The organism is Paenisporosarcina quisquiliarum (assembly GCF_043641925.1).
Lineage (GTDB): Bacteria > Bacillota > Bacilli > Bacillales_A > Planococcaceae > Paenisporosarcina > Paenisporosarcina quisquiliarum_A.
In genome coordinates this window covers 115343-173013 of sequence record NZ_JBHZRU010000002.1, presented here as the reverse complement: position 1 = coordinate 173013, position 57671 = coordinate 115343, and the positions used below count along the sequence as shown (strand labels likewise).

The 57671-nt window shown below is 36.6% G+C and carries 63 protein-coding genes (2 of these 63 running past the window's edge); 8 read left to right on the top strand and 55 right to left on the bottom strand.

The features are described from left to right. The 3 genes in view from ACHUE4_RS02570 to ACHUE4_RS02560 are tightly spaced (each overlapping or abutting the next) and all read right to left on the bottom strand, a layout consistent with a single transcriptional unit that may run on beyond the window. Positions 1-221: the 5' portion of a Fur family transcriptional regulator gene (locus ACHUE4_RS02570; RefSeq protein ID WP_394187725.1), read on the bottom strand. 193 nt of this gene lie to the left of the window's left edge; only the first 221 of its 414 coding nucleotides appear in the window; the start codon lies at positions 219-221; the stop codon falls past the left edge of the window. Further along, on the bottom strand, positions 218-1084 hold the full coding sequence (locus ACHUE4_RS02565) for a metal ABC transporter permease (protein WP_394187723.1): 867 nt from the start codon (positions 1082-1084) through the stop codon (positions 218-220). The genes ACHUE4_RS02570 and ACHUE4_RS02565 overlap by 4 nt, the downstream gene beginning before the upstream one ends. Then, positions 1077-1856, bottom strand: coding sequence for a metal ABC transporter ATP-binding protein (locus ACHUE4_RS02560; RefSeq protein ID WP_394187722.1), 780 nt, complete (start codon positions 1854-1856; stop codon positions 1077-1079). Before ACHUE4_RS02560 ends, ACHUE4_RS02565 begins: the two co-directional genes overlap by 8 nt. A gap of 103 nt (positions 1857-1959) precedes the next feature. Here ACHUE4_RS02560 and ACHUE4_RS02555 point away from each other — a divergent pair, with 103 nt between their 5' ends. Continuing rightward, positions 1960-2199, top strand: coding sequence for a hypothetical protein (locus ACHUE4_RS02555; protein WP_394187721.1), 240 nt, complete (start codon positions 1960-1962; stop codon positions 2197-2199). 65 nt (positions 2200-2264) lie between these two features. Here the strand turns inward: ACHUE4_RS02555 and ACHUE4_RS02550 are convergent, their stop codons facing one another. Continuing rightward, positions 2265-3152, bottom strand: a complete 888-nt coding sequence (locus ACHUE4_RS02550; RefSeq protein ID WP_394187720.1) for a deoxyribonuclease IV — start codon at positions 3150-3152, stop codon at positions 2265-2267. Between the two features lie 14 nt (positions 3153-3166). Beyond that, the gene (locus ACHUE4_RS02545; RefSeq protein ID WP_394187719.1) at positions 3167-4471 is read right to left on the bottom strand and encodes a DEAD/DEAH box helicase; all 1305 of its coding nucleotides are present in this window, start codon (positions 4469-4471) and stop codon (positions 3167-3169) included. A 119-nt stretch (positions 4472-4590) separates the two neighbouring features. On the opposite strand from ACHUE4_RS02545, the gene vrrA reads away from it, so the two are divergent. Together vrrA and ACHUE4_RS02535 are read left to right on the top strand one after the other, a co-directional pair. Next, complete coding sequence (gene vrrA, locus ACHUE4_RS02540; RefSeq protein ID WP_394187718.1) at positions 4591-5010, top strand: VrrA/YqfQ family protein; 420 nt, start codon at positions 4591-4593, stop codon at positions 5008-5010. Between the two features lie 67 nt (positions 5011-5077). Continuing rightward, on the top strand, positions 5078-6055 hold the full coding sequence (locus ACHUE4_RS02535) for a 4-hydroxy-3-methylbut-2-enyl diphosphate reductase (protein ID WP_394187717.1): 978 nt from the start codon (positions 5078-5080) through the stop codon (positions 6053-6055). A 640-nt stretch (positions 6056-6695) separates the two neighbouring features. Here ACHUE4_RS02535 and ACHUE4_RS02530 read toward each other — a convergent pair. The 8 genes from ACHUE4_RS02530 to ACHUE4_RS02495 form a co-directional block, all read right to left on the bottom strand. Next, positions 6696-7814 carry a Nif3-like dinuclear metal center hexameric protein gene (locus tag ACHUE4_RS02530; protein ID WP_394187716.1) on the bottom strand — a complete coding sequence of 373 codons (1119 nt, stop codon included), beginning with the start codon at positions 7812-7814 and terminating at the stop codon, positions 6696-6698. Next, on the bottom strand, positions 7811-8509 hold the full coding sequence (locus ACHUE4_RS02525) for a tRNA (adenine(22)-N(1))-methyltransferase (RefSeq protein ID WP_394187715.1): 699 nt from the start codon (positions 8507-8509) through the stop codon (positions 7811-7813). The genes ACHUE4_RS02530 and ACHUE4_RS02525 overlap by 4 nt, the downstream gene beginning before the upstream one ends. 221 nt (positions 8510-8730) lie before the next feature. Further along, entirely contained in the window at positions 8731-9099 is a 369-nt protein-coding gene (gene cccA / locus ACHUE4_RS02520) for a cytochrome c550 (RefSeq protein WP_394187714.1), read from the bottom strand. A 142-nt stretch (positions 9100-9241) separates the two neighbouring features. Continuing rightward, positions 9242-10381, bottom strand: a complete 1140-nt coding sequence (locus ACHUE4_RS02515) for an acyl-CoA dehydrogenase family protein (protein ID WP_394187713.1) — start codon at positions 10379-10381, stop codon at positions 9242-9244. Positions 10382-11135: 754 nt separating this feature from the next. Then, positions 11136-12266 carry an RNA polymerase sigma factor RpoD gene (rpoD, locus tag ACHUE4_RS02510; RefSeq protein ID WP_394187712.1) on the bottom strand — a complete coding sequence of 377 codons (1131 nt, stop codon included), beginning with the start codon at positions 12264-12266 and terminating at the stop codon, positions 11136-11138. Between the two features lie 29 nt (positions 12267-12295). Continuing rightward, positions 12296-14107 carry a DNA primase gene (gene dnaG / locus ACHUE4_RS02505; RefSeq protein ID WP_394187711.1) on the bottom strand — a complete coding sequence of 604 codons (1812 nt, stop codon included), beginning with the start codon at positions 14105-14107 and terminating at the stop codon, positions 12296-12298. 214 nt (positions 14108-14321) lie between these two features. After that, positions 14322-15125 carry a pyruvate, water dikinase regulatory protein gene (locus ACHUE4_RS02500; protein ID WP_394187710.1) on the bottom strand — a complete coding sequence of 268 codons (804 nt, stop codon included), beginning with the start codon at positions 15123-15125 and terminating at the stop codon, positions 14322-14324. Positions 15126-15138: 13 nt separating this feature from the next. Continuing rightward, complete coding sequence (locus ACHUE4_RS02495; RefSeq protein ID WP_394187709.1) at positions 15139-15777, bottom strand: helix-turn-helix transcriptional regulator; 639 nt, start codon at positions 15775-15777, stop codon at positions 15139-15141. Between the two features lie 338 nt (positions 15778-16115). Between ACHUE4_RS02495 and ACHUE4_RS02490 the strand changes: the two genes are divergently transcribed. Next, positions 16116-17498: a glycine--tRNA ligase gene (locus ACHUE4_RS02490; protein ID WP_394187708.1), complete on the top strand. Its 1383-nt coding sequence runs from the start codon at positions 16116-16118 to the stop codon at positions 17496-17498. Positions 17499-17521: 23 nt separating this feature from the next. On the opposite strand, the gene recO is transcribed toward ACHUE4_RS02490, so the two are convergent. The 24 genes from recO to gpr all read right to left on the bottom strand — a co-directional run bounded on the left by recO (position 17522) and on the right by gpr (position 41404). After that, a complete protein-coding gene (gene recO / locus ACHUE4_RS02485) occupies positions 17522-18316 on the bottom strand; it encodes a DNA repair protein RecO (protein WP_394187707.1) in 795 nt (264 codons plus the stop codon). Between the two features lie 18 nt (positions 18317-18334). After that, the gene (era, locus tag ACHUE4_RS02480; protein ID WP_394187706.1) at positions 18335-19249 is read right to left on the bottom strand and encodes a GTPase Era; all 915 of its coding nucleotides are present in this window, start codon (positions 19247-19249) and stop codon (positions 18335-18337) included. Further along, complete coding sequence (locus ACHUE4_RS02475) at positions 19233-19643, bottom strand: cytidine deaminase (protein WP_394187705.1); 411 nt, start codon at positions 19641-19643, stop codon at positions 19233-19235. Before ACHUE4_RS02475 ends, era begins: the two co-directional genes overlap by 17 nt. A 12-nt stretch (positions 19644-19655) precedes the next feature. Beyond that, positions 19656-20021: a diacylglycerol kinase family protein gene (locus tag ACHUE4_RS02470; protein WP_394187704.1), complete on the bottom strand. Its 366-nt coding sequence runs from the start codon at positions 20019-20021 to the stop codon at positions 19656-19658. Further along, positions 20008-20496, bottom strand: a complete 489-nt coding sequence (gene ybeY, locus ACHUE4_RS02465) for an rRNA maturation RNase YbeY (RefSeq protein ID WP_394187703.1) — start codon at positions 20494-20496, stop codon at positions 20008-20010. The genes ACHUE4_RS02470 and ybeY overlap by 14 nt, the downstream gene beginning before the upstream one ends. Before the next feature lie 11 nt (positions 20497-20507). Further along, positions 20508-22613 (bottom strand): HD family phosphohydrolase, encoded by a 2106-nt coding sequence (locus ACHUE4_RS02460; RefSeq protein WP_394187702.1) that lies wholly within the window; start codon positions 22611-22613, stop codon positions 20508-20510. A gap of 210 nt (positions 22614-22823) precedes the next feature. After that, positions 22824-23786 (bottom strand): PhoH family protein, encoded by a 963-nt coding sequence (locus ACHUE4_RS02455; protein ID WP_394187701.1) that lies wholly within the window; start codon positions 23784-23786, stop codon positions 22824-22826. 2 nt (positions 23787-23788) lie between these two features. After that, a complete protein-coding gene (locus tag ACHUE4_RS02450; RefSeq protein WP_394187700.1) occupies positions 23789-24916 on the bottom strand; it encodes a sporulation protein YqfD in 1128 nt (375 codons plus the stop codon). Further along, positions 24909-25154: a hypothetical protein gene (locus tag ACHUE4_RS02445; RefSeq protein WP_394187699.1), complete on the bottom strand. Its 246-nt coding sequence runs from the start codon at positions 25152-25154 to the stop codon at positions 24909-24911. Before ACHUE4_RS02445 ends, ACHUE4_RS02450 begins: the two co-directional genes overlap by 8 nt. 50 nt (positions 25155-25204) lie before the next feature. Beyond that, the gene (locus tag ACHUE4_RS02440; protein ID WP_394187698.1) at positions 25205-25651 is read right to left on the bottom strand and encodes a hypothetical protein; all 447 of its coding nucleotides are present in this window, start codon (positions 25649-25651) and stop codon (positions 25205-25207) included. 35 nt (positions 25652-25686) lie between these two features. Further along, entirely contained in the window at positions 25687-26697 is a 1011-nt protein-coding gene (gene floA, locus ACHUE4_RS02435; protein WP_394187697.1) for a flotillin-like protein FloA, read from the bottom strand. Further along, positions 26694-28022 (bottom strand): NfeD family protein, encoded by a 1329-nt coding sequence (locus tag ACHUE4_RS02430; protein ID WP_394187696.1) that lies wholly within the window; start codon positions 28020-28022, stop codon positions 26694-26696. Before ACHUE4_RS02430 ends, floA begins: the two co-directional genes overlap by 4 nt. 304 nt (positions 28023-28326) lie before the next feature. Continuing rightward, positions 28327-28500 carry a 30S ribosomal protein S21 gene (gene rpsU / locus ACHUE4_RS02425; protein WP_016426884.1) on the bottom strand — a complete coding sequence of 58 codons (174 nt, stop codon included), beginning with the start codon at positions 28498-28500 and terminating at the stop codon, positions 28327-28329. A gap of 102 nt (positions 28501-28602) precedes the next feature. Next, entirely contained in the window at positions 28603-29274 is a 672-nt protein-coding gene (deoC, locus tag ACHUE4_RS02420) for a deoxyribose-phosphate aldolase (RefSeq protein WP_394187695.1), read from the bottom strand. A gap of 352 nt (positions 29275-29626) precedes the next feature. Then, positions 29627-30364 carry a 16S rRNA (uracil(1498)-N(3))-methyltransferase gene (locus ACHUE4_RS02415; protein WP_394187694.1) on the bottom strand — a complete coding sequence of 246 codons (738 nt, stop codon included), beginning with the start codon at positions 30362-30364 and terminating at the stop codon, positions 29627-29629. Between the two features lie 6 nt (positions 30365-30370). Continuing rightward, positions 30371-31318, bottom strand: coding sequence for a 50S ribosomal protein L11 methyltransferase (prmA, locus tag ACHUE4_RS02410; RefSeq protein WP_394187693.1), 948 nt, complete (start codon positions 31316-31318; stop codon positions 30371-30373). 13 nt (positions 31319-31331) lie between these two features. Continuing rightward, a complete protein-coding gene (gene dnaJ / locus ACHUE4_RS02405; protein ID WP_394187692.1) occupies positions 31332-32441 on the bottom strand; it encodes a molecular chaperone DnaJ in 1110 nt (369 codons plus the stop codon). A 180-nt stretch (positions 32442-32621) separates the two neighbouring features. Beyond that, positions 32622-34463, bottom strand: a complete 1842-nt coding sequence (gene dnaK, locus ACHUE4_RS02400; RefSeq protein WP_394187691.1) for a molecular chaperone DnaK — start codon at positions 34461-34463, stop codon at positions 32622-32624. Between the two features lie 36 nt (positions 34464-34499). After that, on the bottom strand, positions 34500-35084 hold the full coding sequence (gene grpE, locus ACHUE4_RS02395) for a nucleotide exchange factor GrpE (protein ID WP_394187690.1): 585 nt from the start codon (positions 35082-35084) through the stop codon (positions 34500-34502). Next, entirely contained in the window at positions 35081-36118 is a 1038-nt protein-coding gene (gene hrcA / locus ACHUE4_RS02390) for a heat-inducible transcriptional repressor HrcA (protein WP_394187689.1), read from the bottom strand. Before hrcA ends, grpE begins: the two co-directional genes overlap by 4 nt. Positions 36119-36211: 93 nt before the next feature. Continuing rightward, positions 36212-37351 (bottom strand): radical SAM family heme chaperone HemW, encoded by a 1140-nt coding sequence (hemW, locus tag ACHUE4_RS02385; protein WP_394187688.1) that lies wholly within the window; start codon positions 37349-37351, stop codon positions 36212-36214. Positions 37352-37619: 268 nt separating this feature from the next. Next, positions 37620-39443 carry a translation elongation factor 4 gene (lepA, locus tag ACHUE4_RS02380; RefSeq protein WP_394187687.1) on the bottom strand — a complete coding sequence of 608 codons (1824 nt, stop codon included), beginning with the start codon at positions 39441-39443 and terminating at the stop codon, positions 37620-37622. Between the two features lie 62 nt (positions 39444-39505). Next, positions 39506-40321, bottom strand: a complete 816-nt coding sequence (gene spoIIP, locus ACHUE4_RS02375) for a stage II sporulation protein P (protein ID WP_394187686.1) — start codon at positions 40319-40321, stop codon at positions 39506-39508. A gap of 33 nt (positions 40322-40354) precedes the next feature. Next, on the bottom strand, positions 40355-41404 hold the full coding sequence (gene gpr, locus ACHUE4_RS02370) for a GPR endopeptidase (protein WP_394187685.1): 1050 nt from the start codon (positions 41402-41404) through the stop codon (positions 40355-40357). 296 nt (positions 41405-41700) lie between these two features. Between gpr and rpsT the strand changes: the two genes are divergently transcribed. Beyond that, entirely contained in the window at positions 41701-41949 is a 249-nt protein-coding gene (gene rpsT / locus ACHUE4_RS02365) for a 30S ribosomal protein S20 (RefSeq protein WP_394187684.1), read from the top strand. A 77-nt stretch (positions 41950-42026) separates the two neighbouring features. Here rpsT and holA read toward each other — a convergent pair whose 3' ends face one another. After that, complete coding sequence (holA, locus tag ACHUE4_RS02360) at positions 42027-43037, bottom strand: DNA polymerase III subunit delta (RefSeq protein ID WP_394187683.1); 1011 nt, start codon at positions 43035-43037, stop codon at positions 42027-42029. A 166-nt stretch (positions 43038-43203) separates the two neighbouring features. Here holA and ACHUE4_RS02355 point away from each other — a divergent pair, with 166 nt between their 5' ends. Then, the gene (locus ACHUE4_RS02355; protein WP_394187682.1) at positions 43204-43338 is read left to right on the top strand and encodes a YqzM family protein; all 135 of its coding nucleotides are present in this window, start codon (positions 43204-43206) and stop codon (positions 43336-43338) included. Between the two features lie 86 nt (positions 43339-43424). Here ACHUE4_RS02355 and ACHUE4_RS02350 read toward each other — a convergent pair whose 3' ends face one another. The 12 genes from ACHUE4_RS02350 to ACHUE4_RS02295 form a co-directional block, all read right to left on the bottom strand. Next, positions 43425-45572 (bottom strand): DNA internalization-related competence protein ComEC/Rec2, encoded by a 2148-nt coding sequence (locus tag ACHUE4_RS02350; RefSeq protein ID WP_394187681.1) that lies wholly within the window; start codon positions 45570-45572, stop codon positions 43425-43427. Between the two features lie 143 nt (positions 45573-45715). Next, the gene (locus ACHUE4_RS02345; protein ID WP_394187680.1) at positions 45716-46279 is read right to left on the bottom strand and encodes a ComE operon protein 2; all 564 of its coding nucleotides are present in this window, start codon (positions 46277-46279) and stop codon (positions 45716-45718) included. A gap of 71 nt (positions 46280-46350) precedes the next feature. Beyond that, on the bottom strand, positions 46351-46842 hold the full coding sequence (locus ACHUE4_RS02340; RefSeq protein WP_394187679.1) for a helix-hairpin-helix domain-containing protein: 492 nt from the start codon (positions 46840-46842) through the stop codon (positions 46351-46353). A 242-nt stretch (positions 46843-47084) separates the two neighbouring features. Continuing rightward, entirely contained in the window at positions 47085-47822 is a 738-nt protein-coding gene (locus tag ACHUE4_RS02335) for a class I SAM-dependent DNA methyltransferase (RefSeq protein WP_394187678.1), read from the bottom strand. Next, complete coding sequence (gene rsfS, locus ACHUE4_RS02330; protein ID WP_394187677.1) at positions 47822-48172, bottom strand: ribosome silencing factor; 351 nt, start codon at positions 48170-48172, stop codon at positions 47822-47824. Before rsfS ends, ACHUE4_RS02335 begins: the two co-directional genes overlap by 1 nt. Continuing rightward, positions 48173-48742, bottom strand: coding sequence for a bis(5'-nucleosyl)-tetraphosphatase (symmetrical) YqeK (gene yqeK, locus ACHUE4_RS02325; RefSeq protein WP_394187676.1), 570 nt, complete (start codon positions 48740-48742; stop codon positions 48173-48175). It lies immediately after the preceding gene. Beyond that, positions 48729-49301 (bottom strand): nicotinate-nucleotide adenylyltransferase, encoded by a 573-nt coding sequence (locus tag ACHUE4_RS02320; RefSeq protein WP_394187675.1) that lies wholly within the window; start codon positions 49299-49301, stop codon positions 48729-48731. Before ACHUE4_RS02320 ends, yqeK begins: the two co-directional genes overlap by 14 nt. 1 nt (position 49302) lies before the next feature. Continuing rightward, positions 49303-49602, bottom strand: a complete 300-nt coding sequence (gene yhbY, locus ACHUE4_RS02315) for a ribosome assembly RNA-binding protein YhbY (RefSeq protein ID WP_394187674.1) — start codon at positions 49600-49602, stop codon at positions 49303-49305. After that, positions 49589-50431, bottom strand: a complete 843-nt coding sequence (gene aroE / locus ACHUE4_RS02310; protein WP_394187673.1) for a shikimate dehydrogenase — start codon at positions 50429-50431, stop codon at positions 49589-49591. Before aroE ends, yhbY begins: the two co-directional genes overlap by 14 nt. Before the next feature lie 13 nt (positions 50432-50444). Then, on the bottom strand, positions 50445-51548 hold the full coding sequence (gene yqeH, locus ACHUE4_RS02305) for a ribosome biogenesis GTPase YqeH (RefSeq protein ID WP_394187672.1): 1104 nt from the start codon (positions 51546-51548) through the stop codon (positions 50445-50447). Continuing rightward, the gene (locus ACHUE4_RS02300) at positions 51545-52066 is read right to left on the bottom strand and encodes a YqeG family HAD IIIA-type phosphatase (RefSeq protein ID WP_394187671.1); all 522 of its coding nucleotides are present in this window, start codon (positions 52064-52066) and stop codon (positions 51545-51547) included. The genes yqeH and ACHUE4_RS02300 overlap by 4 nt, the downstream gene beginning before the upstream one ends. A 38-nt stretch (positions 52067-52104) precedes the next feature. Further along, positions 52105-52887 carry a phosphatidylserine decarboxylase gene (locus ACHUE4_RS02295; protein ID WP_394187670.1) on the bottom strand — a complete coding sequence of 261 codons (783 nt, stop codon included), beginning with the start codon at positions 52885-52887 and terminating at the stop codon, positions 52105-52107. A 92-nt stretch (positions 52888-52979) separates the two neighbouring features. On the opposite strand from ACHUE4_RS02295, the gene pssA reads away from it, so the two are divergent. Both pssA and sigK read left to right on the top strand, forming a co-directional pair. Further along, positions 52980-53519, top strand: coding sequence for a CDP-diacylglycerol--serine O-phosphatidyltransferase (gene pssA, locus ACHUE4_RS02290; protein ID WP_394187669.1), 540 nt, complete (start codon positions 52980-52982; stop codon positions 53517-53519). Positions 53520-53603: 84 nt separating this feature from the next. Next, positions 53604-54338, top strand: coding sequence for an RNA polymerase sporulation sigma factor SigK (sigK, locus tag ACHUE4_RS02285; RefSeq protein ID WP_394187668.1), 735 nt, complete (start codon positions 53604-53606; stop codon positions 54336-54338). A gap of 25 nt (positions 54339-54363) precedes the next feature. On the opposite strand, the gene mtnN is transcribed toward sigK, so the two are convergent. From mtnN to udk, 5 genes are all read right to left on the bottom strand, one after another. Next, complete coding sequence (mtnN, locus tag ACHUE4_RS02280) at positions 54364-55056, bottom strand: 5'-methylthioadenosine/S-adenosylhomocysteine nucleosidase (protein WP_394187667.1); 693 nt, start codon at positions 55054-55056, stop codon at positions 54364-54366. A gap of 197 nt (positions 55057-55253) precedes the next feature. Continuing rightward, positions 55254-55985, bottom strand: coding sequence for a YrrS family protein (locus ACHUE4_RS02275; RefSeq protein ID WP_394187666.1), 732 nt, complete (start codon positions 55983-55985; stop codon positions 55254-55256). A 142-nt stretch (positions 55986-56127) separates the two neighbouring features. Then, the gene (gene greA / locus ACHUE4_RS02270) at positions 56128-56595 is read right to left on the bottom strand and encodes a transcription elongation factor GreA (RefSeq protein ID WP_394187665.1); all 468 of its coding nucleotides are present in this window, start codon (positions 56593-56595) and stop codon (positions 56128-56130) included. A gap of 83 nt (positions 56596-56678) precedes the next feature. Next, positions 56679-57155 (bottom strand): transcription elongation factor GreA, encoded by a 477-nt coding sequence (greA, locus tag ACHUE4_RS02265; RefSeq protein ID WP_394187664.1) that lies wholly within the window; start codon positions 57153-57155, stop codon positions 56679-56681. 109 nt (positions 57156-57264) lie between these two features. After that, a protein-coding gene (gene udk, locus ACHUE4_RS02260; protein ID WP_394187663.1) for a uridine kinase crosses the window boundary here: on the bottom strand, positions 57265-57671 show its 3' portion. The gene runs 232 nt beyond the window's last position; only the last 407 of its 639 coding nucleotides appear in the window; the start codon falls outside the window, past its right edge; it ends in the stop codon at positions 57265-57267.

Sequence of the window (57671 nt, the reverse complement as noted above, 5' to 3'; positions counted from 1 at the left end):
AACTCGGTTTCTTCTAATATACCGAGTTCCACAAATGTACTCAAATTTCGATAGATGGTATCAAAACTCATCCCCGGATAATCTTTTTTCATCACGTTCAATAAATCTTTAGCTGTTAAATAGCGATCATTTTCTTCAAATAACTCAAGAATTTGTTCTCTTTTATCCGTTTTTTTAAAACCTTCATTTTTTAAAACTTCCCAAGCTTTCGTTAAATTCATGAAGTAACAACTCCTTCGTCCTTCGTGACAACTTTTAGCCAAATCTTTTTACCAATTATAACGATTAAAAGAATACATATAGAAGTGACAACAATTGTCCCACCCGGTGCAATATTTAAATAGAAAGCAGTAACCAATCCAGTAATGACAGCCGTTTCACCGAATACTACGGCCAATAAAATGGCTTGTTTAAAACCTTTAGCTAAACGCATACTCGCAGCGACTGGTAACGTCATTAAAGAAGATACAAGTAATATCCCCACAATTCTCATGCTTGCCGCTATAACCAAAGCGGTAACTATCATAAATAAGATGTGAATCCATTTCGCAGGAAGGCCCGAAGCCCGTGCGTATTCTTCATCAAACGAAAGGACAAAAAGCTCTTTATAGAAGAAACGCGAAAATAAGATGACAATTAGTGCAATAATGACAACAATCCATAAGTCTTGTCGACTTACGGCAGACACAGAGCCAAACAAATAGCCAAAAAGGTCTGCACTAAAGCCATTCGCAAGTGAAATGAAGATTGCACTGATTCCTATTCCCGCTGACATAATAATTGGAATGGCTAACTCTTCATAATGTTTATACAATCTGCGAAGTCTTTCGATTAAAACAGAACCACTAACAGCAGACAGTATTCCTAAATATAGTGGATTTAACATCGCAAACAAAGGAACCGTTTGGCTTAAATATAAACTTCCAGCTATACCAGCCAATGTAACATGACTTAGAGCATCGGCAATTAATGATAATCTTCGAACAACTATAAAAACGCCTAATAACGGAGCAATAAGACCAATTATTAAGCCAGAAGCAAATGCGTTTTGTAAAAATTCATAATTCCATAAAGCTTCAATCATGATTGCACGCCTCACCTTTCACATGATGAATTTTCCGAACAGAATGACCATACCAAGCCTCTCGGTCTTCATCACTCATTTCCTCAAATTCTTGCTTGAATCCGTGAAAATGAATGGTTTGATTTAGACAGGCAACATGGCTTATTCGATTTGAAACGGTATCCACATCATGTGTGACTAAAATCAGGGTAATATTTCGTTCACTGTTTAATCGCGAAAGCATATCATAAAACGATTGCACATGTTTATGGTCGATTCCAACAGTGGGTTCATCTAGCACAAGACATTTCGGATCACTAACTAATGCCCTAGCAATAAAAACTCTTTGTTGCTGTCCCCCAGATAATTCTCCTATGGATTTGGAAGCAAACTTTTCCATGCCAACGGATGAAAGAGCTTCTTGAACAAGATGATCTTTGCTATTTGGAAGTTTCTTAAACAATCCAGTCTTTTTAGCTAACCCGCTAGCCACTACTTCAAATACTGTAGCAGGAAATCCAGTATTAAAAGAATTGGATTTTTGAGAAACATAGCCAATCCACTCACGTTGTTTAAATTCTTTTGCTTCTTTGCCAAATAAATGAACTGTCCCAGTAGATGGTTTAAGCAATCCTAAAATGATTTTCAATAAAGTCGATTTACCCGAACCATTAGGACCTAAGATTGCTAAGAAATCTCCTTGTTTCACTTGCAAAGATATATTTTTTAAAACAGCTGTTTGATCATATTGAAATGATACTTGCTGTAATTCAATGTCATATGGCGTTGACAAATCGATCGCCTCTTTCTAATTCAAAATCATTACGATTTACAAATGATTAGTATAGCGGACATTTGATTGATTGTAAACTCTAATATCTTGAAAGGAAGATGGAATGGATTTACTTGAATTTATTCAAAACTTGAAAAGTAAAAGTGATGATGAACTTGCAGAAATGTCAAAGGTCCTCCCCGTTTCTCTATCTAAAAATGAAATAAAAGGACTTAGACCTCTCTTAGATAAGGCATCCATTCATTGGGCATTTACTGGAATTCCTTCATCTTTTAAAAAAGAAATTGCTAAAGTGATTGGAAAAACAAAAGCAAAAACATTATTCAACTTTTATAATGTCTAAAAATCGTGAATCAATGAAAGCAAAAAAGAGATTCAAGCAAAATTCTGCTTGAATCTCTTTCAACTTTAAACTCTCAATGCATCTATTCGGTCAGGTGTAAATGTTTTAGTTTTTAACATCTCAATTTCATATAAATATGGAGCAGTTTTGTTCTTAGCATCTAGCCCTACAAAAGGTGTCTCAAGAATCTTTGGAACTTGCGTAAGACTTGGATGATGAACGATATAGGATAAAGCATCAAATCCAATTTCACCAAATCCAATATTCTCGTGACGATCTTTACCCGCTCCACGTATATTTTTACTATCATTGATATGCAAAACTTTTAAACGGTCAATGCCAATTAACTGATCGAATGAAGCCAATACACCGTCAAAATCATTTACAATGTCGTAACCAGCATCATGTGTATGACAAGTATCAAAACAAACGGATAAACGCTCGTTATTTTTAACTCCGTCAAAAATTTGAGCTAATTCCTCAAATGACCTTCCGCATTCAGTGCCTTTGCCTGCCATTGTTTCTAAAGCAATTTGCACCGGGTAGTCTTGAGAAAGGACTTCATTCAAACCTTCAACAATTTTAGCGATTCCTTCCTCTGTACCCGCTCCGACATGTGCACCTGGGTGCAATACAATTTGAGTTGCTCCAATAGCGGCTGTACGTTCTATCTCTTTTTGAAGAAACTCGACGCCAAGAGCGAAAGTCTCTGGTTTAAGAGAATTACCAATGTTAATGATATATGGCGCATGAACAACAATATTTGACATGCCGTTTTCTTGCATGTGAGCTTGTCCTGCAGCAATATTCAAATCTTCAATTGGTTTTCTTCTTGTATTTTGAGGAGCACCTGTATAGATCATGAAGGTTGTTGCTCCATATGATTTTGCTTCTTCGCTAGCAGCTAAAAGCATATTCTTTCCACTCATTGAAACGTGTGAACCTAGTAACAAAACAAAAAACCCCTTTACTTTTTACGGTTTTTAATGCGTCGTTCTCTCTTTTTCACTTTGTCCATTTCCCATCTCATATTGCGTTTATATCCCGGTTTAACCTTTTTAGGTTTTCGGACCATTGATTTTGCTTTTGCATCTATTTCATCTGCCACTTTTTCAGTTTTACGATTTTTACGTGTGTGACGTTCTTTAAGTTCAGACCATTCGCCATCTTTTACATCTTTATGAACAAAAGGAATTCCCATTTTTTCAATACGAACAATCGCATCTTCATCTGTTGGTTCATATAATGTAATAGCTGTTCCCTCAAGACCAGCACGCGCAGTACGGCCAACACGGTGGATGAAGAACTCTAAATCCTCAGGAAGTTCAAAGTTAATAACATGACTCACACCTTGAATATCAATCCCACGTGCAGCTAAATCAGTTGCTACAATGTATTGGTATTCTAAGTCGCGCACTTGTTTCATCATACGAGTACGTTCGCGAGGAGATAAATCTCCATGGATACGTCCAACACGATATCCTGCTTCAGCTAAATAATTAGCAACAGAGTCTGCATTAGATCTAGTATTTGTAAAAATAATAGCTAAGTAAGGATTTATTCCTTCCATAACTTCTAATAAACGTTTCTTCTTCGATTTACTTCTAACCGGAACAAGTGTGAAGTCAATGCCTTCAGCAGCTGGTTTTTTTAAACCGATTTTTATATGAACTGGTGATTCCATATATTTTTTCAAGAAAGGTTGTAATCTTTCTGGAATCGTTGCAGAGAAGACATACATTTCTAATGAATCTGGCATCTTCCCAGCAAAAGCATCAATTTCTTCAATGAAACCTAAATCAAAAGCTAGATCAGCTTCATCTACTACTAATATTGGAGCAGTGTGAACGAGTAAAGCATTCTCTTTTACAAGGTCACGAATACGTCCTGGAGTACCCACAACAATATGAGGTTGTGTTTTTAATTTATCAATCGAACGTTGTTTATCAGTTCCGCCGATAAATAATTTAGATTGAATTTCAGTACCTTCTGTAAGACGATTCAATTCTTCAAAAATTTGTGAAGCCAGTTCTCGAGTCGGAGAAGTAATAATAGCTTGTAACTCTGCTTTCTCACTAATAATTCGTTGCACAATTGGAATTAAAAAACTGTGTGTTTTCCCTGTACCCGTATGTGCTTGACCAATTGCGCTTTTCCCTTTTAAAATTACGGGAATCATTTCTCTTTGAATAGGTGTTGGTTCAGTAAAACCTAATTTGCTAATTGCTTTTTGCAAAAAGGGTTGAAAATCATAATCTGCGTATTTGGACATTTGAGTCCCTCCTAACATACCTTTATATTACCACGTTTTTTGTTGTGAAGACCATTTGACAATGATAGTTGTTTCAAGACGTTACGTCAAATAACAGTTAATTTAGAAAGGAGGATATTATGCGTTACGAATCATTTTACCCATTTTCTCAAGGACAATATCAACAACCTCAAAATCCATTTTCATTTCCCCAAAATCGATTCTCAGGAGGTCCTCCCATTAGACCTGGTGGCTTTGGAAACAATAGATTTTTAAATTCACCACAAACTCAAATTCCCGGTGGGGGATTACCTTCACGAATAGAACAATACTTACAAACCGCTGAAAGGTTCATGTCAACAGCCCAACAATTAACTCCCATGGTCAAGCAAGTAGCACCTATGGTTCAAAACCTTCCCGCTCTTTGGAAAATCTATAGAGGCTTTCAAAATATGCCTGATGTAGCGTCAAACGCTTCAGCAGCTAGAAGTGTTGCAAATACCGCTAGCGCACTAGCAAACGGTGCATCTCAACCACGTATTTTCCAACCACCTGTATGAGTTTTGAATTAAACTCTTCTCTCCGTTATAATAGAAGTATTACTCTTGAGAGGAGTGCTCAATCACTATGCAAGTACTCAAAATTTCACCCCGTGGATACTGTTACGGAGTGGTAGATGCCATGGTAATCGCTCGTAACGCTGCGATGGATCAATCACTACCACGACCTATTTATATATTAGGAATGATTGTTCACAATAAACATGTAACAGATGCCTTTGAAAGAGATGGCATTATCACATTAGATGGTGATAACAGAAAAGAAATATTAGAGAAAGTTGATGGTGGAACTGTCATTTTTACGGCTCACGGAGTTTCACCTGAAGTTCGTGAATTAGCTAAACAAAAAGGGTTAGTATCGATCGATGCAACTTGTCCCGACGTAACTGTAACGCATGATTTAATTCGAGAAAAAACAAATGAAGGATTTCATGTAATCTACATTGGGAAAAAAGGACACCCTGAACCTGAAGGTGCTGTAGGTGTTGCACCAAACGCAGTCCATTTAGTTCAAACGATTGAAGATGTTGAACAATTAAATATTGTTGCTGACAAATTAATCGTAACTAATCAAACGACAATGAGCCAGTGGGACGTTGCAGCTTTAATGGAAAAATTAAAAGCCAAGTTCCCTCATATTGAAGTTCACAAAGAAATTTGTTTAGCAACTCAAGTACGACAAGAAGCAGTAGCTGAACAAGCTGGAGCTGCTCAACTTCTTATTGTCGTTGGAGATCCGTTGAGTAATAATTCTAATCGCTTAACACAAGTGTCTGAAGAAATTGCCAACACCCCTTCTTATCGAATTTCAGACCTTTCAGAACTTAAACTTGAATGGCTTGAAGGTATCGAAAATATTGCGGTCACGGCTGGTGCCTCTACACCAACTCCAATTGTTAAAGAAGTGGTTCAATTTTTAGAAAAGTATGATCCACTTATCCCGGAGACACATAGTCTAGCTCGAACAGTAAGTATTGATAAGATTTTACCTAAAATTAAAACACCTAAACCGGTAGACCGAATCGAACCATATCCAATTTCATAACAAACAAGAGGCTATCCAATTATTTGGATAGCCTCTCTGATTATAGAAAAAAGTATAGAAGGACAAAAATTAGACTTTTGCATATTGCACTGAATTTCAAATGAAGGTGGTTGTCTATTTCTTTCGCTTTCCGCGGACGAAACGAAAGCCTCCTCGGCAAAGCTGTCTCTGACAACTTTGCCTGTGGGGTCTAGCGTGTTTCGTTTTTCCGCAGGAGTCTTCAGAAATTGCCAACCACTAATCTGCTAAAATAGTTTGCTTAATCATGTTTACAGAAACAGTTAAAGTAAGTCATGACGGCTTCCTCAGATTTAAAAGTCTATGATACAGTTGTTCTCGGCCATAGAAGTTCCCTATCGTACATTGAATATTTTCCAATTTCGATGTACAGAGTCGTAAAATTGAAAGTGTATATCCCGATATGATTAAAAATTTATTTTCTTCATATCACAAAATTTCTGTTGATTGAAATGGAAGCGGCGACTCCAGCGGAATTAGCAAGAACTGAAGACCCTGGACTGAGCATAGCGAGGGAAGCGGCTGAAGTCTTGCCCGCGGAAAGCGTCCGCTGCAATGGAAATCATCATTTTTATTACTCTTCAATCAAAATGGGTATCCAACTTTTTGGATACCCTCTTTTTTATATAAATTGAAAAGGTTCCGTGGAAATAGTTGAAGGAATAAATGTGCATTCAAAATTTTTACTAATACATAGTTCATTCATTTTTTCAGACACACCTTTTTTCATAATTGATTCAACATGATGTCCAGGATCAACAATGGATAAACCTGCGGCTAGTGCATCTTGGGCGATATGGAAGTACATATCGCCTGTAACAAAGACGTCTGCACCTGCTCTTTTTGCTTTATGAATATAACTATTCCCATCTCCGCCAAGAACAGCCACTTTATGAACAAACGTTTTTGAATCCCCCACCATTCGAACAAAGGGCACGGACAATCTTTCTTTAACAAGCTTTGCAAAAGACTCCAACTCCATTTTTTCTGACAACACACCAATACGTCCGATTCCTTGAACGTTGGTTCTAGTCTCAAGTAACCAAATATCGAATGCTACCTCTTCATATGGATGATTTTCTTTCATCGCTTTAACAATTTTAGATTCTCTTGAAGAAGGGAAAACAACCTCTATTTTTACTTCATTGACCGTTTCTAAACGATTCCTTTGACCAATCGTCGGATTCGCTCCGTTTAATGGTTGGAATCTACCTTCTCCACTTGTTGAAAAACTACAACTATCATAATTCCCGATTTGACCCGCACCGGCTGAAGCTAGTGCCTCTCTTAGCATCTCTGCATGACTTTCTGGCACGAACACAGCTAATTTCATAAGATTTTCAGAATAAGTCTCTTCGAGAATTTGAATGTTTTGAAGTTGTAATGCTTCAGCAAGTAAATCATTTACCCCACCTTGAGCAACATCCAAATTCGTATGGGCTGCATATACCGTTATATCATGCTTTAAACAAAGCTCAGCAATTTTGCCTGCAAAAGTGTCTGTGCGAAGGCTTTTTAATGGTCTGAAAATCGGAGGGTGATGTGCAATAATTAGTTCACATTTTTTATCGATTGCTTCTTGTACAACTTCAGGAGTGACATCTAATGTTACAAGAACTTGATTGACGGACCTATTCAACTGTCCAATTTGTAAACCAACCGGATCTTCATCAAGTGCTAAAGCTTTCGGTGACCATGACTCAAATAGTTGAATCAATTCATGACCATTTACTTTTTTCAAATTGATATAGCCTCCTTTACAATTTGTAATTTCAATTCCAGTTCTTCTTTTTTCATTTTCACTTCTTGAGATACCTCAGCATCTTGAATGGCTTCTAGAATTCTTGTCCATTCTTGTGCTTCTTTTTGCCATTTAGAAAGAAATACCTCTTTTTTTGATTCCATTAAGAATGGCCCTAAAAGAAGTTGACTTGGTGTTAAAGTCATTTCACCTTTTTCAAGGACTAATATTTCGTATATTTTATTATCTTCTTTTAAAATATCTTCTGCAATTAGTTTCCATCCGTTTGCGATGGCCCAATCTCGGATAGCTTTCGCATGAATATTTGGTTGTAAAATAAGGCGTTTAACTGAATCTAATCGATCCAAATCATTATTTAAGATGTTTGCGATTAAAGGTCCACCCATCCCAGCAATCGTCACTGTATCAACTGAATCTTCAATTTCGATCGCTTTCAGTCCATTTGCAAACCTTACTGAAATAGACTCTTCTAATTGCTCTTCTCTTACATGAGCTAAGGCAGAATCATATGGCCCTTTTGCCACTTCACCAGCAATCGCTTTTGAAGCGAGATTATTATGAATTAAGTAACAAGGTAAGTATGCGTGATCACTTCCAATATCAGCTACAATAGATGCTTTGGGAACATAATAAGCAACTCTTGATAATCGTTCTGAGAGTCGTTGTGCGTTCAACGAAATTCTCCCCTTTCTTTTACTTAGACTTTGAAAACTAGTTTAGGTTTTTATTTTAATAAGTTCTGAAATGGTGCTCTTATTAATAATTAGTAGTGACAGAAGGACTTTCGACAAATGCCAACCTATTAATAGCATCATTTTAGACAGATTTCCTATATGGAATTGTACCACAAACATGAAAAAACCCCTTGTCCTTTAAAAGGATAAGGGGAGATTTCTTATTTCAATGTTAAAATGTATTCAGCCATTTGCTCTTCTTGTCCTGGTAATAAACCACCAGGCATACCTGAACCTTTACCATTTGTAATGATTTCAGTTAATTCTTCTTTTGATAAAGAAGTACCAACTAAAGCAGGTCCAACGCCACCGCCTAAATCGCCGCCGTGACATCCGATACATTTACCTTGAGCAACTTCAGGGTCAAATTCTGAAGCATCACCTTCAGTTTCTTCTGTTTTAGCTCCGCCTTCTTCATGACCTTCAGCAATTTCAGCTTTTTTCTCTACACCCATAATTGATAGGAAGAAAATTAGTCCAATCCCGAAAGCAAAAATTAAAATGAAAGGAACTATTGGATTTTTTTGCATTGTGAAACCTCCCTCTTTTCGCTCATTCTTTTTCTAAAATAGAATCAGTCAACATAGTTATTGTACTGCATTCCTCTAAAAACGAAAAGTGTTTACACAGTTGTTTTTAATGATTGTGCCAAATTCGACAAATTCCCGAATATTAGCAACCAATTTCTCGTGCAATAACCATACGTTGAACTTCTGAAGTTCCTTCACCAATTTCAAGTAATTTCGCATCACGCATATAGCGTTCTACTTCATATTCCTTCATGTAACCATATCCACCATGAATTTGAACTGCTTGATCGGCGATCTGCATAGCAATTTCTGATGCATATAGCTTACACATGGATGCTTCTTTCGTAAATGGACGTCCTTGGTCTTTTAACCAAGCAGCTTTATGAACCATCGTACGAGCTAATTCAATTTTCATTGCCATATCAGCTAACTTAAATTGAGTAATCTGAAACTCTGAAAGAGATTTACCAAATTGCTTGCGCTCTTTTGAGTATTTTAACGCCTTGTCAAAGGCTGCTTGTGCAATACCAACTGCCATTGCCCCAATACCAATACGTCCACCATCTAAAGTAACTAGGAACTGGCGGAAGCCTTCCCCACGCTTACCTAATAGATTAGCTTTAGGAACTCTTACATTCTCTAAAACTAATTCTGTCGTATTTGATGCATGTAAGCCCATTTTTTCATAGTTATCAATTACTTTAAAACCTTCTGCATCAGTTGGAACAATAATTGCACTGATTTCTTTTTTGCCATCTTTAATATCTGTGATTGCAGTAATAGCTAAATGTTTTGCGTAACTAGCATTCGTGATATATACTTTGCTGCCGTTAATAATGAAATCGTCGCCATCTTCAATTGCACGTGTTTGAGTGCCACCAGCATCTGAACCTGCATTTGGTTCAGTTAATCCAAATGCTCCAAATGATTCACCAGTACTAATTGGTGTTAAGTATTTATGTTTTTGCTCGTCTGTACCAAATAAGTTTAGTGGAGCTCCACCCAACGAAATATGAGCAGAATATGTAATCCCTGTTGAAGCACATGCACGACTTAATTCTTCCGTTACGATTGCGAAACTAACTGTATCAGCTCCAGCACCACCGTACTCTTCACTAAAAGGTAAGCCCATCATCCCCATGTCGGCTAATTGTTTAAAAATTTCTTTTGGAAATTCTTTCGTACGGTCACGCTCTATCGCTCCTGGTGCAACGACTTTATCCGCAAATTCACGCATGGATTTGCGAATCATTTGATGTTCTTGCGATAAATCAAAATTCACTTATTTCAACCCCTTTAATTTTTAAAACGTTTACATTATTCATTATATCTGAAATATTCAAACATACAAAATTAAAATCGGTCAGTCCTATTGGACGACCGATTTTTTAAGAGAAAAACAGAAACGATATGACTAATAGAAAGCCTACTGCGCCGGATATTGTGAAATAAGGTAATTTTAATAAAAGTCCCGAAACTAGCCACATTAAACAATTAGAAGCTACTAATCCTAATAGAATAAAAGGATTTTCAGAAAAATAGCTCAGCCAAATTTTAAATGAAAGCCCTAGAATAATGAGAGCATTACTAATATAGAGAAAAGGGATTAAAAATTTTTTCTTCCTAGATAGTTTTACCGCACTAATTAATAGAATAATGGCAAGAATACTGGCGATTATAAATGGAATCCACACATAAGTGTCCATGACAAATAACATGACTAAAGTGATGATGGGTAACCCTAAAATGATTAGAAGTTGAATTATTTTCCCCTTTTTTTCTTTAGCTAGTAAGGACTTTGATTGTTTATTTTCAAGCTCTAAATCTGTTTCACCTTGTGCATAAAGTGCTGTTAAAAAGTCACAATAATGTGCTGGAAGTAAGGAATTATGTTTCCAAAACTGTATTTCATTTAATATGATTTCTTTTCTATGAGTACTCAGATTGACACCCCTCTAATTGAGAGCTTTTTAATTACGATTATACCATTTCACGACATAAAGAAAAGACATCCTTTTACAGGATGTCTCACGTTTTTATTCTAAAAAGTCTTTTAATCGCTTACTTCTAGAAGGATGACGGAGTTTACGTAACGCTTTTGCTTCGATTTGTCGAATACGTTCTCTCGTTACGCCAAATACTTTCCCAACTTCTTCAAGTGTTCGAGTTCTTCCATCATCAAGACCAAAACGCAAACGTAGAACATTCTCTTCACGATCAGTTAACGTATCTAAAACGTCTTCTAACTGCTCCTTAAGTAGTTCATACGCAGCATGATCTGAAGGTGATTGAGCATCCGAATCTTCAATAAAGTCGCCTAAGTGTGAATCATCTTCTTCACCAATAGGAGTCTCAAGCGAAACTGGTTCTTGAGCAATTTTAAGAATTTCACGAACTTTCTCTGCTGGTAATTCCATTTCTTCCCCAATTTCTTCCGGAGAAGGCTCGCGTCCCAAATCTTGAAGTAATTGTCTTTGAACACGAATAAGTTTATTAATGGTTTCTACCATGTGAACTGGGATACGAATCGTACGTGCCTGGTCAGCAATCGCACGAGTGATAGCTTGTCGAATCCACCATGTTGCATAGGTACTAAATTTGAAGCCTTTTCTAAAATCAAATTTCTCAACAGCTTTAATTAAACCCATATTCCCTTCTTGAATTAAATCCAAGAAAAGCATACCGCGACCAACGTAACGTTTCGCGATACTTACTACTAATCGTAAATTGGCTTCAGCTAAACGTTTCTTAGCTTCCTCATCTCCATTTTCAATGCGTTTTGCCAATTCTATTTCTTCGTCGGCTGATAACAAATCCACACGACCAATTTCTTTTAAGTACATGCGAACAGGGTCATTAATCTTAACACCTGGTGGCACACTTAAATCATTTAAATCAAATGTTTCTGTTTCCGAGCTTTTTTTCATTAACTTTTCTAAATCCTCTTCGTCGCCATCTTTACGACCAAGTTCAATGCCTTTCGTTTCAAGCTGTTCGATAAATTCTTCGATTTGATCGGATTCTAACTCAAATACGGATAATTTCTCAGCTATGTCAGCAAAAGTTAATTCGCCATTTTTTTTACCTGTTTCAACAAGAGATTTTTTTGCTTCCTCTAATGTAACCTCTGTCTCGACCTCTTTTGTACGTTCAGACTTGTCCGCCATAAGTCTTCCTCCTTTTAAACCACATCAATTTACAATGTTGATAACGATTTTTTCAAATCGATAATTTCTCTGGCAATCTCTAGTGCGCGTTTCATATCCTGAAGTTTTTCAGCTTCTTTTGATTCGTGCATTTTCAATTGAATTTGAAGCTCTATACGATGCTTATTTATTTGACGAAGACAGTCAGAAACCTCTTCTCGAGCATGCTCAGGATCTCGTTCTGTCAACGTTGCTTCCATCACTAATTTACGTAACTCATTGTCATTTAAGCTTTCAAGAAATCGATGTGTATCTGCCTGAGCAAATTCATCATAAAAACCAATGAGACGTACAAATATTGCTTCATAAGGATCATGTATAAAAACATGTAATCCGTGTTCTTGATGTATTTGATCAACGATTTCTGCTTGATGTAGCATATGAGAAAGTAATAATTTCTCTGCTCGATCAATTGCTTGTACCTTTTTGTTTTTTACAGGAGTCATCACTTCCATCTTTTTAGAAGATGGTTTGGACTGCTGTCTCAGAGATTTGCCTTCGATTTTTCTAAATTGCTGATAAATAGCATCTTCAGAAATATTGGTTTCTTTAGAGAGTTGTCTTATATATAAATCTCTCTCAAGTGGTGATGACTTCACTATTAAATGTTCTAACACTTCTTGAACATATTGAAGTGTATCATTTTCATATTGGAAGTTTTTATTTTTGCGAGCTGCCATCATCATGAATGCTAAGTAAGCATGAGGACGGTCTATAATTTGAGTCTGAAAAGCTTCTGGGCCATATGTTTTCACATAATCATCCGGATCTAATTGGTCCGGTAACAAGGCAATTTCAGTTTTGACATTTTCACTCATTAACAATTCGGAAGCACGTTTAGCAGCTTCCCAGCCTGCAGAGTCTCCATCATAACAAATAGTGACGGAATCTGTTAGTCGTTTCAACTTACTTACATGTTGTTGGGTCAAAGAAGTACCCATAGTACCTACCGTATTAGTTATACCCGCTTTTGCCGCAGCCATAACATCCATAAAACCTTCCATCACAATGACTTTGCGTTTTTTTCGAATGATTGGTCTGGCTATATCTAAGTTGTACAAAATTTTGCTTTTTTGGAAAATAGGAGATTCTGGACTATTCATGTACTTTGCGTCTTGAGAATCTTTCTTTAAAACTCTTCCTGAAAAGCCTATTACGTGTCCAAATTCATTTTTTATAGGAAACATAATTCGTTCCCTGAACCTGTCGAAATATTCATCCTTATTTTCTTTTTGAATAATAAGTCCACATTTTTCCATCTCTGAAAGATCAAAACCCTTACGAGCTAATAAAGTCGTTAAGGAATCCCATCCTGGTAAAGCCCACCCTATACCATACTGTTCAATAAGAGCTTTCGAAAATCCTCTTTCTTCTAAATAATGAAGAGCTTGTTCGCCCTCTTCTGTATTTAAAAGAAGATGATGATAATAGTCCATGGCAAATGTATGGGCTTCTTTCATATGACTTTCTTCTTTTGAAACAGGTTCTACAGAAACTGTAGATGGTTCAACTTCTAATTCTATTCCGACTCTGGCACCTAATTTGCTAACTGCTTCTTGAAACGGAATTTGTTCAATATCCATAACAAAAGTAATCGCATTGCCTCCGGCTCCACAACCAAAACAATGAAAAATTTGCTTATCTTGTGTTACAGAAAAGGAAGGTGTTTGCTCTCCATGAAAAGGACATAAACCAAACCAGTTTCGACCGCGTTTGGTTAACTGAACATATTCACTTATAACATCGACTACATCGTTAGCCGAACGGATTTGTTCGATCATTTCTTCAGGAATTCGTTGCATATTTTCATCACCATCTTTGTAGTCTAAGTATTGAATTCGAGATAACCGATGAAAATCCTGCAAGATTCGACAAAAAAATAGAATTTCTCTTTAAAAAACCACGTTCTTAAACATTTTTACCACAATTTTTTATTATAAAACGTTTTTTATGAAAAATCTATCTATTTATTTGAAATCAAAAGAAAAAACCCTCCCTAACCGGGATGGTTTAAACTTACTGAATCTTGCTGAGAATAAGATTAGCCGTTTCTTCAACTGCTCGATTTGTTACATCAATAACATGACAACCAATTTTTGATACAACTTTATCAAAATGAACAATTTCTTGTTTTATTCTATCCAATTTAGCGTAATTAGCATCATCATTTAACCCTAGTGCGATTAAACGTTCTTTTCTAATTGAATTTAATTTATCTGGCGAGATGACTAAACCAAAACATTTAGCTGGGTCTACTAGGAAAAGTTCTTCGGGAGGTTCCACTTCAGGTACTAGCGGAACGTTAGCTACACGGTACCTTTTATGAGCTAAATATTGAGATAAAGGTGTTTTTGATGTGCGTGATACACCAACTAAAACAATATCTGCTTTTAAAAGTCCTCTTGGATCTCTACCATCATCATATTTAACCGCAAATTCAATCGCTTCTATTTTTTTAAAATAATCATCATCTAATTTCCGTACTAATCCTGGTTCCTCAAAAGGAGTTTCAGACAAATCATCTTCTAGTGTATCGAGTAACGGACCCATTAGATCAATCGAACGAATTCCTGTTTTTGCTGATTCATTCAATAAGTAAGAGCGCATTTGTTTTCTTACTAACGTATATAAAATCATTGCGTTTTGTTCTTTTGCTAAATTCACTATTTCTTTCAAGTGATCAAACGTTTCAATATGAGAAAAACGCTTTAAAGAAGTATCTTGTAGACCAGGTCGGAATTGGCTAACGGCTGCTTTTGCAACTAATTCTCCAGTTTCCCCAACTGAGTCAGAAACAATAAATATATTGAGTCTCTTCATTTTATTCATCACCTCAAATATCATGATTTTCTGCAAGCGACAGAAAAGCACCTGTTATATTCGTTTTAGTTAATCTACCAATTACCTCATACCCATCAGAATGCTCATGAACGATTGGTAAAGCATCAATTTGTTTATCAATTAACATTTTTGCTGCATGAATTAAGGAATCATGTTTAAAGCAAAATGTAATATTCGGCATTCTCGTCATAATAATATGAACAGGAATTTTGTTTAAATCTTGTTGACCTAAGCTTGTACGTAGCAAATCTTTTCGGGAAAGCACTCCCGTTAAGTAAGCATTCTTATCTACAACAAATAATGTGCCGACATCTTCCAAAAACATTTGACAAATCGCATCGTACACAGTCATATCTTCAGCAACTACAACCGGAATCGATTGAAAGTCGCGAACCTTCATATTCATCATACTATCTTTGACAGCTTGACCTGTCTTTTTACCAGAATAGAAATAACCTACGCGTGGTCTTGCATCTAAAAAACCAGCCATTGTTAGTATGGCTAAATCTGGTCTTAATGTAGACCTTGTTAAATGTAATCGTTCTGCAATTTGTTCACCTGTAATGGGACCATTGCCTTTAACGATTTGTAAAATATCTTCCTGACGTTTATTGAGTTCGATCGGACTCACCGCCTCAAAAAGTGTTATACTCAATGTTCAATATTATATACTAATTAAGTACGGTTATCTAGTGCCTAGCTCATGTAGCGAAAATGATTTCATTATGATACAATGGAAGCAATTAAATAAGACGAAGATGAGAAAATAAGTAAGGTTCAAAACAAAGCGAGCAGTGTTGGTGAAAGTCTGCAAACGAACTTGAAAAGGCGTCTCGGAGTCATGATTTATGAAAGTGGATTGCTTTTTGCAATCAACTGGGGTGGAACCGCGGGTATTATGCACTCGTCCCCGGACATGTAACAATGTCCGGTGGATGGGTGCTTATTTTATTTTTTGGAGGGATTTTAATGTCAATTTCAATGGAACAAGTAGTTAGTTTAGCTAAACATAGAGGATTTGTATTTCCTGGCTCTGATATTTATGGTGGTTTAGCAAATACGTGGGATTACGGTCCTCTTGGTATCGAATTAAAAAACAATATTAAAAAAGCATGGTGGCGCAAATTTGTTCAAGAGTCTCCTTATAATGTAGGTCTTGACGCAGCCATTTTAATGAACCCAAAAGTATGGACTGCTTCAGGTCATGTTGGAAACTTTAATGACCCAATGATTGATTGTAAAAAATGTAAAGCCCGTCATCGTGCTGACAAAATCATTGAAGATGCGTTAGATAAAAAAGGCATTGAGATGATCGTCGATGGGTTATCATTCGAGAAAATGGAAGAACTTATTAAAGAACATGATATTAAATGTTCAGAATGTGATGCTCAAGACTTCACAGGTATTCGTCAATTTAATTTAATGTTCAAAACCTCTCAAGGTGTAACCGAATCATCATCAAATGATATTTATCTTCGCCCTGAAACAGCTCAAGGAATCTTCGTGAACTTTAAAAATGTACAGCGTTCTATGCGTAAAAAAATGCCTTTTGGTATTGCTCAAATCGGTAAAAGCTTCCGTAACGAAATTACTCCTGGTAACTTCACATTCCGAACGAGAGAATTCGAACAAATGGAACTTGAATTTTTCTGTAAACCTGGTGAAGATTTAGAATGGTTCTCTTACTGGAGAGAATATTGTAAGAACTGGTTGTTAAACTTAGGCATGAACGAAGACAATATGAGATTACGTGATCATGATGAAGATGAATTATCTCATTATGCGTCAGCTACTACTGATGTTGAATATAAATTCCCATTCGGTTGGGGCGAGCTTTGGGGCATTGCAGACCGTACTGATTTTGATTTAAAACGTCATATGGAACACTCTGGAGAAGATTTTAATTACATCGACCCTATAACGAATGAACGCTATGTTCCTTATTGTATCGAACCGTCATTAGGTGCGGACCGCGTGACACTAGCATTTTTATGTGATGCTTATGCTGAAGAGCAATTAGAAGGAGATGACAAACGTACGGTTTTACGTTTCCATCCTGCAATTGCACCAGTGAAAGCAGCTATTTTACCTCTATCGAAAAAATTAGCTGAAGGTGCTGGCGAAGTTTTTGCTGATTTGAGTAAATCCTTTATGGTTGATTACGATGAATCTCAATCCATTGGTAAACGCTACCGTCGTCAAGATGAAATTGGGACACCATTCTGTATTACGTACGACTTCGATTCGGTTGAGGATGGCCAAGTAACAGTTCGTCATCGTGATTCAATGGAACAAACTCGTATGGCAATTACAGAAGTAAAAGCTTATATTGAGAAACATTTAGAATTTTAATCTCCACAACAAAAAACGCCAGGTCAGTCTTCCGATTTAGGAGACTGATCTGGCGTTTCTTTTTTAGGAAATAGAAGTGGAGTTCGTTCAAGTTGATCTAAAAAGGAACGTGATTTTAAGCGTATTCCTGTTTGTTCATCATAAATGGTCCGAACTATTTTTTTAATAAACATTTTGGTTTCTTTTTTTAATGTAAGCTTACCTACTTGATCGATTGGAACCGTGTAAAATGTTCGAATTAACTTAACTTGTGATGGTGTCAAACGAATTATATACGGGTCAATTTCAAAACAACGATGGCAAAGGAAACCAATTTGCTGAAATGAAAATGCAAATTCACCATCTGTCGCTTTACAGTTTGCACATTCGTGTAAGGTTGGATATATACCCGTTACGGGTAACATTTTCCACTCGACAAACAACGCAATTGCCTCCGGGTCATATTCTTCGGAAATCGCATGTAAAGAATTTTTCAATAAATTAAAAATAGCTGCCTGTGGAGTTCGGTCCTCTACTGCTCGATCAATTAGTTCCACAATAAAGCTGGCATAAGCGGTCGCTTCGATATTTTCTCGAATATGACGATACGATTCGACTTGCTCTCCCTGCTGGATTGTCCCCATCCCATTCCCCTGCTGAATCAAAAAAGACCCATGAGTAAAAGGTTGCGTTACGGAAGCTAACCGACTTGCAGGTTTTTTAGCACCTCTTGCCATCGCAGTGATTTTACCCGTTTCACTTGATAAAAGTGTAATAATTTTATTTGTTTCTCCATAATCACGTGTTTTTAAGACAATGCCTTCTACTCGATTTAGCACTGAACAACACGCCTTTCTTTAATACTCGTCGTCGCGGAATCCAAAGTCACGTAAATGAGTAGATTTATTGCGCCAATCTCTTTGTACTTTTACCCAAATTTCTAAAAATACCTTAGATCCAAGAAGCATTTCAATGTCTTTACGTGCACGAACACCAACTTCTTTTAGCAAGGCTCCTTTTTTACCAATAACAATCCCTTTTTGTGAATCGCGTTCAACCATGATTGTTGCGTTAACACGAATCATATCTTTCTCAGGATCTTTAGCAATTTTTTCAATCACTACCGCAATAGAATGCGGTATTTCTTCATGTGTTAAATGCAAAACTTTTTCACGAATTAATTCTGAAATAATAAAACGTTCAGGATGATCTGTTACTTGATCAGCCGGATAATATTGAGGACCCTCGGGTAAGTGGTTGCTTAACACACCAAGAAGTTTTTCGATATTTATTCCTTCTAAAGCTGAAATTGGTAACACGTCTGCAAAATCATATTCTTTCCTAAACGATTCAATCACACTTAACAATTTGTCCGGGTGAATTAAGTCAATTTTATTCATAACTAGAAATACAGGCGTTTCGTTATCTTTTAGCATTTCTAAAATATAACGATCTTGTTTACCTATACGATCCGTTGCATCCACCATCAGTAAGATGGCATCCACTCCGCGAAGCGTATTTTTTGCAACCTTCAGCATGAAGTCCCCTAATTTGTGTCGAGGTTCATTTATTCCAGGTGTATCGATAAAAATCATTTGTTCTTTATCAGTTGTTAAAACACCTTGCACTTTATTTCTAGTTGTTTGGGGCTTGTCACTCATAATTGCGATTTTTTGACCGATTACACGATTTAGAAAAGTCGACTTCCCTGCGTTCGGACGTCCAATGATTGAGATAAAGCCGGATTTGTATCCCTTATTTACTTCCAGCATAAGCTAAATCCTCCGGAGAAAATGCTCCAGGTAACAATTCTGCTACCGTTGTTTCATGAACATCGCCTTTTAAATTAATTAAGTATACAGGCATATTAGGTTCACAGAACTCCGCAATGACTTGTCTGCATGCTCCACAAGGCGATACAGGGCCGTCTGTGTCTGCAACAACTGCTATGGAGGCAAAATCACGAACTCCTTCTGAAACGGCTTTAAACATAGCTGTACGTTCTGCACAGTTCGTCATGCTATAAGCTGCATTTTCAATATTACACCCATGATAAATTTTCCCGTCTTTCGTTAATACAGCTGCACCAACTTTAAATTTCGAATATGGGACATACGCGTTTTCGCGTGCGATTTTTGATTCTTCCATTACTTGCATTTTATCCATCGTTCAAACACCTCAATTAAATATTTCCATCCACTTTGGTAAAAAGATGAGTATTCCGATTATAGCACTTGCACAGGCAAATACAAGAACAGCAGCAGCGCTCATATCTTTTGCATGCTTAGCTAAAACATGTACCTCAGGTGAAGCTAAGTCTACGACACGTTCTAATGCAGAATTTACTAATTCAAGGCTTAACATTCCAGCGATGCAAAGCACAATGACCGTCCACTCAACTAAAGTTATTTTGCTCAATATTCCTGCAAATATCACGACTACGGCTGCTAATAAATGAAAACGAAAATTTCGTTCATATTTAATAACTTGTTTAAATCCTTGAAATGCAAAGCCAAATGAGTCAAAGAAATTATTGCTTTTCATCCAAATCACGACTCAATCCAAAAGACAACAAAATCTCTTCTTGTTTTTCGTTCATTTCCTTTTCTTCTTCTGGCTCCATATGATCATATCCGAGCAGATGAAGGAAACCATGAACTGCTAAAAAACCAATTTCCCTTTCATAACTATGCCCATAATCTGAGGCTTGCTCTTTTGCCCGTTCCACTGATATTAAAATATCACCGAGTAGTCTTGGAGCACCAACTGCCTGAATCTCCATTTCTCCCTCTCCGAGTTCTTCCATTGCGAAGGAAATGACATCCGTAGGCATATCTTTTCCACGGTAATCACGGTTGATCTCTTGGATTTTTTTATTGGTAATGAAACTTACAGAAAGCTCACTGCCTTCTTCTATTCCTTCTGAAACTGCGGCATGATTAAGCATGCGTTCAATTAGTTCTAACGTCTCTTTTGATAATGATTCTGTTTCGTCCAGTAAATCTAATTCTAAATGCATAAGTTGCCTCCTTATTGTGGGTATTCAATACGAGAATGGAAAATTCCGTTTAACGTCTCACAAAGAACTCGTTCAACCGTTTTTAATTCTTTTATCGTTAAATCACATTCATCAAATTGGCCATCGTGTAATTTGTCTTTAATAATTGCATGCACAATTCCTTGTATCTTTTCTTGAGTAGGTTCTTTCATCGACCGTACAGCTGCTTCGACACTATCAGCAATCGAAATGATTGCCGTTTCCTTTTTTTGAGGCTTCGGACCAGCATATCGATAGTCTGCTTCATTAATGTCATGGCCTTCTTCTTTCGCTTTGATGTAAAAATATTTTAACAGACTTGTACCATGATGTTGTTCGGCAATATCAACAATTTCTTTTGGCATTTTGTGTTTTTGAAGCATATTCGCACCGTCTGTACCATGAGCAAGGATAATATCTCTACTCGTTTCAGGAGGAAGAGAATCATGCGGATTTGCGTGACTCATCTGATTCTCGATAAAGAATCCAGGGCGTTTCGTTTTGCCAATATCATGATAATAACAACCAACGCGAGCTAATAATCCATCTGCACCGATCGATTCGCATGCTGCATCAGCTAAGTTAGCTACCATGACACTGTGATGATAAGTCCCTGGTGTTTCCGTTAATATTTTCTTTAATAACGGATGATTTGGATTGGATAATTCAATTAATTTCATGGCTGATATAAGTCCGAATGCAGACTCAAAAAATGGTAATAGCCCAATCGTCAAAGCACCTGACAATAAACCAGACGTAAATGCTGCGATCCCATAAAATAATAACTCAGACAACCCATACACCGTTTGATTCATTAGTAGATAAAATGCCATAAACACTAAATTTACAACAGCTACGGCCATACTCGTTTGAAGCAAATGAGATCGCTTATCTATTCCTTGAATGACATAAAGTCCAGCTAATCCACCAAACAAAATATATAAAGCGATTTCCATTTGTAGCACAGACGAGTAGCCTTCTTGGAAAATAATACCCGCCACTGCAGCTGTTAAAAAGGCCATTAATACACCGAATCGTTCGTTTATTAATGAACGAACTAACATAGGAGCTAGAGCGGTGGGAAATAAAAAGGCAATCGTAAGATCAAAATTCTCTGACACGAGACTGATTAATTTCATACCTGTCACAGATAGGATAAAGATCAGCATAGACACAATTAGGACGCGTTGCTTTTCATCTTTATCAGCATTCCATTTTTTTAATTGAACATAAAATAGCCACATGCATAATGCAATAAATAAAAATAATCCAATAGCAGGTTTTAACGAAGATTGATTATCCAACATGCCTACAAGCTTTAACTGACGATAAATTTCTCGATCAACAATTTGTCCTTCACGAACGATAACTTGTCCTTGCAAAATTTTCGTTGGTTCCACACTTGCCTTTACCTGTTCAACTCTTTCATCAGTTAATTCTTTATTAAGAACTTCGTTTTCAACAATGCTAAATCTACCAATAAATACGACGGTGGGCAAAACATTCTCGGGAATTGATAAATCTCCTCTTAACCGTCGTTCAATATCATTTTTAGCCGTTGCCACTTCTTCTACTCTTATTGGTTCACTCATGATCAATGATACTGCAGAAGTTACTGAATTTCGTAATTCCATCAAATCATTGTTTTCCATTAATAATAGAGAGCCAATTGCTTCATCTGAGAAACGGAGACCTTCCCCGTCTGTTCCTAGCACACTTAAGTTCTCTCGGACTTTTGAAATATTTTCTTCCATTAATTCAGAATCATATGTATCTGAAGTTTTGACATCTTGAATCAAATCAAAAATTGACGTAACAAGAGCTGCACTTTTTTCTCCGCTTTGTTCCGAAAATTGATACACATTTTCTACTTCTGAGGCAATTCGGTTACGTTCTTCTTCCGTTTTAATTGGATCTTCAACAGTTTTCACCGATCGAATCGTTTCATTTGAAGGTTGTAATAAAGCAATGTCATACTTTTCTGGACTGACACCTGTCAACATGAGTAAATAGACAATAATACCTGTAAGAATAAGGGCAGAATATGTAAAAGTTCGATACCCAATCTTTCCTTGTATTTTTTTATTCCAGGTTTGCATTAATTCACCTCAATCTCTAGCTACTAGTTTACCAAGAATATTCAAACTTATCACACTTTATAAATCTAAATTTCCCAATGATGCATTTAAGAGCATTTAAGAGCATTTAAGAGCATTCATTCATCTTTATACGGTGAACCTATGGGATTAGATTCAATATCATTTTACCAATAAATTCTAATTAGTTAAAACAAAGAAAAACAGCGGTCCTTATTCAGACGGCTGTTCTTCGTATGCTTGTATTATTTTTGCCACTAATGGATGACGGACTACATCTCCTTGTTCGAGCATTTGGAAGTGGATTCCCTTTACGTGACCAAGTATTTTTTCAGCAACAATTAAACCAGACTCAGCTCCTCGAGGTAAGTCAATTTGAGTTTTATCCCCAGTAATAACCATTTTGGATCCAAAACCGAGGCGTGTTAAAAACATTTTCATTTGAGCTTTTGTTGTATTTTGAGCTTCATCCAAAATAACAAAGGCATCATCTAAAGTTCTACCTCTCATATACGCAAGAGGAGCAATTTCAATGGTTCCTCTTTCAATAAATCGAGTTGTTTGTTCAGTTCCTAAAATTTCATGTAAAGCATCATATAATGGGCGAAGATAAGGATCTACCTTTTCTTTTAAATCACCAGGAAGAAAACCAAGGCTTTCACCTGCTTCAACTGCTGGACGAGTTAAAATAATTCGTTTAACATGACCATTTTTTAGGGCTTGAGTGGCGAGTACAACAGCTAAATAGGTTTTACCAGTTCCGGCTGGACCAATACAAAATGTTAAGTCCTTATGACGAATAGCTTGAACATATTCTCGTTGTCCAATTGTTTTTGCTCGTATTGATTTCCCTTTTACATTGCGAGCAATTTCTTCATCGTAAAGTTCTGAAAAATATTCTAGCGTTCCATTCGTACTCATTTCAATTGCAGTACTCACATCACGTTGATTTATATTTATACCTTTACGTATTACCAAAAGTAATTGTTCGATTAGTTGTTTCCCGATTTTTTGTTTTGATGGATCACCCGTAATTCGTATGGATTCGCCGCGAGTAATGATTTGAATATCAAGTTCCTGTTCAATTACTTTCATATTTCCATCAGATATCCCCAATAACTGAATTGCTTCATTAGGGTCTTGAACGTGTAATTCTGTCAGTTGATCTTCCTGCATGCTCAGTCTCCTTGGTGGATCGGTCGTTTTTGTGCAATATTGTCATTTATGTAATACAGTACTTTCCCTTTTACTTTATCATTTGACCAGGCAATGTGTAAAATCTTTTCCTGTTTAATCTGTCCATTTGATGATAATGAAGCATTAGATTTTATCTGAAGCAATGGTAAAAATGAATTTTGAATCCACTCCTCATCTACGATTTGAGTTTTGTTTTCATATATCAAATGCGTATCCACTTTAAAAACATTTCTTATAAATTGAACAAACGAAGGTATAGAACGTTTTTCATTATAAACTTTCCAAGCATGCTTCACGTTAAAAAATGTTACTTCTTTTCCTTTTAACTCTTTATATTTGAGCGTTTTTGGTAATTCAAACGAGACTTCCATCCAGTAATCAGCAAATACTCTACCTTCAGCACCTACCACTTTTTCTATGTTTCCTTGTTTAATGATTCCTGAAGCAAGTAAGTCTCCTTTTTGGACTGTTTCATGAATCTGAACGACTCTCTCCCCTGATTGTAAATCGTAATACGTAATGACCCCTTTGCGCGTTGCTATTAAATCTGAAGGCGTCTTTTTTGGTGCATATTTAATTTCATTCACAGGAGCAGGAACTACCTCAAAATGGATAGAACTACCTTTTCGATTAATGTGAATCCATGATAAATCTTTATTGTTCGCTAGTAAAGATTGTCTTATTTCCCCATCACTTGGAATGTCATTTTTTAGAGTCTTTTCTTTTACATTTAATTTTAGTAGCTCGGATTGAATTTTTGCTTTTCGTTCTTCTGAAACATCTTCAATTCCAACTTCCCAAACTACATGAGAAAACAAGTATGGAACTAGAATAAATAGCATTATTCCTAGCCAAATATAGGTTTGAAATTGAATAATATGAATGGCATCTGGACGAGACATGTTCAACTTAATGCCATATTTTTTTCTAATGTTTTTTATTTTTTTTAAGTGAATTTCATGAAAGGAGAATTTCAGTTCTTCTTCGTTAGATGATAATTTAATTATGTCAACTTGTTGTTCTCTTAGTGCTTGTAGAAATGTAAAAACACGAGGTTCTTTTTTCACACGACAAACAATTAACCGTTTCTGTGAAATTTTTTTACTCATTTTCTTTGCTCTTTCTTATTTCCACATGTTGAATGTTGCTAACTTCAATCCTTAGTTCGCTTCGATTCATTGAAAGGACTCGAATTTCTCCAGCTTTGAGGAATATATCAAATCCTTCACCATGAAAATGACCTGAATGATCGGTTAACTGGAGTAATTCGAAAGGTCCCTTAAAAGATAAATGTTGAAAATTTTCCATTTGTATAATTGGAATCAGCTCTAAGTGTTGATTAATCAAAAAAAGACCTCCTTATCTTCAGCTTATGCTGAAAAGAAGAAGGTCATGAGTTAACGTTTAGATTTTGGTGGAGCTAATATTTCTGAAAACACAATGGCCTGAATCACTTCATGACCTGTTTTAGGTAACAAAGATGGTGCTGCTATTTTCTGATTACGCACTGTTTTAGTTTTTTGATGTACAGATAATCTACCGGTTGATTTTCTAGAAGTGTCTTCGACCACACTAGTTGGATTGATTTCAGACATTGCTGGTTGAGTTCGTTCAACCGGCGGTGACATTGGTAGACTTTGACGAGAACTCTCTCGATTTGGCGACCTTTGCTTCTGTACTTCTTGAAACACTTCTTTTGCATAATCTTCTATTCTTCTCGCAGACTTCTGATCCAGGGGTTTTGACATAAAGGGTTTAGTTTTGCCATCTGTATCCTCAGTGTTTTTACCTTTAGTAATCATACCGATTACCAGCATAATGATTGCAAAAATGATTCCTTCCAATGTCTCATCCCTCCTTCAAGGGTTAATAATCACTACTAGTCTTGAGTGATATCATTCTGCGTTTTATCTTTGCCAATTTTACTAATTGAATCTCTCATGCTTGTATCAGCTTGAACATTTTTATAATTCATATAATCCATTACGCCAATATTACCTTCGCGCAAAGCTTCTGCCATCGCTAAAGGTATTTCAGCTTCAGCTCCAACAACTTTCGCACGCATCTCTTGTACTTTTGCAATCATCTCTTGCTCAGTTGCAACAGCCATTGCACGACGTTCTTCTGCTTTTGCTTGCGCTATTTTCTTATCAGCTTCTGCTTGCTCAGTTTGAAGTTCAGCACCGATATTTTTGCCGATATCTACATCCGCAATATCAATCGATAAGATTTCAAAAGCCGTACCCGAATCAAGGCCTTTTGATAAAACAGTTTGTGAAATCATATCGGGATTTTCAAGGACTTTCTTGTGATTAGTACTCGAACCAATCGTAGATACAATACCTTCACCAACACGAGCAACGATTGTTTCTTCACCTGCACCACCAACTAAACGGTCGATGTTTGCACGCACTGTAATTCGTGCTTTTGCTTTCACTTCAATACCATCCATTGCCACACCGGCAATAAATGGCGTTTCAATAACTTTTGGATTTACAGACATTTGAACTGCTTCTAAAACGTCACGACCTGCTAAGTCTATAGCCGCTGCGCGTTCAAAAGGTAATTCAATGTTTGCACGATGTGCTGCAATCAATGCATTAACAACACGGTCAACGTTACCACCAGCTAAGTAATGACTTTCTAGTTGATTATTTGTAACCGTTAAACCCGCTTTATGTGCTTTAATTAACGGATTCACTATACGAGATGGAATTACACGACGTAATCTCATACCTACTAATGTGAAGATGCTGATGCGAACCCCAGCAGCTAATGCTGAAATCCATAATGCAACTGGTACAAATGTAAAGAATATTGCTAGTAATATAAATGCAGCAACAACCAATAAAATAATACCGATTGTGCCTCCTGTAATGCCTTCTATCATACTAATTCCTCCCCTTCTTTCATTTCTCTAACCACTGTTCGAGATCCTTCGACTTTAATGATTTTCACCATTTTCCCACGATCAATATAGCCACCCTCAGTTACAGCATCTATTCTTTCCCCGTCAAGCATAATGGTTCCAGAAGGACGCAGAGGGGTCATGCTTTCTGCAAACTTTCCGATTAACTCCACACGATTTACATTCGAAACATAGCCGTGCTCAGTATCGGTTGCGTCTGTAAGAATAATCTTGTTGAAAAGTTTTAAATTCTTTCCAAAGAACTTCATGATAATCACCATTCCCACTATTGCGACCAATAATGCAATTAACACAGAAATACCCATGTGAATCACATTTCCTCCCGCAAGAATTATACCACCAATAATTAGTGCTAGTCCTATTATACCAGCAATGGCACCAGGTAAGAAGAACTCCGCAATAACAAATCCAACACCAACTATAAATAGCAATAATGATTCATACCCAGCTAAACCTGCAACCATATGTCCAAAGAAGAATAAAGCTATTGCGCTCAGACCCATGAATCCTGCTACTCCAAAACCTGGGGAATACAATTCAACAATCAACCCTAGACTAGCAATTGATAATAGAATGGGCACAATAATTGGGTTCGTTATAAACCTCGCCACTTTCTCAGCAAAAGTTTCATTAACTGAGACAACCGTTGAATCAGATAAGCTGAGCTTCTCTAGTAACTCATCGAATGAGTTAACAGTTCCTTCAGAGTATCCTACCTTCATAGCTTCTTTAGCTGAAAGAGTTAGCAGCTCTCCTTTAGGTGCCCGATATTCCGGCATATCTACAGAGTCGTCTGCCATAGCGAGAGCATATTGAGGATCCCTTTTAGATGATTCCGCAGCTGTTATCATCGAGGTCGACCACGCACTTTTCGCTTTTACTTCAGCAGCATTTCCTGCTCCGTCAATTACTGCAGCAGCTCCGATTCGACCGTTAGGAGACATATAGATTTCGTCCGCGTGTAACGCGATAAATGCACCAGCAGACAACGCATCATCATGGATATATGCGATTGTACGTAACGAAGTTTCATCCATTAACTTTGCAATATCTGCTGCAGAATCTACAAAGCCTCCTGGTGTATCAATGTCCAATATAACCAGTTCCGCTCCAGCTTCTTCTGCTTCATCAAAAGCTCGTTCAAGAAAAGCATATAACCCTTTTTCAACTTCGTTTTGTATGGGTATGCGATAAACTTCGGCCGCATTTACGGGCAAACTTGGTAACAACAATAAAAAAGACATAACGAGCAGTAAAATTCCACTTATACCTCGAGTCCTCTTCATAATGATCCCCCTTATTTTATGACAAAACGACGTCCATTAGTATGTACGGATGAATAGATAAAAAGATTCACTTATTTCACAATATATTTATAGATAAAATCTTTTTCATCCCAATAAAATAAGCCAGAAAATCAAAAAGATTTTCTGGCTTACATATAGGCTTTCTTAGTCATCAAGTAGTACGTGTTAAGAACGCAGGGAATATGGGAATTTGTCCACTTACGTTTACGCGCAGCTTCTGATTTCTGTTACGCTTTACGTTTGTTTCTTCAAAATCATGAGCAAAATATTGGTAAGTCGAAAATTAGAATTTACGTTTACGCGCAGCTTCTGATTTCTTTTTACGCTTTACACTTGGTTTTTCATAAAACTCGCGTTTTCTTACCTCTTGAATTGTACCACTTTTAGAAACAGTACGTTTGAAGCGACGAAGAGCATCTTCAAGCGATTCGTTTTTGCGAACGACAGTTTTTGACATCTCTCTTTCCCTCCCTCCGAACACACATCAATACACGACCTAGTGTCATGTACTCTAGAATTATATCGTAAACTCTTAATTAGGTCAATACGGTATATCTAATTAATAGTCAGAATTTGAAGTTAACCCTTGCATGATCTGTACACCTGAACTTGCTCCAATACGAGTAGCTCCTGCTTCAATCATTTTTTCAACGTCTTCTAGGCTTCTAACTGCTCCAGAAGCTTTAACGCCTAGGTTAGGTCCAACAACTTCACGCATTAATGTTACGTCTTCTACTGTTGCCCCACCTGTAGAAAAACCAGTAGACGTCTTAACGAAATCCGCTCCAGCATCTTTAGAAAGTTGACTTGCTACTTTTATTTCTTCTTTTGTTAGCAAGCAAGTTTCTAAAATTACTTTTACAATTGCTTTACCTTTTGCTGCTTCAACAACAGCTTCAATATCACGTTTAACTAGTGCAAGATCTTCAGATTTTAATGCTCCTACGTTTAGGACCATATCTATTTCACCAGCACCATTTTGAATAGCATCCTTTGTTTCAAATGCTTTTGTTTCAGGAGTAGATGCACCTAATGGGAAACCAATAACCGTACATACTTTTACTGGAGTTCCAGTTAATAGTTCAGCAGAAGTCTTTACCCAAGTTGGATTAACACATACTGAAGCAAATACATATTCTTTCGCTTCTGCACATAGTTTTTCTATTTGTTGTTTTGTAGCATCTTGTTTTAATAATGTATGATCGATCATTGACGCAATATTTTTAGTCAATTAGTTTCACCCTTTCGGAAGTTGTCCGTAACTCTTCATTTTAACATGCTTGTCATTTCATTTCATTAGAAATATACACCTTTACTTATAAGGGAAAGATCAGACTATGGGCATATACAAAGTGTTGACTTCTACTGCGACGGACGCTTTCCAAGGTCATGGCTTTAGCCGCTTCCCTCGCGAGCTCAGTCCGTGGTCTAAATCTCATGCTATTCTGTTGTCATAAACAGCTCAGCTGAGGAGGCTCGCGTTTTGCGGAAAGCGAAAGAAATAGCCAAACACTATTATGTTCCATCAGTGCAAATGATAAGAATTCGAATTTTTATAGTTTTATATAAATTGGTACTCTCTGCTATTCCAATTCATACGAAATTGCTGAAAGAACATATAAAGGAGCCGTTTCAGCTCTTAAAATCCGAGGACCAAGAGAAATGGAATGGAACCCCTTCTCATGTAATTCAGAAATTTCTTTCCTAGATAAGCCACCCTCTGGACCAAAGACAACTAGTATTGAATCAAAATTCAACGCTTCTTTTAATTGATCAACTAGTCTTTTTCTATCGGTCAGTTTTGCCTCTTCTTCATCAGCTACATAAAGACAATCGTATTTTGAAGACATACTGAGTAGTTGCTTAAATGATAACATTTCACTTATTTGTGGAATTTTATTTCGGTGTGATTGCTCAGCAGCTTCTTTCGCAATTTTTTGCAATCTCTGCTGCTTTTTCAGACCTTTTGAAGAATCCCATTTTACAATTGAACGTTCTGCATCAAAAAGAACTAACTCATCCATACCAAGTTCTGTGCCTTTTTGAGTAATTAAATCGAGTTTTTCCCCTTTTGGTAAACCACAACAAATCGTGATTTTTTTCGGTAACTCATTACTTTTTAAAGGACCTTCAATCATTTCAACTCGAACATCTTGTCCTTCAAAGCCGATAATGACAGTCTTATATGCAACCTCTTCTGTAACGACGATAATCGTATTACCTTCTTGCATCCGCATTACTTTTTGAATATGTTTAGCATCATCACCTGAAATAAGTAATCGGTTATTAATAAATGGAAGTGAACTAAAATACCGTTGCATCCTCTTTTATTCCTTAGCCGGTTTCTTCGAAAGAATTGTTACCCAGTCTTCCATCATCATTACTTCGTCAATAATGAATCCAGCTTCAATAAGTGACTGTTTTACATCCTCTTTCTTAGCACCGATAATTCCGGATGTAATATACATTCCACCGTCTTTTACAACCTTAAATGCATCATGAGTAAATGACATAATTATTTCTGCCAAGATATTAGCAACGACCACATCTGCTGGTTCCTTAACGGTATCTAATAAGTTTCCATGAACAACTTCCGTTGTACCTTGTACTTTATTTAATTTCACATTAATTTTTGCAGATCTTACAGCCACTTCATCTAAGTCTAGGGCATGAACATGCTTTGCTTCAAGTAAGGCAGAACCAATTGCTAATACGCCTGATCCCGTACCAATATCAATTACAGTGTCTCCTGGTTTAACCGTTTTTTCTAAAGCTTGTAGACACATAACGGTTGTAGGATGTGTACCGGTTCCAAAAGCCATTCCTGGATCAAGTTCAATAATCAGTTCATCCGTCGATACAGGTTCATAAGTTTCCCAAGTAGGAACGATGGTAAAACGTTCTGAAATTTTGACTGGGTGATAATACTTTTTCCATGCTGTCGCCCAATCTTCTTCATTGACTTCACTTATAGTCACGACATTATGACCTAAATTGATATCAAAGTTAACAAGGTTATCAATCGCGAGCTTTATTTCTTCAACAGTTTCACCTAAAAAGCTGTTTAAAGGTAAGTAAGCTTTTACAATAACTCCTTCTTTAGGGAAGTCATTCGGATTAAGCTCATATATTTCACCAAAAATATCTTCGCGATCACGACTTAATTCTTCTGAATCCTCAATTACCACTCCACTTGCGCCTGCTTCATGAAGAATATTTGATATCGCTTCAACAGCTTCGTTTGTTGTATGAATCGAAAGCTCCGACCATTTCACCTGCGTCAACTCCTTAATCGCCTTTTATTGTACGTTTAATTTTGTCGAATAATGAACTACTTTGTTCTTCAGGAATATCCCCACTAACTTCAGCAAAATCACGTAATAATTGTTTTTGCTTTTCTGTTAATTTTGAAGGTGTCATTACTTTTACAATGACGTGCTGATCACCCATGCCATACCCATGAACATTTTTAACACCTTTTCCTTTTAATCGGAATTTTGTTCCAGACTGTGTGCCTGCAGGGATTTTTAATTTCACTTTCCCATTAACAGTCGGTACCTCGATTTCGTCACCTAGAGATGCTTGAGGGAAGGTTAAACGAAGTTCGAAATAAATATCGTCTCCATCTCTTTCAAAACGTTCATGTGGTCGTACACGGAATACAATATATAAGTCACCAGCTGGACCGCCGTTCTTACCTGGTTCACCTTGACCGGTTACACGCAATTGTTGTCCATCATCTACACCTGCTGGAATAGATACTTTAATTTTTTTACGCTTTGTAACTGTTCCTTGACCATGACAGGTTGAGCATTTGTCTTTAATCAATTTTCCAGTTCCTTGGCAGTGATGACAAGCTCTTCGATTCACCATGCGACCGAATGGCGTATCTTGAGTTACGTTTAATTGACCAGTTCCTTGACAATGTGAACAAGTTTCTGGTGTAGTACCCGGTTTTGCTCCATTACCATGACATGTGTCACACGTTTCTTCTTTAGGAATTTCGATTTCTGTTTCTTTACCAAAAACAGCTTCTTCAAAGTCAATCGTCATGGAGTATTGAAGATCTTCACCTTTTCGAGGTGCATTTGGATCTCTACGACGAGAACCGCCGCCAAAGAATGAACTGAAAATATCTTCAAAACCAAATCCATCTGCTCCTCCACCAAAACCTTGGTTTGGATTTGCATGTCCGTATTGATCATATTGCGCTTTTTTCTGATCATCACTCAATACTTCATAGGCTTCCGAAATTTCCTTGAATTTATCCACGGCATTGTCATCTTTATTAATATCGGGATGATATTGTTTTGATAATTTTCGATAAGCTTTTTTAATTTCTTCTTTAGAAGCACCTTTTGTTAAACCAAGGACTTCATAGTAATCTCGTTTATTCATTTTCCACTCTCCGTTAGCCTAAAATTAATCGTTCATATTGCAATTTAGATGTAATTTTCTCCACGAAAAAACACCCTTATAATTGCGGGATAAGGTTAATTGTAGCATGTAGACTACGTCAATGCCAAAGACATTGAAAAAGCCAAAGCTGGAGTTCCAGACTTTGACTTTTCGGTTGTCTTACTTGTCTTTGTTTTCTTTGTCTTCTTCATTTACTTCTTCAAACTCAGCGTCTACAACACCATCGTCTGCTGTTGAACCTTCAGCACCTTCAGCTGCCTGAGCATCTGCTGCTGCTTGTTCGTACATTTTCATTGTTAGAGCTTGAACAATTTCATTTAATTTATCTTTTTTCGTACGTACATCTTCTAAATTCCCTGCTTCAAGAGCTGTTTTCAACTCTTCTTTCGCTTCTTCAGCTTGTTTAACTTCTTCTTCAGATACTTTTCCTTCAAGATCTTTTAACGTTTTTTCCGTCATGAATACCATTTGATCCGCTTCATTTTTCAATTCAGCTTCTTCTTTACGCACTTTATCAGCTTCAGCGTTTGCTTCTGCTTCTTTAACCATGCGTTCGATTTCCTCATCAGTTAAAGCCGTATTAGATTGAATCGTAATATTTTGTTCTTTTTGCGTACCTAAGTCTTTTGCTTTAACTGTAACGATACCATTTTTATCAATATCAAATGTTACTTCAATTTGTGGAACACCACGTGGTGCTGGTGGAATATCCGCTAATTGGAAACGACCCAATGTTTTATTATCTGTTGCCATCGGACGTTCACCTTGAAGTACGTGAATATCAACTGCTGGTTGGTTATCTGCTGCTGTAGAGAATGTTTGAGATTTTGATGTAGGAATCGTCGTATTACGTTCAATTAACTTCGTAAATACGCTACCCATTGTTTCAATACCAAGTGAAAGTGGCGTTACATCAAGAAGGACTACATCTTTAACATCACCAGTTAATACCCCACCTTGAACTGCTGCTCCCATTGCTACTACTTCATCTGGATTAACACCACGATGTGGTTCTTTACCAGTTTCTTTTTTGATAGCTTCTTGTACTGCTGGAATACGAGTAGAACCACCAACCAAAATAACTTTATCGATTTGAGATGGAGAAAGATCTGCATCTTTTAATGCTTGACGAGTAGGAACCATTGTACGTTCTACAAGAGAAGCAGTTAATTCATCAAATTTTGTACGGCTTAATGTGATTTCTAAATGTAAAGGACCAGCTTCACCAGCTGTGATGAATGGTAATGATACTTGTGTTGAAGTAACACCTGATAAATCTTTTTTCGCTTTTTCAGCTGCATCTTTCAAACGTTGCATAGCCATTTTATCTTTAGACAAGTCGATTCCGTTGTCTTTTTTGAATTCAGTAACAAAGTAATCCATTAATAATTGATCAAAGTCATCTCCACCAAGGCGGTTATCTCCAGCAGTAGACTTAACCTCAAATACGCCGTCGCCAAGTTCTAAGATTGAAACGTCAAATGTACCGCCACCAAGGTCATATACTAAAATTGTTTGGTCTTGATCCATTTTGTCTAAACCATATGCCAATGCAGCAGCTGTTGGTTCATTGATAATACGTTCGACTTCTAAACCTGCGATTTTACCAGCATCTTTAGTTGCTTGACGCTCAGCATCATTAAAGTAAGCAGGAACTGTAATTACTGCTTTTGTTACTTTTTCACCTAAATAATCTTCAGCATAACCTTTAATATATTGAAGAATCATTGCTGATACTTCTTGAGGTGTATATTCTTTATCTTCAGCTTTCACTTTAAAATCAGTACCCATATGACGCTTAACAGACTGAATAGTATTCGGGTTTGTTATTGATTGACGTTTTGCTACTTCTCCAACTTGACGCTCTCCGTTTTTGAAAGCTACAACTGATGGAGTTGTACGATTGCCTTCTGGATTTGGAATAACTTTTGGCTCTCCGCCTTCTAATACTGCTACACATGAATTTGTTGTTCCTAAATCAATACCAATAATTTTACTCATTTATAATTTCCTCCTAGATATATGAAAATATTAATTTTATTCGTTTACTTTAACCATGGAAGGACGAAGTACACGATCTTTGTACTTGTACCCTTTTTGGAGCTCTTGTAACACGACACCAGATTCTTTAGAATCATCTGTCTCTGTCATCACTGCTTGATGCAAATTAGGATCAAAAGATACACCTTCAGCATCAATCACTTGCAAACCTTCTCGCTCAGTAGCTTCCACAAGTGTTTTATAAACCATTTCTAACCCTTTTCGCAGTGACTGTGATTCTTCCGATACAGTTTCTACTTGCATAGCACGTTCGAAATTATCTAAAACGGGCAATAAGTTAGAAAGAATTCCTTGCGATTTATACTTCTCCGCAGATTCACGATCTAGCTGTGCACGACGTTTAAAGTTCTCATAGTCTGCACGTAGACGTAAATGTCGGTTAGTTTCTTCATCTAACTGCTTTTGAAGCAATTCTAATTCAGAAGGTGTCTCGTTTGTCATTTCGTCATTTGATTGATTCTCATCTTGATTAACAACTTCTTTGTCTTCAACAGACTCTTCTTCTAAGTTTTTCACTACTTCTTTTTCTTCTGATTGTGACAAGTTTTGTTCCTCCTTCATGATCCTGAACCTCTCAGTATTCGAGTAAGTTCACGAGACAAATCGCTACTCATAACATCTAACAGAGTAACAACCCGTCGATAGTCCATTCTAGTTGGTCCAATTATTGCAATGGAACCCATTTGTTCTTCCCCAATGGTATAGGATGCCGTAATGACACTACAGTCTTCCATTTCCAAAAGGTTATTTTCAGAACCAATACGAATATGAATACCCGCCTGATTCGGTGAAAACAAAGTTGAAATTTGATTTACTTGGTCCATCATCGTAATAAGGCCACGAGCTTTTTGTAAATCACTAAACTCAGGATGATGGAGCAGTTTGGATTTGCCGCCGTAAAACACTTTTTCTTCTTGAGGACTCAAAATTGCAGCTCCAAATGAAGACATAAGCTCGCCATATCGACCGATATGTTGTTTTAACAGTGCGGATGTTTCTTTTTCAAGCGCATGATGTAATTCATGTAAATGAACGCCAATAAGTTGTTCATTTAAAATGTTCACCATTTTTTCGATATCTGATGCTGTTAAACCTTTTGGCAATTGGAAGAGTCGATTTTCTACGTGACCTGAATCTGTAATGATTATGGCAACCGCCGAATCATTTGTTAAAGGCACAATCGAAAAACGCTTCACGCGATGCTTACGAACATCAGGTCCTAGCAATATCGATGTGTAACTTGTTAATTCGGATAAAATCATAGCCGTTTTTTGAATGACTTGTTCCGTTTCAACCATTCGTTCTTTAAATACAGATTGTATTTGCAACATATCATCAGAAGATGCAAGTTGAGGCGTTAGTAAATGATCAACATAAAATCGATACCCTTTTTCTGAAGGAATTCGACCTGACGAAGTATGCGTTTTTTCCAAATAACCTAACTCTTCAAGGTCAGCCATTTCATTTCGAATTGTTGCAGGACTATACGGTACTTCCTCTTTTTTAGAAAGTTGTCGTGACCCCACTGGCTGAGCTGTATGAATAAAGTCATCAACTGTTACTTGAAGTATAAGCAATTGTCGGTTCGTTAACATAATATCACCTCTGTTAGCACTCATCTCTTGAGAGTGCTAATACTCATACATAAATTATCAAATCCAAAGAGGAAAGTCAACGAATACGACACGTTATTTTTCTAAAAAAGTTTGAAAAATTTCATTTCCAATAAATCGACCTTGTTTTGAAATAGCAACGGACTCTTCTGTACTTATCATTGTGCCATTAGAAATATGTTTAGAGATGACTTCGCCATACACTTCGTCCAGTGCAACTCCAAACTTTTCATTAAAATGAAACCGATTGATTCCGTCTAGTTTTCTCAACCCTAAAAACATTTCTTCTTCCATTCGCTCAGTTGGTGTTACTTCATGAGATGACTGAATTGGGAATGCACCTTCACTAACCGTATCTATATATTTTCGAATTGGACCGATATTTGCATATCTGATTGTTTCTACATACCCATGTGCTCCAGCTCCAAATCCCGCATAGTTCACATTTTCCCAATACAAATTATTATGTTGAGAGTGATAACCTGTCTTAGCAAAATTACTGATTTCATATTGATGGATTCCTTTAGATTCCATCTGATTCATTAACCAGTCATACATATCAGCTTCTAAGTCTTCACCTGGTAACATCAACTTACCTTTTGTCATTAAATTATAAAAAACTGTTTTCGGTTCAACGATCAGCGAGTACGCAGAGTAATGCGGCAAATTCAAATCCAAAGCTTTTTGTAGCGTATCTTTCCATTGATCCATCGTTTGCCCCGGCAAGCCATACATTAAATCAATACTAATGTTCTCAAATCCGATATCTTTCGCCATTTCAAGTGTCTTATAAACATGCTCAGTCGTATGGGTTCTTCCTAAGCGTTTCAAAATGTCTGAGTCAAAGCTTTGAACACCTATACTTAATCGATTGATACCATTCTTTTTCATAACAACTAATTTTTCGAATGTAAGTTCGTCCGGGTTAGCTTCTGAAGTGAATTCTTGAAGGTGATCGAGTGGAATATATTCTTGAATTAAATCAAAAAGTCTTTGTAATTGCGCGGGACTTAATGCGGTTGGGGTTCCCCCACCGAGAAATATCGTTTTAACATGTAATACTTGTTGGTATTTTTCAACAAACATTTTCATTTCTAGACCTAACGCTTCAATATAAGCATCAACTGGTTGGTTTTTAAAAAAGACTTTATTAAAATCACAGTAGTGACAGATTTGATGGCAAAAAGGAATATGTATATAAATACCTTTAATCACAAGATCCACTCCTTTCTTTCTGATTGTGTTATTTATCAATTTCAATTAGATACAATTAGATACAATTAGATACTGGGGAATTGTAGGCAAAAGAGAGTTTGTCCGAGTTTCTCATCATCATTCAATTGAGCTTTCTTACACAAAAAAGAGGCTAAATAGCAGCCTCTTTTTCTTTGATCTAGATAATAAAGTACAAATTTTGATAACAGTATAACAAAATCATAGCTTGCACCATTTTTGGTGCAAGCTTTGTTTTTCTATTATGAGATCAATCTTCGTCCATTTTCAATACAGCCATAAATGCTTCTTGAGGAACTTCGACTGACCCGACTTGTTTCATACGTTTTTTACCTTCTTTTTGCTTGTCCAATAATTTACGTTTACGTGATATATCTCCACCATAACATTTAGCTAATACATTTTTACGTATCGCACTAATTGTTGATCGAGCGACAATCTTCTGACCAATCGCCGCTTGGATTGGTACTTCAAACTGTTGTCTAGGAATTAATTTCTTTAATTTCTCAACAATAATCTTTCCACGCTCATAAGCAAAATCATTATGAACAATAAAGCTTAATGCATCAACTTGTTCAGCATTCAGTAGAATATCCATTTTCACAAGCTTAGATGGTTTGTAACCAATTAATTCATAGTCAAAAGAAGCATATCCTTTTGTACCAGACTTTAATTGGTCGAAGAAATCGTAAACCACTTCAGAAAGCGGAACTTCATAAATAATGCTTACACGCGTTTTATCAATGTAATCCATAGTCATGAAATTCCCGCGTTTCTTTTGGCAAAGCTCCATGACAACACCTACAAAATCGTTTGGAACCATAATGGTTGCTTTTACATAAGGCTCTTCAATGCGGTCGATTTTTTGAGGATCAGGCATCATAGAAGGATTATCAACTTTTTTAATTTGTCCATCTGTCATATGCACGTCGTAAATAACACTTGGTGCTGTTGTAATAAGATCGATATTAAATTCTCGTTCCAAGCGTTCTTGAATAATCTCCATATGAAGAAGACCCAAGAATCCACAACGATAACCAAATCCTAATGCTTGTGATGATTCAGGCTCAAATTGAAGAGCGGCGTCATTAAGTTCAAGCTTCTCTAATGCATCACGTAAATCATTATATTTTGATGTATCAATTGGATACAATCCACAATAAACCATTGGGTTTAATCTTCTGTAACCTGGTAAAGACTCTGATGCAGGGTTGCTAACACTTGTAATTGTATCCCCTACTCGAGTGTCTCCCACATTTTTAATAGCCGCCGTTATAAATCCAACATCCCCTACAGTTAATTCCTCACGTAGAGTGGCTTTTGGCGTGAATACTCCCGCTTCTATAACATCGAATTCTTTCCCAGTAGCCATCATTCGGATTTTATCTCCCGGACGAACAGTACCTTCCATTACGCGGACATATGCAATAACTCCACGGTATGGATCATATAAAGAGTCGAAAATTAAAGCTTTTAATGGAGCTTCTGGGTCTCCAATTGGAGCAGGGACTTTCTCAACTATTTGCTCTAAAATTTCTTCGATACCGATTCCTGCTTTCGCAGAAGCTAAAACTGCTTCAGACGCGTCCAAACCGATAACTTCTTCGATTTCACCGCGCACTCGCTCTGGATCAGCTGCAGGTAAATCAATTTTGTTGATAACAGGCAAGATTTCTAACTCGTTATCCAATGCTAAATAAACATTCGCTAGAGTTTGTGCTTCGATTCCTTGCGCAGCATCAACAACTAAAATGGCACCTTCACATGCCGCTAAACTTCTCGACACTTCATATGTGAAATCGACATGTCCTGGTGTGTCAATTAAATGAAAAGTATAATCTTCTCCATCTTTTGCACGATAAGTTAATTGAACCGCATTCAATTTAATTGTGATTCCACGTTCACGTTCTAAATCCATTGAATCGAGAAGTTGTGCTTTCATTTCTCTTGAAGTCAATGCTTTTGTTTGCTCTAAAATTCGATCGGCCAATGTAGATTTACCGTGATCGATATGGGCAATAATTGAAAAGTTTCTAATGTTCTGTTGACGTTTATTACGTTCTTCTCGATTCATGTGATGTCCACTCCTAATTAAACTATTTCAAATTATAGCAGTGAACACACATTTCTTCAATGTTAGGTTGCTTTCGTATTTTCAAACGCGATAGAAATCGCTTTTGCAATGACTGCAATCGTTCTGTTAATCTCTTCTTCCGTATTTTCAATACCGCCCAGTTCAATCAAAATAGAATGTGGGGAAAGATCTTGATTGTAAATACCATTCCCACTATCCTTTGATTTCGTTATGACGCCTCGTGAAATATTCGGAATGAGACGATTCATCTCTTGTGATATTAGTTGTGCATAGGATTCATTCATTTTATAGCTCGGATGCTCTGTTCCGACAACCAAAGCAATACGAGCATAGCTTTCATTATTTGATGTGATCGTAGTTACTTGATGTTTGGCAGAATCCCGATGTAAGTCAAGAACAAGATCATATGATTTAGTCCCTAATTGTTTTTGTAGAACTGGACGTATAGCAGAATACGCTTCGTGAAACTGATGATTCGTTTTTTTCATTTCCGTCATATTGTCAAATGGTAAAACATCCACTTCGACATTATTTAATAAGAAGTGCTTCGTGACCAAATCACTGATATTGGTGATATTACTTGATGAATGATAGTTGGCTATCACACCAATTTCTTTTTTGATAATGGGATGAAAAGCTTCGTGTGAATGTGTAAAAACTAATAAAGCTTGTAATGGAGCATTCTCTTCTTTTAGTGGAACTTCTTTTGTCACATTTGCTGCATAAGCAACTGGCCGTGTTTCTACTTGTTCTTTTACTATAGGTTCAAATGCGAGAATTGGGATTTTAACAAATATTATGGGCAGTAAAAATAAAAAAAGATAAAAACTTATAGCTTTTTGAACTGTTTTTCGCATTAATCACCCCTCCTTCCTACAGATTACGTAGGATTAAGGAGTGATAGAACTAAAAACTTTCCCTTGAAGCCATTTTGATACACTAACTTGAATAAGGTCTGCATGCTTAACAACCCATGAGTCAGACTCTTTAGGAGTTACAAATAATTGTTGATGCTGTGGAGGTAATACTTCTTGTAATAATGCTCGAATCTCTTCAGAAGACCATCCACTCCATTCGCCAAATATTGGCTTGATTGCTTCAACATCAATTGGGACATCCGTACTTCTTAACCATGAGCCAATTGAAAGAGCTGATGAAGGGTTGTTTGCAGCTCCAATTTGACTAGAAATCACTTTAAATACGGTTTCAATCGCGTCGACAACTAATACTGGTGCGTCCACTACCATCGGTACGCCGATTGCAGTAACAGGAACACCTAGTGATTCAAACGAAATTTCACTTCTAGCATTCCCTACACCTGACCCGGGGTGAATACCCGTGTTTGTTATTTGAATTGTTTTACACAGTCGGTCTTGATTTCTCGCGGCTAATGCGTCAATTACGATGATTAAATTTGGTTTTACATGTTCAGCCATCGCCCTAACAAATTCGCTCGTCTCTAGCCCGGTTTGCCCTGTAACCCCCGGAGCATATACTACGACCTGTCCATGCTCAAAAGGCATTGTAAACATGTCCTCATGGAAGCGATCAATGGCGAATGGACCGATTGCATCTGGTGTGATTGTTCGATTACCTAGGCCAATGATGAGTATTTTCGAATCAGCGGTAAGATTTAATTCTTCATGGATATCTTGCAAAGATGAAACAAATTGTTGTTCCAGTTCTTTAAAGCCTTCCTCATCTTCTGCTGAAAGTGTTGGAACAGACAAAGTAATATACGTTCCAGCTTTCTTTCCAATACTGGCAGCTCCTTCTGGATCAGTTTTAACTTCCGTAATATGAACTCTGCCTTTTCTCTCTTCATTCATCTCGATTCCAGGGGTTTCATATAAAGTGTCTTTCTCTTTTTTCGTTCGATGTTGAACAACTTCTGTGGCTTCATCAATCAAATCAGTTCTCAATAAACTTTGTGGATTCATAATTTTCACCTCAAAAAAAGTTTGCCCAAGGTGTCAAGTAAATATTCTTTGCGTGAATCTATTGCAATTTAAGTTTTGGTTTGCTAAAATAATGCTTGTTGTATTGAGAATTAAAATCTAATACGTAAAGCAAACAGCGCCTTATATTAGCGCAAAAGCTGATACACGAGAAACTCTGTATCTCGAATTCTTTTTAAAACAAATTGCATGTTAAGTAAGTTATCAATAATTTTACTGATACTGACAGATCAATGCCATGTGTTTTGAACAGAATGACTTTTTAGGAGGTGAAAGATATGCCAAACATTAAATCTGCGATTAAACGTGTGAAAACGAATGCTTCTGCAAACGAACAAAACGCTCACAACAAATCGACAATGCGTACAGCAGTTAAGAAAGCTGAAACGGCTTCTCTTAATAACGAAGAAAACGCAAAAGACCTTATATTATCTGCTATCAAGCAAGTTGATAAAGCAGCTTCTAAAGGATTACTTCATAAAAACACAGCAGCTCGTAAAAAAGCTCAGTTAATGAAAAAAGCGTAATCATACAAAAGACCAGATTCGATTATCGAATCCGGTCTTTTTTTCGTTCATAGGTGAATTAAATGATAAAGAAAAGGTTAAATTTTACTCATTAGTAAATACTCTAAAATCCGATCACGGTTACCACTACTCGTTTTTAGTTTCAAATCCGCATCAGCCAATCGATGCATGACATGGAGTAACCGTTTTTCATCAATGGGGTTTCTACTTTCGACAATCAACTTTACCCGATACGGGTTAACTTTCAGTTGCTTGGCAATGGCTTGTGCGTGATAGCCCTTTTTTCTTAGATACGTTACATTCGACATAAGTCGTATTTGAGAAGCTAATAAACCTGTTAGTTTAATCGGTTCCTCTTTTTGTCTAAGTAAGTCATGGTATACGCTTAGCGCAGTACTTGTGTCACCACGTAAATAAGCATTTAATAGTTGAAAGGCATCCTGTTCCAGTGTTTTCGACAACAATATTTCAATTATTGAAGTCGAGATTTCTGTTTCCTCACCTAAATAAATGGCCATTTTCTTTATTTCGGATTGAAGCTGCACTAAATCATGTCCAATCACTTCAATTAATAATTGAATCGCTTCTTCCCCTATTGTTTTCCCTTCATGTTGAACGGTAGATTGAATCCATACTCTTAAATCATTTCCTTCAAGAGACTTTGCTTCTAAAAAAACAGCTTTTTCTTTCATCAATTTAGCTATTTTCTTACGTTCATCCATCTTTTCATAAGGTGCTATAAAAATGACGATAGCGGTTTCTGATTGATGATTCATCCATTTTTCTAAAGCTTTTAAATCATGCTCTATTTTTTCTTTCCCTTTTTCTGTCGCTTTTAAAAAAGAAGCATTTTTTGCAATGATTAATTTTCGTTCAGAAAAAAATGGAAGTGTGTCAGCTTCTTCGATTACGTATTGAACAGGTACTTCATCAAGATCGAACACGATTACATCTGTTTCTTCTTTTTGATTTAACGATTGTTTCATCCGACGAATCGTTTCATCAAAGAAGTAATGTTCTAATCCTACTAAAACATAAACGGAACTATAATTACCTTGTGATATCTTCTTCCAGACAGCTGAAAACATAAAGAACCTCCCATTTATCGCTTCTTATGTTATTATACATGAAATCTTTGCTCTGCTGTCTTTGAACAAAATGTGTCATAAAGTTGAAAACGCTGAAAAAATCTGCTTGTTTATAGATTTTTTAACGAGAATCGCTTATAATTAATTTGAATTAGGAGGGGTAGCAATGAACGAATTTGAAAAGAATGTCCAAACCCGACGTAATGATGTAACGGATTCAGGTGTTGGATTTGTTGTATCATTTGTTTTCTTTGCAACGATTTTCACCATTGCGACTGTAATTGACTTCATTACAAAATAAGTGATTATCTAAGCACAGTGATTTTTGATGATAAGAATAACTGTTGAAAAGAGATTTGTCGTATAGACAGATCTCTTTTTCTACTTTTATTTAACCACAGTTGTTTCCGATCTCATGTTTCCATCCTCAAAATAAACGCTAATCGTTCCATACTCCGCAGTTGATAAAGTTGTTAAGGATAACTCATTAAAACGCAGTTGCACCTCTTTATGTGGATGTCCGTATCGATTATTTTTCCCCGCTGAAAATACAGTTAGCTGTGGACTTAAAACTTCAATGAATTTTTGGGAACTTGACGTTTTGCTGCCATGGTGCCCCGCTTTTAGCAAATGAATATTTGCAAGTCCTATTTCGTAAGACTTTAATATCTCTTCTTCCCCGTCTTTTTCTAAATCTCCTGTAAATAAAGCACGAAATCCTTTATGTTCAAGAAACAACACAAGCGAATCATTATTTCCTTCATATTGTGTATCATTTGGCGATAGATAGTTTAAGGTTGTACCTCCAAGATGCCAGTTTCGCCCTGCTATTTGTTCTTTGATTACGATTTTTTTCTGTTTAGCCGAATTTAATGCATCAAATAACGCTGTTTCTTCCAATACACCTGGTGTAACATGAATCTCCTTTATTCGTACTTCTTCAATAATTTCCTCAGCACCTTCAATATGATCACTATCAGCATGCGTCCATACAAAAGTATCTATTTTAGATACTCCTTTTCCTTTTAAAAACGGGACGACTACATTTCTTCCTATCTCAAACGGAGAAGTAGTACTCATCCAACTTTCTTGCTCAAACCTTAATAAACCACCTGAATCAATTAAGATGACTCCTCTTTCATGAGGCATTTGAATGACCGTCGAATCTCCTTGTCCGACATCTAAAAAACTGATTTCTAGACTCGAGTTGAACATGGGACTCACTTCAATTAACAAAATTGGAATACCAAGTGATACAAACAACTTTAATAAATTCTTGTTTTGTTCCAACAGTATAAATGACCAAAACACTCCTATTAAAGCTACAGTGAAGAGAAGTATTGAAGGTTTTCCAGGGTTCCATAGTTGATAAGGTATGTCACTACAAAACATAATGATTTTTGAAATGGTCATCCTTAAAGGTTCATATACAAAAAAGAGAAAATTTGCGATTGAAGGAACAATTGCAGAGAGAAATAAAAGCAGAACATTGATTGGCAAAATAATAAATGAAAAGAGAGGGACAAAAAGTAGATTCATGATGAAGGAGGAAATGGAAACTTCATAGAAATGGTAAAGAAGGATAGGAAACACGCCGATTTGACACAGAAAGGTAATTAAAAAAGACTTCTGTAAGATTGAATACGGTCGAGCTAAGATCTTTGACGAAAAAACCAATGCCATCGCTGCTGCATATGACAATTGAAACCCAACTTGTAGCAATACGCCAGGTTGTAAAAATAAAAAACCCAACAAGCTTAATCCAAGCGCATCATCTGCAGAAATTTTCTTCTTAGCAAAAGTTAATAGTAATACGAGTTCCGATACAGAGACTGCTCGCCAAACCGATGGTGCCCCACCCGCTATAATTCCATAGATAGGTAAGCCGATGATTAATATAAATAAGACACTTTGCTTACGAAAATGTAGACGAATGAGCAATTCGTAAAAAACAAACGATAAAAACACGATATGTAAACCTGAAATGGCAAACAAGTGTGTTATCCCTAGTTTTTGATAAGCTCTCTCCTCTTCTTGCGTGACATCATCTCTTAAACCAATTAAAAGTGCTTTCGCTTCTGGGGCTAGACTCCTTGGAAACGCTTGATCTATAAATTGTTCTGCTTGAAATCGTCGAGAAGTAATTAACCCCAATACTCCCTTAGGTTTCGAGTAGTTAGACCATTGGGTTACCTCAAACATTCCTATAGCGCCGTGACTCTTTAAATAGGTTTCCATACTAAATGCATATTCGTGCGGTGGATTTGGAACGTCTATTTCCTTTCCGATAAAATGAAATGTTGATCCTACAAGAGATTGTTTACTAAAACTAATCTTTTCTGCTTCTGAGCTAAACCGATATGAAATATACCATTTCTCTCCTGAATCTGTCTTCGCATACCCTTTCAAGTTTCTGCCATTGATGGAGTAGGTGCTTGTCCAAGTGAAGGTAGATTCGGTTAAAGATTCGCTTTTCGTTATGTCCGTTTTATATAAAGCATTAAAGTAGAATGAGACACTAAGTAATACATACAAACTTAGAAAAACATATGACCTTTTCTTAAAAATAAACCAACTTATTAGCATCAGATGAAGCGCTAATAGGTTGGTTGAAACAACGATTGCAGAAGTCGATATAAAGGTACCAAAAGCCAAATATATGATATTTTTTTTGAAAACTACTTGCCAAATAACTCTTTCACCTTCAATTCAAAAGGAGCCAATTCTTCTGGACTTGCACCAGATACTCGCAATTTTTCAAGAAGTTCCATATACAAAGAGACTTTTTGATCACTTAAAAAATCGATTTTACGATCGTCAAAAGGCACATGGACAACTTCGATATTAGCTTGTTCGAATAACTTAATTGCATAGTCATGATTTTTATAGTCATTTGCATAATATAATCGGCGAATACCAGATTGAATGATCGATTTGCTACATGGTAAACAAGGGAAGTGTGTGACATACATATCCGCCCCATTTGTCGAAATACCATATTTCGAGCATTGTAACAAAGCATTCATTTCTGCATGTATTGTACGTACACAGTGGTGATCAATCACATAGCATCCTTGATCAATACAGTGATCTCCACCAGAAATAGAACCATTATATCCCGCTGCCATTATTCGGTTATCTCGAACGATGGTTGCGCCAACTGATAATCTTGTACATGTACTTCTTAGTGCTAATAAGTGGCTTTGTGCCATGAAAAATTGATCCCAAGTTATTCGCTCCATATGAACGCCTCCTGAATACTTCTAACTCTAGTTTAATTTGAAGACGTTTCAAAGGTCAATCACTTCTGAAATTAGTTTATTGAAATAAAATCTTTTATGGCCTCAAATGTTTGATCACCAATTCCAGATACTTCTTTTAACTGTTCAATGGATTTAAACAATCCATTTTCTTCTCGATAGATAATAATAGCTTTCGCTTTAGATGGACCGATTCCTGATAATGTCATGAGCTCATTTTCGTCAGACGCGTTGATGTTAATTAAATCTGAATCAGAAGAAGCCTCTGGAACTTGTACAATCGGTCCTGAAAAGGATGTTTGTTCACCTTCATTAGGTACATAAATGACCATTTCATCTACTAGTTTTGCAGCTAGATTGAGCATGCGCTCATCTGCAGTAGGCAATAAGCCACCTGCTAATGTAATTGCATCTAGAACTCGCTTATTTGCAGATAACGTGTAAACTCCAGGCAAGGCAACTTGACCTTTTACATCTACTACAACAGTAGAAGTTAATTGAAGAGACGAATCCTTTGATACTACATTTTCATCAGTTTGTTTCATTAGGGTTTGGGATTGTGTTAATGGTTGAATGGGTTCAACCTGACCGGATAAGGGGGATTCCGGATTTTTAGAAAAGGGACTAGCTATAAGTATCCAAAAGATTACACCGATTAACAGAAATAATCCTTTGTTCTTGTGTTTTAAAATCCATGAAGGGATCAGAATGGGATGTCCTTTCCTTCATTCAGCAATTCATATAGAGCTAATCTCACTATATACGAATTGCTTGAATTGGGAAAGATTTATTTAATTGCGTGGAAGAAAACTCTCTCACTTGTTTCTGTTGGTGATTGATTTGACCAATCGGCTACTATATGAATAGAAGTAAAACCTTGTTCTTTTAGCCAAGTAACATATTGCTGAACGGAGTATGTACGCTGTACATGGTGCTCTTCGAATCTTTCATACAAACCATTCTCAGTTTTTACGAAAAATGTTAAATCATGATGAACGGAATGAGGGTATTCACCCGCTTCTGTATGCCAAATATAAGCTTGATTTTCACTTTCATAAGTAAAAGGACCATCTAAAAACAGTTCATCCATTTTAAATAAAGAATGGACATCAAAGAATAAATGTCCTCCTTTTTTTAAACTTGAATAAACAGCTGAAAATGTATCGGTTACTTCCTGTTTTTCAGACAAGTAATTTAAAGAATCAATAGCTATTACGGCCACATCGATTTCTGCAAACCCGTTTAATTCGGACATAGACATACAAAATAATGGAATTTGTTGTTGATTCTTAGCAAAACGCTGCTGTGCCATCGATAACATTTCTTCCGACAAATCAACAGCCTGCACATCAAATCCTGCATCCGCAAACTTTGAAGATAACACACCAGTGCCACAACCAATATCTAATAACGATTTCCCATCTGGTTGTTTACATGCCTCCAAAACTTTTTCAACATATAAATCATACGGAATATCTGTCATTAATTCGTCATAGACCCTAGCAAATTCAGTATAGCTAGACATTAAGCTTGTGATTCCACTTCGATAATTGGTGCGTCGCCCCATAGACGTTCTAAGTTATAGAATGCGCGTTCGTCTTTGTGGAATACATGAGCAACCACGTCTCCCATATCTACTAGTACCCATCTTGCTGAGTCGAAACCTTCTAGTCGTTTTACATCATAGCCAGCTTTACTTGCTTGGTCTGCCATTTCTTTTGCGATTGCTTGAACTTGGCGATCAGAGTTTGCGTGACAAATCACGAAATAATCCGCTAACAATGAAACACCTTTCATATTTAATACGACGATATCTTCAGCACGTTTATCATCTGCTGCTTTATAAGCTATTTCTAATAAGGTTGATTCTGACATTCATTCATTTTCCTTTCGTGTGACCAATTCATTATAACAATGAATGGAATCCGGATATACCGGTTGATTTTTTTGTATTAAAAATTGAATTGAACGTTTGACACACATTTTCATTAAAGTGTCTAAGCCCTCTTCAGCATTTTCCCGTAATTCTTCTAATCCGGGAAATTGTCGATTAGGTTCAATCATATCCGAACAATAAATGATTTTTTCAAGCTTGGACATATTAGCTCTTCCCGTTGTATGAAATCGTATAGCATCAAGTATGGTTTGATTCGTTACGCCAAACTCTTGCTGTGCAACGAGTGCTCCAACTGGAGCATGCCACAATTCATGATGAAACAGTAAAAGTCTTTCATCCATATGATGTTCGACAATCTGTTGTTTTAACCAATTTCTATCTGCAAATTTAACGACATCATGTAAAATAGCTGCAAGTTCTGCGTCCTGTTCAGATTCTCCATAAACCTTCGCTAAACGCATGGCTGTGTTCATTACACCTAATGTATGCACATATCGAGTCTCAGGCATGCGCAAACGCACAGCTTCTAAATACTTATCTCGATTCATATAATTTCTCCTGACGGATATAATCTTGTACCGACTCCGGTATTAATAATGAAACATCTTGATGTATGGCAAGTCGTTTCCTTAATGTAGTTGAAGACAAATCGATTTGTGGAACTTCAATTTGTAAAACCGGATAATTGGTCTTCGCTTCATACCCTGGTCGTTTAACTCCTACCAATCGAACAAGCTTAACAAGCTCATCTATTTGATACCAACTTTCAAGACTAGCAATCATATCTCCACCAATTAAAAAACTAAACTGGGTTTCAGCTTCCTTACTTTGAAGTTCAACCAATGTGTCATACGTATAAGAACGACCTCCACGTATTAATTCAATAGGTTCAAGTGAAAAATAAGGAAACGGTTCAATAGCCAGTTGTACCATTTGTTTTCTTTGGTCAGAAGTACATAGGTCTACCGCCTCTTTATGTGGTGGGATAGCATTAGGCATGAAGCGTATCTCATCAAGTTCTAGCGCATGAAATACTTCGTTTGCCATGATCAGATGTCCGATATGTGGAGGATTAAATGTTCCGCCAAAAATGCATACTTTTTTCATTTTAACCTTTTGTAGGTAGCACAATCTTTTTATTTTCTTTAGAAGGTTTATACAGAACAACAGTCAAACCGATTAATTGCACAAGTTCAGACTTTGTACCTTTAGCCAATTTATTTGCAACATCATTCTTATCATCTTCATTGTTCGTTAAAATACTTACCTTTAATAACTCTCGTACTTCTAATGCTTCTGAAATTTGTTTAAGCATATGATCATTTACTCCACCTTTACCAACTTGGAAAATAGGTGTTAAATGATGAGCTTCACTTCGTAAAAAGCGCTTTTGTTTACCTGTTAACATAAGGTCCTCCTAAAATTCGCGTTAATTCTTTTACCGTTTGTTCTGTATCTGGTTGTTCTTTTGTCCACTTTTTAAAAGATAGAGCTCCTTGATGAACGAACATTCCCAGTCCATTCACAATCGTCGCCCCTTTTTTTTCAGCATGTAATAAAAAAGGCGTCAATAATGGATTATACACAATATCCGCAACAATTGCTGAGGGATTTAGCAAATCCAATGAAATTGGCAATGTATCTTCTTTACTCTTCATGCCAAGTGGAGTCGTTTGTATGATAATACGGAAATCATTTAGCTTTTCTTCCGCACTCAAAATGGACAACGCTTGCTTTCCGCCAATATCTTGCATAAGTGTTTCTGCTGTTTGAAACGTACGATTTGTACAAGAAATATTAACATACCCAGCAGCTTTAAGCGCAAAAGCAATACCTCTTGCAGCTCCACCCGCTCCAACTATTAGTATTTGTGCTTCTTTTAACTGAGTACCGATGGTTTCTTCTAATGAGTTAACGAAACCGTCACCATCAGTATTGTGTCCAGTAAGACTACCGTCTTGTTCTACAACAACCGTATTGACAGCTCCCATCCACTCTGCAGATTCTGACAAATGGTCTAATAAGGGAATGATGGTCTCTTTATGAGGAATGGTTACATTCCATCCACTCGCTCCTAAAAGTTTTAAAGATTTTACGGCTTGGTGTAATTGATCTTTAGAGACTTGAATAGGAATGTAAGTTGCATTCACATTCATTTCTTCAAACCATTTACTATGCATTAGTGGAGAAAGAGAGTGAGATATGGGATCACCAATAACTGCATACCACTTTTTCACGTAATCATCCCTCCTAAATTAACGAAGGTCTCAATTGAATTTCTACTCCTTTTGGTGCATATGCTGCAATGACTACATTAGGTTTGTTAATCGTTATCCAACCTAAACCTGAAAATACAATATCGGTTTTTTCTTCTTTAATTGAAAACTCATGTCGAACTAGTTTAGGGAAATTTTCTATATATTCCACTGATGGAGGCGCTAGCATTCCACCTAAATGATTCGCGTATAATTCGTCCGCATTTTCTAGCTTCGTACGGTGAATCGGTAAATCATTTGAAATATGAACAGTGAAAGATGAACGATCACCTTGAATAAAATCAAATCTTGCAAGGCCACCTAAATATAATGTTTGCTCTGCATTCATTTGGAAAATTTTTGGTTTAATTTCTTTTTTAGGCGTTATCCATTTCAATTCAGATGAATCTAAAAAGTGAGCCATTTGGTGATGATTGATAATACCAGGCGTATCATACAATGCTTGGTCGTCGTCTAATGGAATTTCAATAAGATCTAGTGTAGTTCCCGGGAAATGAGACGTCGTAATCACTTCTTTTTCACCAGTTACTTGCTTTATTATTCGATTGATAAATGTAGATTTTCCAACGTTCGTACAACCCACTACGTAAGCATCTTTACCTTCACGATATTTATCAATGGCTTCCATTGCTTCAACCATGCCTGTGCCTTTATGAGCACTTACCAACATGACATCAATGGGGTTCAGTCCTAGCTTTTTCGCTTCTTGTTTTAACCAATGAATGACACGATTTTTTTTGACGGATTTTGGCAATAGGTCTACTTTGTTTGCTACAAGTAAAATTGGATTGTTACCTACAAAACGATGTAATCCTGGTAACCAACTTCCATTAAAATCAAAAATATCAACGATTTTAACGATTAGCCCTTGTTCTTTGCCCAAGCTATTTAAAATTCTTAAAAAATCATCATCTGTTAAAGAAACAGGTTGTATTTCATTATAATTTTTCAATCTAAAACAACGCTGACAAATGACCGTTTCTTTTTCTAAAGATGACGGTGGAGCATAACCAGGTTCTTTCGGATTTTCAATTTGAATTACTGTACCGCATCCGATACATGTTGGTTGATTTGTCAAACTTCTTCCTCCCATGTTACATACCCTCTTCTTTTTAAAGAACTAAATATTCGTCGTTCTACTAACCGATTAAAACGGGTAAAGAACCCGTCAGAACTCGCTACAGGTAAAACTAGAATGGTATGTAATTTCATTCGATTGCCGCCAACAACATCAGTTAGCAATTGGTCGCCGATAACTACGACCTCTTCTTTTTTTACACTCATGATGTGCAGAGCTTTACGGAAAGCTTTGCCCATAGGTTTTCTCGCTTTATAAATAAATGGAATACCTAGTGGGTCCGCGAAAGATTGCACTCTTAATTCATTATTATTAGACACAATTGTTACTTGAATGCCTGCATCTTTCATGGACTTCAACCATTCAACCAATTTCGGTGTTGCATCTGGTCGATCCCATTCAACTAATGTATTATCTAAATCCGTTATGATACCGCGGATCCCTTTTGCTATTAAATGTTCTGGTGAAATGTGAAAAACACTTCGCACAAATTCACTTGGTAAAAAATTTCGGTACACCCTGACACACTCCGTTCAAGCTAATTTTCTGTTTATCATTATAACATACTCCCGATCTTCTCACCCATTCGGACACGATGATTTGGTTGTATATTAGATTCAAATGAAATTGCGTCTTTTTCAAAAAGTAAGACGACTGTTGAACCAAAAGTAAAATAACCCACTTCTTTACCCTTGACCCATTCCCTTGAAGTATTCGTTAATTGTATTGAGTTTACAAACATTGCTCCGACTTTAACAACAGCACATTTCTTCTGATTTGCACAAATGACATGTGAAACTTGTCTATAGTTTCCGCTGATCGGAGATTTCCCATATGTTAAGCCTGCTTGGTTCACTGGATAAGATTTTTCACCTAACATATACTGCTTTTTAAGATGTCCATCGACGGGACTATGTATTCGATGATAATCTGCTGGACTTAAGTAGAACACAACATATTTTCCACCTTCGTACATAGCTGCATACTCTTTATATCCTAGTAAATCAGCGACCGTATACAATTTTCCTTTCACTGTAAATGTACCTTCTTCAGAAATCACACCCATTGTTTCTACTTTTGCATCAACTGGACTAACAATCGCCTCACTTCCACTATCAACTGGACGATATTGACTATCTAATTGGCGAATGAAGAATTCATGTAAAGATTCAAATGAATCAATTGGTTTTGAAACTTCTGCCGTATCAATTCCGTATGTATGAATATACGATGGTACTAAACGTCGACTCCATTTGGATGTTGTAATTTTTTGCAACATTTTTGATGTGGTTTTACCATTTGTTAGTTCGATTAGTAATTGGTATACCTTTTGTCTCATGTTGAACCTCCCGTTTAAAATACGCTCTACCTTTTTTGATATGAACGAAGTATAATAGTTAAATAGCTTATAAGCAAAGGAGTGTTGTTCCATTGTTTTTATTTCAACGATTGGATCACTCAATCAAAAAAATGAAAGCGCATGCCGCTAATATGATCACAATTGGTAATTTATCGTTTGGTGGTGCTGCCATTATGGCAACATTAAACGAATCATATAGCTATAGCGTCCTGTTTATATTTATTGCAGCGTTACTCGATCGTTTTGATGGCATGGTTGCCCGGAAATTAGGACAAGAATCCGAATTAGGGAAACAACTTGACTCAATGAGTGATATCATCTCATTTGGAGTTGCACCAGCCATACTCATTTACATGGTCGATTTATTTGAATTTGGAACAGTTGGAATGATTATTGCTATTATTTATATTGCGAGTGGAGCGTTTAGACTGGCAAGATTTAATATCATGGAATCTAATGGTTATTTCACAGGGTTACCAATCACTGCAGCAGGAACCATCTTAACACTTTCATATTTTGGATTGTCAATTTTCCCACCGGTCTTTTATATGTTCTTAACCGTCATATTAGCCATCCTGATGATTAGCACATTTACATTAAGAAAAGTTTAACGGCCACTTATGTGGTCGTTTTTTTCATGGATTTCTTTTTGGAAACATATAGTGACAAAAGACGACATGGAGGTGCGATTCATCATGAGCGGTATATTTACGGCGATCCTTCAAATGTGGATTGAAATTCCCGCTGTAATAGGTTATTTAAAAGGGCAGGCATTTCGGAAACCTCTTAGTCAGGAAGAAGAAGCCCATTATGTTCAATTATGTCTAAAAGGTGACGAAGATGCGAAGCATGAACTAATTGAAAGAAATATGCGTCTTGTTGCTCACATTGTGAAAAAATTCCACCCAAAACACGAACAATTAGATGACTATATTTCCATTGGAACCATCGGTCTAATGAAAGCTGTAGCAAGTTACACACCGGATAAAAAAACACGCCTTGCAACATATGCAGCGAGATGTATTGAAAATGAGATTCTGATGCACTTAAGATCACAGAAAAAAGTTCAGAAAGATGTCTCCTTATATGAACCTATCGGCACTGATAAAGATGGACATTCATTACAGATTACAGATTTACTTCAAACCAATGATGACACTGCTCAACAAACCATTGAACAAAAGGAACAAATGGCTCGCTTGTATCGACATCTAGAAAAGTTAGAAAAAAGGGAACTTGAAATATTGGAAAGAAGGTATGGATTACGCTCATTTGAACCGATGACACAAAAGCAAATTGCGAAACAATTAAATATTTCAAGAAGTTATGTATCTCGTATTGAAAAACGAGCACTGGTCAAATTATACCAACTTTTTACTCATGAAAAAAACTCTTTCGATTCACTCGATATCGAAAGAGCCTCTAATTAACCTCAGTTTATAACAATAAAATTGTTTACAATTTCGCAATCAATCGTAAAACGATTTCTGTTGAATGTTTCGCTGCCGTTGGTAAAAACTCTTCAAAACTCATACTCGACTCTTTTCCAGCAATATCAGAAAGTGAACGAATAATAACAAAAGGAACATCAAACTGATAGCACACTTGAGCTACTGCAGCAGCTTCCATTTCAGCTGCTTTCATTTGCGGAAAATATCCACGAACTAATTCTACTCTCTCTGAATCACTCATGAACGAGTCGCCTGTTGCTATTAAGCCGGTTGCATATTGATGTTCACCTACTTCATTAACCGTTTCTTCAGCTAACGTACGAAGTGTCTCATCTGATTTAAAAGCAGCAGGAAGATCAGGTACTTGTCCCATCTCGTAACCAAAAGCTGTAACATCTACATCATGGTGACGAACTTCATCAGAAATAACAATCGCTCCAACTTCTAAAGAAGCATCGAACCCACCAGCTGAACCCGTGTTAATGACAATATCAGGGTTAAACTTCTCAAGCAAGATTGATGTAGACATAGCTGCATTTACTTTCCCAATTCCACTTTTCAGTAAAATAACATCATGACCAGCATATTTTCCAACTGTATATTCACTTTTAGCGATGATTTCTGTCTGTGCATCTTCAATTGCTAATCGTAATGCTTCAACTTCCTGTTCCATTGCACCAATAACGGCAATTTTCATAATCGACTCGCCTCAATTCTCTTTAGTTATGTAACTTTTTCAATAAAAATCATCAATAATGATTTTGTTTAAGGTTTCTATGATCATTTGCAACGAAGTAATAAAAAAATGTAATTTTATAAAAAAACTGAAAGCTCAATTACCTCGACTACCTTGTAAAAACACTTCCCTAAAAATAATAAAAGAGGCGCCGAATGTCAAGAGGCGCCTTCCAATGTATTTAAAGTCTCCATTTTTTCTGGTTTCCATCCTTGCCCGTCAACCCATTGGAGATATACACGATATTTTTCTTGTTTATCGTTGGAGGATACAACACCAATAGATTTCTGAGGTCCTCCACCATTACTTAACTGCCAAATAATCATATTATCGCTCGCTAAACCTGTTGCATATGTTAAAGCTTGTACTTTTTCGTCCCAATCAACATGCCCTTTTTCATAAACGGACGTGTGTGAACCCGTCTGAGAGGTCTTTACAGGCGCCCAAGCAGTATTTACGATACTTTCAGATACAATTGGGTCATCTGACGGTGTAGAGGTTACTGAGCCACCTTCAGTTGTTGTACTTTCAGTCGATTCTGTTTCTTCCGTTGTTTCTTCAGAAGCTTCCTCTTCTTCAGTTGGTTCAACTTCTTCGGTTGTTAAACCTTCAGTTGCATCCTCTTCAGTCTCTGCATCGGAATTTGTTTCTCCAGATTCTAAAGAAGATTCTTCAGTTGAATCTGTATCCGATTCAGTGTTACTTACAGTATCTTCGTTTTTAGGAGATTCCGCTTTTTCTGATGTACCATTTCCTAAAAAGATAATTCCCGCTGTGATCACAATTAAAACGACAACTAATGCTATTAATCCATTTAAAATTTTATTCATGTTCCTCGGTTTATTAGGTCGATTCGTTCTTGATGAATACCGACGTTGTGTTTCAGCCATTCAAGATTCCTCCTTCTAAAAATCTCGCGATTACTTCGAGATATATGCAAAACTTATTTTGTTCGCAATGTTAAAAATGCTACCACAGATTATAATAACAAATTAGACGGTACGATTAAAATTAAGTTTCAATTTAATGATATTAAGATATCGAGACGATTAAAAATAACATTACACCATTCGGAGTTTTCACTTTTACTTCATCGCCAACTTGTTTGCCTAGCATCTCCTTTGCAATAGGTGATTCCGGAGAAATTTTTCCTTCGAGAGGATCTACTTCAGCTGAACCGACAATAGAAAAAGTTTCATTTTCTCCATTTGGTAATTCTCGAACTAATACAGTATGTCCTATTTCGATTATTTTCTCATTAAGTTTACTTTGATCAATTACTTCTACATTCCGAAGAATATTTTCTAAAGTAAGTATTCGCCCTTCGATAAAACCTTGATCTTCACGTGCAGTTTGGTAATCTGTATTTTCGATGAAACCAAAGCAACGAGATGCTTTTACTCGAGCAATCACTTCTTTACGCTTCACGTTCTTCAAATCATCTAATTCATCTCGAAGTTTTGCGAGACCAGTAGCCGTTAAGGATTGTTTTTTTCGCATAAATCATTTCGATCCCCATTCCTAAGAAAACAAATGTATAGAAAATCCACTCCCATCAAGACAGGAGTGGATTTTAAATAGTATTAATTAATAGAAACGATTTTAACGTCCATCTCTCCACCAGGTGTTAATACTTTAACCTGGTCTCCAACTGAACGCCCAATTAAACTTTTAGCAATTGGAGAATCATTTGAAATTAGTCCTTCGATAGGGTCAGCTTCAGCTGAGCCAACGATCGTATATGTTTCTTGATCGCCATCAGGAATTTCTATAAATGAAACCGTTTTCCCTAGTGAGACGATATCGTTATTTTTTTCATCTTCTTCAATTATGACTGCATTGCGAATCATAGATTCTAAAGTTGAAATACGTCCTTCCACAAAGGCTTGGTCCTCTTTCGCAGAATCGTACTCAGAGTTTTCCGATAAATCGCCAAAACTACGGGCAATTTTAATACGTTCTACTACTTCTTTACGTTTAACCGTTTTAAGGAACTCAAGTTCATCAGATAATTTCTTTTTCCCCGCTACTGTCATTGGATATTGTTTTTCTGTAGACAATGTATTTCACTCCTTCAACTACTTGCATCCTCTTAAAAATAATATGCCGGATAGCACTTGGATATACGACACAATTTTTAGATAATATTGTCAGTCTTTGAATATCATATTACACAATGATATCAGATTCAAGAATAGTTTTAATTTTTGTAACCATTAAATCGATTGCAACTTGGTTTTGACCACCTTCAGGAATGATAATATCTGCATATCTCTTCGTAGGTTCGATGAATTGGTTGTGCATTGGACGAACAACTGACAAGTATTGTTCCACAACTGATTCAATCGAACGTCCGCGTTCATTGATATCTCTTAATATTCGTCTAATGATTCGTAAATCCGAATCTGTATCAACAAATAATTTAATATCCATTAAATTGCGTAAACGTTCATCTTCTAAAACTAAAATTCCTTCGAGAATAATAACATCCTGTGGTTCAACGATTATACTGTCTTTCGCTCGAGTATGCAAAGCATAATCATATATTGGCTTTTCTATGGCTTGTCTATTTAGCA

Bases quoted from the DNA above. Each gene is read 5' to 3' on its own strand.
- ACHUE4_RS02565 (WP_394187723.1), bottom strand. From the start codon at position 1,084: ATGATTGAAGCTTTATGGAATTATGAATTTTTACAAAACGCATTTGCT.
- ACHUE4_RS02555 (WP_394187721.1), top strand. From the start codon at position 1,960: ATGGATTTACTTGAATTTATTCAAAACTTGAAAAGTAAAAGTGATGAT.
- ACHUE4_RS02545 (WP_394187719.1), bottom strand. From the start codon at position 4,471: ATGTCCAAATACGCAGATTATGATTTTCAACCCTTTTTGCAAAAAGCA.
- vrrA (WP_394187718.1), top strand. From the start codon at position 4,591: ATGCGTTACGAATCATTTTACCCATTTTCTCAAGGACAATATCAACAA.
- ACHUE4_RS02535 (WP_394187717.1), top strand. From the start codon at position 5,078: ATGCAAGTACTCAAAATTTCACCCCGTGGATACTGTTACGGAGTGGTA.
- cccA (WP_394187714.1), bottom strand. From the start codon at position 9,099: ATGCAAAAAAATCCAATAGTTCCTTTCATTTTAATTTTTGCTTTCGGG.
- rpoD (WP_394187712.1), bottom strand. From the start codon at position 12,266: ATGGCGGACAAGTCTGAACGTACAAAAGAGGTCGAGACAGAGGTTACA.
- dnaG (WP_394187711.1), bottom strand. From the start codon at position 14,107: ATGCAACGAATTCCTGAAGAAATGATCGAACAAATCCGTTCGGCTAAC.
- ACHUE4_RS02500 (WP_394187710.1), bottom strand. From the start codon at position 15,125: ATGAAGAGACTCAATATATTTATTGTTTCTGACTCAGTTGGGGAAACT.
- ACHUE4_RS02490 (WP_394187708.1), top strand. From the start codon at position 16,116: ATGTCAATTTCAATGGAACAAGTAGTTAGTTTAGCTAAACATAGAGGA.
- era (WP_394187706.1), bottom strand. From the start codon at position 19,249: ATGCTGGAAGTAAATAAGGGATACAAATCCGGCTTTATCTCAATCATT.
- ACHUE4_RS02475 (WP_394187705.1), bottom strand. From the start codon at position 19,643: ATGGATAAAATGCAAGTAATGGAAGAATCAAAAATCGCACGCGAAAAC.
- ACHUE4_RS02470 (WP_394187704.1), bottom strand. From the start codon at position 20,021: ATGAAAAGCAATAATTTCTTTGACTCATTTGGCTTTGCATTTCAAGGA.
- ybeY (WP_394187703.1), bottom strand. From the start codon at position 20,496: ATGCATTTAGAATTAGATTTACTGGACGAAACAGAATCATTATCAAAA.
- ACHUE4_RS02460 (WP_394187702.1), bottom strand. From the start codon at position 22,613: ATGCAAACCTGGAATAAAAAAATACAAGGAAAGATTGGGTATCGAACT.
- ACHUE4_RS02455 (WP_394187701.1), bottom strand. From the start codon at position 23,786: ATGCAGGAAGATCAACTGACAGAATTACACGTTCAAGACCCTAATGAA.
- ACHUE4_RS02450 (WP_394187700.1), bottom strand. From the start codon at position 24,916: ATGAGTAAAAAAATTTCACAGAAACGGTTAATTGTTTGTCGTGTGAAA.
- floA (WP_394187697.1), bottom strand. From the start codon at position 26,697: ATGATAGAAGGCATTACAGGAGGCACAATCGGTATTATTTTATTGGTT.
- ACHUE4_RS02430 (WP_394187696.1), bottom strand. From the start codon at position 28,022: ATGAAGAGGACTCGAGGTATAAGTGGAATTTTACTGCTCGTTATGTCT.
- rpsU (WP_016426884.1), bottom strand. From the start codon at position 28,500: ATGTCAAAAACTGTCGTTCGCAAAAACGAATCGCTTGAAGATGCTCTT.
- ACHUE4_RS02415 (WP_394187694.1), bottom strand. From the start codon at position 30,364: ATGCAACGGTATTTTAGTTCACTTCCATTTATTAATAACCGATTACTT.
- dnaJ (WP_394187692.1), bottom strand. From the start codon at position 32,441: ATGAATAAACGAGATTACTATGAAGTCCTTGGTTTAACAAAAGGTGCT.
- dnaK (WP_394187691.1), bottom strand. From the start codon at position 34,463: ATGAGTAAAATTATTGGTATTGATTTAGGAACAACAAATTCATGTGTA.
- grpE (WP_394187690.1), bottom strand. From the start codon at position 35,084: ATGAAGGAGGAACAAAACTTGTCACAATCAGAAGAAAAAGAAGTAGTG.
- hrcA (WP_394187689.1), bottom strand. From the start codon at position 36,118: ATGTTAACGAACCGACAATTGCTTATACTTCAAGTAACAGTTGATGAC.
- lepA (WP_394187687.1), bottom strand. From the start codon at position 39,443: ATGAATCGAGAAGAACGTAATAAACGTCAACAGAACATTAGAAACTTT.
- spoIIP (WP_394187686.1), bottom strand. From the start codon at position 40,321: ATGCGAAAAACAGTTCAAAAAGCTATAAGTTTTTATCTTTTTTTATTT.
- gpr (WP_394187685.1), bottom strand. From the start codon at position 41,404: ATGAATCCACAAAGTTTATTGAGAACTGATTTGATTGATGAAGCCACA.
- rpsT (WP_394187684.1), top strand. From the start codon at position 41,701: ATGCCAAACATTAAATCTGCGATTAAACGTGTGAAAACGAATGCTTCT.
- holA (WP_394187683.1), bottom strand. From the start codon at position 43,037: ATGTTTTCAGCTGTCTGGAAGAAGATATCACAAGGTAATTATAGTTCC.
- ACHUE4_RS02355 (WP_394187682.1), top strand. From the start codon at position 43,204: ATGAACGAATTTGAAAAGAATGTCCAAACCCGACGTAATGATGTAACG.
- ACHUE4_RS02345 (WP_394187680.1), bottom strand. From the start codon at position 46,279: ATGGAGCGAATAACTTGGGATCAATTTTTCATGGCACAAAGCCACTTA.
- ACHUE4_RS02340 (WP_394187679.1), bottom strand. From the start codon at position 46,842: ATGAAACAAACTGATGAAAATGTAGTATCAAAGGATTCGTCTCTTCAA.
- ACHUE4_RS02335 (WP_394187678.1), bottom strand. From the start codon at position 47,822: ATGTCTAGCTATACTGAATTTGCTAGGGTCTATGACGAATTAATGACA.
- rsfS (WP_394187677.1), bottom strand. From the start codon at position 48,172: ATGTCAGAATCAACCTTATTAGAAATAGCTTATAAAGCAGCAGATGAT.
- yqeK (WP_394187676.1), bottom strand. From the start codon at position 48,742: ATGAATCGAGATAAGTATTTAGAAGCTGTGCGTTTGCGCATGCCTGAG.
- ACHUE4_RS02320 (WP_394187675.1), bottom strand. From the start codon at position 49,301: ATGAAAAAAGTATGCATTTTTGGCGGAACATTTAATCCTCCACATATC.
- yhbY (WP_394187674.1), bottom strand. From the start codon at position 49,602: ATGTTAACAGGTAAACAAAAGCGCTTTTTACGAAGTGAAGCTCATCAT.
- ACHUE4_RS02295 (WP_394187670.1), bottom strand. From the start codon at position 52,887: ATGAGACAAAAGGTATACCAATTACTAATCGAACTAACAAATGGTAAA.
- sigK (WP_394187668.1), top strand. From the start codon at position 53,604: ATGAGCGGTATATTTACGGCGATCCTTCAAATGTGGATTGAAATTCCC.
- mtnN (WP_394187667.1), bottom strand. From the start codon at position 55,056: ATGAAAATTGCCGTTATTGGTGCAATGGAACAGGAAGTTGAAGCATTA.
- ACHUE4_RS02275 (WP_394187666.1), bottom strand. From the start codon at position 55,985: ATGGCTGAAACACAACGTCGGTATTCATCAAGAACGAATCGACCTAAT.
- greA (WP_394187665.1), bottom strand. From the start codon at position 56,595: ATGCGAAAAAAACAATCCTTAACGGCTACTGGTCTCGCAAAACTTCGA.